This is a genomic window from Sphaerisporangium sp. NPDC088356 (assembly GCF_040685555.1).
Lineage (GTDB): Bacteria > Actinomycetota > Actinomycetes > Streptosporangiales > Streptosporangiaceae > Sphaerisporangium.
In genome coordinates this window covers 1-57,509 of the sequence record NZ_JBFBIK010000027.1, presented here as the reverse complement: position 1 = coordinate 57,509, position 57,509 = coordinate 1, and the positions used below count along the sequence as shown (strand labels likewise).

At 68.8% G+C, this 57,509-nt stretch carries 51 protein-coding genes and 1 pseudogene (1 of these 52 running past the window's edge); 25 read left to right on the top strand and 27 right to left on the bottom strand.

Annotation, left to right across the window (positions count from 1 at the left end; translation table 11 throughout):
• The 4 genes from AB0O34_RS13335 to AB0O34_RS13320 form a co-directional block, all read right to left on the bottom strand.
• Nucleotides 1–1,225, bottom strand: partial view of an NAD(P)/FAD-dependent oxidoreductase gene (locus tag AB0O34_RS13335; protein WP_363915598.1) — the 5' portion only. Its footprint begins 266 nt before the window's first position; 1,225 of the gene's 1,491 nt are visible here — the first part of the coding sequence; its start codon is at nt 1,223–1,225; its stop codon lies beyond the left edge, outside the window.
• Complete coding sequence (locus tag AB0O34_RS13330) at nt 1,222–2,712, bottom strand: FGGY family carbohydrate kinase (RefSeq protein WP_363915597.1); 1,491 nt, start codon at nt 2,710–2,712, stop codon at nt 1,222–1,224. The genes AB0O34_RS13335 and AB0O34_RS13330 overlap by 4 nt, the downstream gene beginning before the upstream one ends.
• Complete coding sequence (locus AB0O34_RS13325; protein ID WP_363915596.1) at nt 2,709–4,247, bottom strand: amino acid permease; 1,539 nt, start codon at nt 4,245–4,247, stop codon at nt 2,709–2,711. Before AB0O34_RS13325 ends, AB0O34_RS13330 begins: the two co-directional genes overlap by 4 nt.
• A 99-nt stretch (nt 4,248–4,346) precedes the next feature.
• Nucleotides 4,347–5,144: a DeoR/GlpR family DNA-binding transcription regulator gene (locus tag AB0O34_RS13320; protein WP_363915595.1), complete on the bottom strand. Its 798-nt coding sequence runs from the start codon at nt 5,142–5,144 to the stop codon at nt 4,347–4,349.
• 188 nt (nt 5,145–5,332) lie between these two features.
• Between AB0O34_RS13320 and AB0O34_RS13315 the strand changes: the two genes are divergently transcribed.
• The gene (locus AB0O34_RS13315) at nt 5,333–6,349 is read left to right on the top strand and encodes a zinc-dependent alcohol dehydrogenase family protein (RefSeq protein ID WP_363915594.1); all 1,017 of its coding nucleotides are present in this window, start codon (nt 5,333–5,335) and stop codon (nt 6,347–6,349) included.
• Nucleotides 6,350–6,365: 16 nt separating this feature from the next.
• Here the strand turns inward: AB0O34_RS13315 and AB0O34_RS13310 are convergent, their stop codons facing one another.
• The 4 genes from AB0O34_RS13310 to AB0O34_RS13295 form a co-directional block, all read right to left on the bottom strand.
• Nucleotides 6,366–7,232: an NAD(P)-dependent oxidoreductase gene (locus tag AB0O34_RS13310; RefSeq protein WP_363915593.1), complete on the bottom strand. Its 867-nt coding sequence runs from the start codon at nt 7,230–7,232 to the stop codon at nt 6,366–6,368.
• Nucleotides 7,233–7,280: 48 nt separating this feature from the next.
• Nucleotides 7,281–7,742, bottom strand: a complete 462-nt coding sequence (locus AB0O34_RS13305; RefSeq protein WP_363915592.1) for an HIT family protein — start codon at nt 7,740–7,742, stop codon at nt 7,281–7,283.
• A gap of 83 nt (nt 7,743–7,825) precedes the next feature.
• Nucleotides 7,826–8,728: a glycosyltransferase gene (locus tag AB0O34_RS13300; RefSeq protein WP_363915591.1), complete on the bottom strand. Its 903-nt coding sequence runs from the start codon at nt 8,726–8,728 to the stop codon at nt 7,826–7,828.
• On the bottom strand, nt 8,725–9,618 hold the full coding sequence (locus AB0O34_RS13295) for a glycosyltransferase (protein ID WP_363915590.1): 894 nt from the start codon (nt 9,616–9,618) through the stop codon (nt 8,725–8,727). The genes AB0O34_RS13300 and AB0O34_RS13295 overlap by 4 nt, the downstream gene beginning before the upstream one ends.
• A 278-nt stretch (nt 9,619–9,896) precedes the next feature.
• Between AB0O34_RS13295 and AB0O34_RS13290 the strand changes: the two genes are divergently transcribed.
• A complete protein-coding gene (locus AB0O34_RS13290; protein WP_363915589.1) occupies nt 9,897–10,835 on the top strand; it encodes an NADP-dependent oxidoreductase in 939 nt (312 codons plus the stop codon).
• 73 nt (nt 10,836–10,908) lie between these two features.
• Here the strand turns inward: AB0O34_RS13290 and AB0O34_RS13285 are convergent, their stop codons facing one another.
• Nucleotides 10,909–12,216 (bottom strand): glycoside hydrolase family 18 protein, encoded by a 1,308-nt coding sequence (locus AB0O34_RS13285; RefSeq protein WP_363915588.1) that lies wholly within the window; start codon nt 12,214–12,216, stop codon nt 10,909–10,911.
• 127 nt (nt 12,217–12,343) lie between these two features.
• On the bottom strand, nt 12,344–12,475 hold the full coding sequence (locus tag AB0O34_RS13280; RefSeq protein WP_363915616.1) for a hypothetical protein: 132 nt from the start codon (nt 12,473–12,475) through the stop codon (nt 12,344–12,346).
• Between the two features lie 81 nt (nt 12,476–12,556).
• On the opposite strand from AB0O34_RS13280, the gene AB0O34_RS13275 reads away from it, so the two are divergent.
• On the top strand, nt 12,557–12,715 hold the full coding sequence (locus AB0O34_RS13275; RefSeq protein ID WP_363915587.1) for a hypothetical protein: 159 nt from the start codon (nt 12,557–12,559) through the stop codon (nt 12,713–12,715).
• 10 nt (nt 12,716–12,725) lie between these two features.
• Here the strand turns inward: AB0O34_RS13275 and AB0O34_RS13270 are convergent, their stop codons facing one another.
• Both AB0O34_RS13270 and AB0O34_RS13265 read right to left on the bottom strand, forming a co-directional pair.
• Nucleotides 12,726–12,992 (bottom strand): trypco2 family protein, encoded by a 267-nt coding sequence (locus AB0O34_RS13270; protein WP_363915586.1) that lies wholly within the window; start codon nt 12,990–12,992, stop codon nt 12,726–12,728.
• 144 nt (nt 12,993–13,136) lie between these two features.
• On the bottom strand, nt 13,137–13,598 hold the full coding sequence (locus tag AB0O34_RS13265; RefSeq protein WP_363915585.1) for a PPOX class F420-dependent oxidoreductase: 462 nt from the start codon (nt 13,596–13,598) through the stop codon (nt 13,137–13,139).
• Nucleotides 13,599–13,863: 265 nt separating this feature from the next.
• Here AB0O34_RS13265 and AB0O34_RS13260 point away from each other — a divergent pair, with 265 nt between their 5' ends.
• The gene (locus AB0O34_RS13260) at nt 13,864–16,734 is read left to right on the top strand and encodes an AAA family ATPase (RefSeq protein WP_363915584.1); all 2,871 of its coding nucleotides are present in this window, start codon (nt 13,864–13,866) and stop codon (nt 16,732–16,734) included.
• Between the two features lie 56 nt (nt 16,735–16,790).
• Here the strand turns inward: AB0O34_RS13260 and AB0O34_RS13255 are convergent, their stop codons facing one another.
• Nucleotides 16,791–17,480 carry a response regulator transcription factor gene (locus tag AB0O34_RS13255; RefSeq protein WP_363915583.1) on the bottom strand — a complete coding sequence of 230 codons (690 nt, stop codon included), beginning with the start codon at nt 17,478–17,480 and terminating at the stop codon, nt 16,791–16,793.
• Nucleotides 17,477–18,634, bottom strand: coding sequence for a histidine kinase (locus tag AB0O34_RS13250; protein WP_363915582.1), 1,158 nt, complete (start codon nt 18,632–18,634; stop codon nt 17,477–17,479). The genes AB0O34_RS13255 and AB0O34_RS13250 overlap by 4 nt, the downstream gene beginning before the upstream one ends.
• Nucleotides 18,635–18,843: 209 nt before the next feature.
• Between AB0O34_RS13250 and AB0O34_RS13245 the strand changes: the two genes are divergently transcribed.
• Nucleotides 18,844–19,071, top strand: a complete 228-nt coding sequence (locus AB0O34_RS13245; RefSeq protein WP_363915581.1) for a hypothetical protein — start codon at nt 18,844–18,846, stop codon at nt 19,069–19,071.
• A 40-nt stretch (nt 19,072–19,111) separates the two neighbouring features.
• Here AB0O34_RS13245 and pgi read toward each other — a convergent pair whose 3' ends face one another.
• The 3 genes from pgi to AB0O34_RS13230 form a co-directional block, all read right to left on the bottom strand.
• Nucleotides 19,112–20,743 carry a glucose-6-phosphate isomerase gene (gene pgi / locus AB0O34_RS13240; RefSeq protein ID WP_363915580.1) on the bottom strand — a complete coding sequence of 544 codons (1,632 nt, stop codon included), beginning with the start codon at nt 20,741–20,743 and terminating at the stop codon, nt 19,112–19,114.
• A 78-nt stretch (nt 20,744–20,821) separates the two neighbouring features.
• Nucleotides 20,822–23,176: a glycosyl hydrolase family 65 protein gene (locus AB0O34_RS13235; protein ID WP_363915615.1), complete on the bottom strand. Its 2,355-nt coding sequence runs from the start codon at nt 23,174–23,176 to the stop codon at nt 20,822–20,824.
• A gap of 96 nt (nt 23,177–23,272) precedes the next feature.
• Nucleotides 23,273–24,016, bottom strand: a complete 744-nt coding sequence (locus AB0O34_RS13230) for a beta-phosphoglucomutase family hydrolase (RefSeq protein ID WP_363915579.1) — start codon at nt 24,014–24,016, stop codon at nt 23,273–23,275.
• 645 nt (nt 24,017–24,661) lie between these two features.
• On the opposite strand from AB0O34_RS13230, the gene AB0O34_RS13225 reads away from it, so the two are divergent.
• The gene (locus AB0O34_RS13225; RefSeq protein ID WP_363915578.1) at nt 24,662–24,823 is read left to right on the top strand and encodes a hypothetical protein; all 162 of its coding nucleotides are present in this window, start codon (nt 24,662–24,664) and stop codon (nt 24,821–24,823) included.
• Between the two features lie 37 nt (nt 24,824–24,860).
• Here AB0O34_RS13225 and AB0O34_RS13220 read toward each other — a convergent pair whose 3' ends face one another.
• Both AB0O34_RS13220 and AB0O34_RS13215 read right to left on the bottom strand, forming a co-directional pair.
• On the bottom strand, nt 24,861–26,690 hold the full coding sequence (locus AB0O34_RS13220; RefSeq protein ID WP_363915577.1) for a serine/threonine-protein kinase: 1,830 nt from the start codon (nt 26,688–26,690) through the stop codon (nt 24,861–24,863).
• 763 nt (nt 26,691–27,453) lie between these two features.
• On the bottom strand, nt 27,454–28,758 hold the full coding sequence (locus AB0O34_RS13215; RefSeq protein WP_363915576.1) for a helix-turn-helix transcriptional regulator: 1,305 nt from the start codon (nt 28,756–28,758) through the stop codon (nt 27,454–27,456).
• A gap of 181 nt (nt 28,759–28,939) precedes the next feature.
• On the opposite strand from AB0O34_RS13215, the gene AB0O34_RS13210 reads away from it, so the two are divergent.
• The 8 genes from AB0O34_RS13210 to AB0O34_RS13175 all read left to right on the top strand — a co-directional run bounded on the left by AB0O34_RS13210 (nt 28,940) and on the right by AB0O34_RS13175 (nt 35,250).
• Nucleotides 28,940–29,287, top strand: coding sequence for a hypothetical protein (locus AB0O34_RS13210; protein WP_363915575.1), 348 nt, complete (start codon nt 28,940–28,942; stop codon nt 29,285–29,287).
• A gap of 133 nt (nt 29,288–29,420) precedes the next feature.
• A complete protein-coding gene (locus tag AB0O34_RS13205) occupies nt 29,421–29,870 on the top strand; it encodes an ATP-binding protein (protein WP_363915574.1) in 450 nt (149 codons plus the stop codon).
• Between the two features lie 639 nt (nt 29,871–30,509).
• The gene (locus tag AB0O34_RS13200) at nt 30,510–32,867 is read left to right on the top strand and encodes a nitrate- and nitrite sensing domain-containing protein (RefSeq protein ID WP_363915573.1); all 2,358 of its coding nucleotides are present in this window, start codon (nt 30,510–30,512) and stop codon (nt 32,865–32,867) included.
• A complete protein-coding gene (locus AB0O34_RS13195; protein WP_363915572.1) occupies nt 32,848–33,273 on the top strand; it encodes a roadblock/LC7 domain-containing protein in 426 nt (141 codons plus the stop codon). The genes AB0O34_RS13200 and AB0O34_RS13195 overlap by 20 nt, the downstream gene beginning before the upstream one ends.
• Entirely contained in the window at nt 33,270–33,620 is a 351-nt protein-coding gene (locus AB0O34_RS13190; protein WP_363915571.1) for a DUF742 domain-containing protein, read from the top strand. The genes AB0O34_RS13195 and AB0O34_RS13190 overlap by 4 nt, the downstream gene beginning before the upstream one ends.
• On the top strand, nt 33,601–34,254 hold the full coding sequence (locus tag AB0O34_RS13185; protein ID WP_363915570.1) for an ATP/GTP-binding protein: 654 nt from the start codon (nt 33,601–33,603) through the stop codon (nt 34,252–34,254). The genes AB0O34_RS13190 and AB0O34_RS13185 overlap by 20 nt, the downstream gene beginning before the upstream one ends.
• Nucleotides 34,255–34,431: 177 nt before the next feature.
• Nucleotides 34,432–34,875, top strand: a complete 444-nt coding sequence (locus AB0O34_RS13180) for a DUF6157 family protein (protein WP_363915569.1) — start codon at nt 34,432–34,434, stop codon at nt 34,873–34,875.
• Nucleotides 34,876–34,926: 51 nt separating this feature from the next.
• Nucleotides 34,927–35,250, top strand: a complete 324-nt coding sequence (locus tag AB0O34_RS13175) for an MBL fold metallo-hydrolase (protein ID WP_363915568.1) — start codon at nt 34,927–34,929, stop codon at nt 35,248–35,250.
• On the opposite strand, the gene AB0O34_RS13170 is transcribed toward AB0O34_RS13175, so the two are convergent.
• A complete protein-coding gene (locus AB0O34_RS13170) occupies nt 35,154–35,465 on the bottom strand; it encodes a hypothetical protein (protein ID WP_363915617.1) in 312 nt (103 codons plus the stop codon). The genes AB0O34_RS13175 and AB0O34_RS13170 overlap by 97 nt on opposite strands.
• Before the next feature lie 222 nt (nt 35,466–35,687).
• On the opposite strand from AB0O34_RS13170, the gene AB0O34_RS13165 reads away from it, so the two are divergent.
• Nucleotides 35,688–36,149, top strand: coding sequence for an ATP-binding protein (locus AB0O34_RS13165; protein ID WP_363915567.1), 462 nt, complete (start codon nt 35,688–35,690; stop codon nt 36,147–36,149).
• On the top strand, nt 36,146–36,568 hold the full coding sequence (locus AB0O34_RS13160; RefSeq protein ID WP_363915566.1) for a tRNA(His) guanylyltransferase Thg1 family protein: 423 nt from the start codon (nt 36,146–36,148) through the stop codon (nt 36,566–36,568). Before AB0O34_RS13165 ends, AB0O34_RS13160 begins: the two co-directional genes overlap by 4 nt.
• Before the next feature lie 125 nt (nt 36,569–36,693).
• Here the strand turns inward: AB0O34_RS13160 and AB0O34_RS13155 are convergent, their stop codons facing one another.
• From AB0O34_RS13155 to AB0O34_RS13145, 3 genes are all read right to left on the bottom strand, one after another.
• A complete protein-coding gene (locus AB0O34_RS13155) occupies nt 36,694–37,455 on the bottom strand; it encodes an FAD-dependent monooxygenase (RefSeq protein WP_363915565.1) in 762 nt (253 codons plus the stop codon).
• A complete protein-coding gene (locus AB0O34_RS13150; RefSeq protein ID WP_363915564.1) occupies nt 37,377–37,688 on the bottom strand; it encodes an FAD-dependent monooxygenase in 312 nt (103 codons plus the stop codon). Before AB0O34_RS13150 ends, AB0O34_RS13155 begins: the two co-directional genes overlap by 79 nt.
• Before the next feature lie 346 nt (nt 37,689–38,034).
• Complete coding sequence (locus tag AB0O34_RS13145) at nt 38,035–39,156, bottom strand: hypothetical protein (protein ID WP_363915563.1); 1,122 nt, start codon at nt 39,154–39,156, stop codon at nt 38,035–38,037.
• 67 nt (nt 39,157–39,223) lie between these two features.
• Here AB0O34_RS13145 and AB0O34_RS13140 point away from each other — a divergent pair, with 67 nt between their 5' ends.
• The 3 genes from AB0O34_RS13140 to AB0O34_RS13130 all read left to right on the top strand — a co-directional run bounded on the left by AB0O34_RS13140 (nt 39,224) and on the right by AB0O34_RS13130 (nt 41,686).
• Nucleotides 39,224–39,700: an ABC-three component system protein gene (locus AB0O34_RS13140; RefSeq protein WP_363915562.1), complete on the top strand. Its 477-nt coding sequence runs from the start codon at nt 39,224–39,226 to the stop codon at nt 39,698–39,700.
• Entirely contained in the window at nt 39,697–39,957 is a 261-nt protein-coding gene (locus AB0O34_RS13135) for an ABC-three component system middle component 6 (protein WP_363915561.1), read from the top strand. The genes AB0O34_RS13140 and AB0O34_RS13135 overlap by 4 nt, the downstream gene beginning before the upstream one ends.
• A gap of 61 nt (nt 39,958–40,018) precedes the next feature.
• A complete protein-coding gene (locus AB0O34_RS13130) occupies nt 40,019–41,686 on the top strand; it encodes an ABC-three component system protein (RefSeq protein WP_363915560.1) in 1,668 nt (555 codons plus the stop codon).
• Between the two features lie 54 nt (nt 41,687–41,740).
• Here AB0O34_RS13130 and AB0O34_RS13125 read toward each other — a convergent pair whose 3' ends face one another.
• Nucleotides 41,741–41,917, bottom strand: a complete 177-nt coding sequence (locus AB0O34_RS13125) for a hypothetical protein (RefSeq protein WP_363915559.1) — start codon at nt 41,915–41,917, stop codon at nt 41,741–41,743.
• Between the two features lie 267 nt (nt 41,918–42,184).
• Complete coding sequence (locus AB0O34_RS13120) at nt 42,185–47,947, bottom strand: ThuA domain-containing protein (RefSeq protein ID WP_363915558.1); 5,763 nt, start codon at nt 47,945–47,947, stop codon at nt 42,185–42,187.
• A 906-nt stretch (nt 47,948–48,853) separates the two neighbouring features.
• On the opposite strand from AB0O34_RS13120, the gene AB0O34_RS13115 reads away from it, so the two are divergent.
• Complete coding sequence (locus tag AB0O34_RS13115; RefSeq protein ID WP_363915557.1) at nt 48,854–49,726, top strand: NmrA family NAD(P)-binding protein; 873 nt, start codon at nt 48,854–48,856, stop codon at nt 49,724–49,726.
• 312 nt (nt 49,727–50,038) lie between these two features.
• Here AB0O34_RS13115 and AB0O34_RS13110 read toward each other — a convergent pair whose 3' ends face one another.
• Nucleotides 50,039–50,458 (bottom strand): hypothetical protein, encoded by a 420-nt coding sequence (locus AB0O34_RS13110; RefSeq protein WP_363915556.1) that lies wholly within the window; start codon nt 50,456–50,458, stop codon nt 50,039–50,041.
• Between the two features lie 445 nt (nt 50,459–50,903).
• Between AB0O34_RS13110 and AB0O34_RS13105 the strand changes: the two genes are divergently transcribed.
• The 3 genes from AB0O34_RS13105 (at nt 50,904) to AB0O34_RS13095 (ending at nt 55,869) form a co-directional block, all read left to right on the top strand.
• On the top strand, nt 50,904–51,329 hold the full coding sequence (locus AB0O34_RS13105; RefSeq protein ID WP_363915555.1) for an Lsr2 family protein: 426 nt from the start codon (nt 50,904–50,906) through the stop codon (nt 51,327–51,329).
• Between the two features lie 450 nt (nt 51,330–51,779).
• Nucleotides 51,780–53,699 carry an adenylyl cyclase gene (locus AB0O34_RS13100; RefSeq protein WP_363915554.1) on the top strand — a complete coding sequence of 640 codons (1,920 nt, stop codon included), beginning with the start codon at nt 51,780–51,782 and terminating at the stop codon, nt 53,697–53,699.
• A 301-nt stretch (nt 53,700–54,000) separates the two neighbouring features.
• Entirely contained in the window at nt 54,001–55,869 is a 1,869-nt protein-coding gene (locus AB0O34_RS13095) for a potassium transporter TrkA (protein ID WP_363915553.1), read from the top strand.
• A 22-nt stretch (nt 55,870–55,891) separates the two neighbouring features.
• Here AB0O34_RS13095 and AB0O34_RS13090 read toward each other — a convergent pair.
• Nucleotides 55,892–56,635, bottom strand: a pseudogene (locus AB0O34_RS13090) (SDR family NAD(P)-dependent oxidoreductase); the annotation flags it as partial.
• Between the two features lie 34 nt (nt 56,636–56,669).
• Between AB0O34_RS13090 and AB0O34_RS13085 the strand changes: the two are divergent.
• The gene (locus AB0O34_RS13085; protein WP_363915552.1) at nt 56,670–56,921 is read left to right on the top strand and encodes a hypothetical protein; all 252 of its coding nucleotides are present in this window, start codon (nt 56,670–56,672) and stop codon (nt 56,919–56,921) included.
• Nucleotides 56,922–57,111: 190 nt separating this feature from the next.
• A partial coding sequence (locus tag AB0O34_RS13080; protein WP_363915551.1) for a transposase occupies nt 57,112–57,509 on the top strand: 398 nt, incomplete at its 3' end.

Below are 57,509 nucleotides of genomic sequence, written 5' to 3'. Positions count from 1 at the left end.
CGTAGTCGGGGTCGGCGGCGACGAGGTCCGCACGCTGGTACGGGCGCGGGAACGCCTCGCCGATGTTGGGCATCCGAGGTGGTTCGAGCTCGCGGCGCGGTCCGGCGGCGAGGCCGGCCTCCACCAGCAGGCCCATCACGTGCTCGGCGATGGCCAGGGACGCGGTCAGGCCTGTGGACCGGATGCCGCCCACGCAGACGTAACGCTGCTCGGGGTGGGAGCGGAGCTGGTAGTCACCGTGCTCGGTCGCCGCGCGCAGCCCCGCGTACACCGCGCTGACCTCCTCCTCCAGGAGGGCGGGCATGATCTTCGCGCCCTTTTCCCTCAGGAACGCCAGGCCGCCTGCGGAGGAACCGGTGTCGGTCTTGTCGTTCAGGTCCTCGGCGGTCGGTCCGAGCATGACGTTCCCGTACACGGTCGGCGCGACCAGGACGCCCTTGCCCCGCGCGGTGGGTACGGGCAGCAGGATGTGGTTCACCAGCGGGCGGGCCAGCTTGTCGTACACGATCAGCTCGCCCCGGCGCGGCGTGACGGTGAACCCGTGGTGCCCGAACAGCCGGTCGAGCTCATCGGACCACAGGCCGGCGGCGTTCACGACGTAGCGGGCGCGCACGACGCCCCGGCTGGTGCGGATCTCGTGCGGGCGGTCGCCGTCGCCCGCGACCACCTCACCGACCCGGGTGTCCAGGCGCAGGTCGACACCCGCCTGGACGGCCTCGGTGGCGAACGCCAGGGTGGTGGTCCAGGGGCAGATGATGCTCTCCCCCGGCACGTGCAGCGCGCCCAGGGCGCCCGGGCCGAGCCGGGGTTCGCGGCGGTAGACCTCGCCCGCGTCGACGACGCGGGTCCGGTCGTACCCGTTGGCCTCGGCCTTGGCCTTCAGCTTGGGAAGGGCCGCGAGCTGCTCGTCGTCCCAGGCGACCAGCAGGGCCCCGAGCGGCTCCACCGGGATGCCGGTCGTGGCCGCGTAGCCCTCCAGCAGCTCGTAGCCACGGCGTACCAGCCGGGACTCAAGGGTCCCGGGGGTCGCGTCGAAGCCGGTGTGCAGGATCGCGGTGTTGGCCTTGGACGTGCCGTCGCCGACGTCGGCGGCGGCGTCCAGGACGGCGATCCGCAGGTCGTGGTGGGCCAGTTCGCGGGCGATGGCGGTGCCCACGACGCCCGCCCCGACGACCACGACGTCATACGCCGCCTGGTCGCCGGGACCCCCCGGGACGTCGTTCACAGGTTCTCCTTCGTCTGGTCCTCGGCGAGCCCGTCCTTGGCCGGCGGCGCGGAGTCCTTGGTGAGCATGGCCCGCACCGCCGCCGCGTACACGCCCAGCCTCTCCGCGGCCTCGCCGGCGCTCACGCGGGGCTCGTAGACGGCCGAGGGCGCACCCCGCACCGTCGCCTCGGCCACCGGCAGGCCCGGGTCCAGGCCCATTCTCGCCGCCGCCGCCACGCCGAGCGCGGTCGCGTCGGGCGAGGCGTACACCTCGACCGGGAGCTGGAGCAGGTCGGCCTGGGTCTGCATGAGCACCGTGCTGCGGGTGAGGCCGCCGTCCACCCGAAGGCTGGTCAGCGGGCGGCCGAGGTCGCTCGCCATGGCCCCGGCCAGCTCGACGACCTGCGCGGCGATCCCGTCACACAGCGCCCGTACGACGTGGGCGGGAGTGGTGTCCAGGCCCAGCCCGGACAGTGACGCCCGCACGTCGCCGCGCCATGAGGGGGCCGCCAGGCCCGCGAAGGCCGGGACGAACGTGACGCCGCCCGCGTCGGGCACGCTCCCGCCGAGCCGGTCGAGGTCCCCTGCCCCGCCGATCACCCCGAGCTCGGTGAGCCAGCGGACGGCGGAGGCGACCGTGTAGACCTGCCCGTCCAGGCAGTACGCCGGACGTCCCGCGAAGCGCCAGGCGACGCACGCCGCGAGCCCGGCCGAGGAGCGGACGGCGCGCGGGCCCGCGTTGGCGAGCAGGAACGCGCCCGTGCCGTAGGTGCACTTGGCGCTGCCCTGATCGACGCAGCCCTGGGCGAGCAGTGCCGCCTGCTGGTCGACGAGCAGGCCGGTCAGCGGGACCGCCGCCCCGAACGCGTCCGTCTCACCGAAGGCTCCCGCCGCGTCCACGACGGCGGGCAGCCGCTCCCCGCCGAGCCCGAAGATCTCCAGCGCCTCCGGCGACCACTCGGTGCCGTCGAGGTCGAGCAGCATGGTGCGCGACGCCGTGGAGGCGTCGGTGACGAAGGCGCCGGTGAGCCGGTGGACCAGCCAGGAGTCACTCGTCGTGACGACGCCTTCCCGGGTGAGGTGGCGGCGGAGCCAGGCCATCTTCGGCGCGGCGAAGTAGGGATCGAGCGGCAACCCGCTGAGCCGGGCGAGGCGCCCGGCCTCGCCCGCCAGTTCGTCGCAGACCGGCTGCGCGCGCCGGTCCTGCCAGACGATGGCGTCCGTCAGGGCCTCACCGGTCGCGGGATCCCACGCCAGCACGGTCTCGCCCTGGTTGGCGAGGCCGACGGCCGCGATGGGCTCTCCCGCCGCGGCGGCGGCCTCCCGTCCCGCGTCCAGCACCGACCGCAGCAGCTCGCCCGGGTCCTGCTCGACCAGGCCCCCCGAGCCGTACCGGGGGCGCACGGCGGCCTCCCCGGAGCCGATGACGCCGCGCTCCGGGCAGACCACCAGCGCCTTGGTTCCCGAGGTGCCCTGGTCGATCGCCAGGATGTTCGCGGAGGTCACCGGCCACCTTCACGGGACAGGCCTGGCTCGTGCCGCAGGGAGTCCGGGGCCTTCCACAGCATGCCGCCGTAGACCAGCGCGCCCACGACGAGAGTGCCTATGGCGTAGTACTGGGCCTGGCGGAAGTCGGCCGGGCCGATCAGGATGACCAGCTCGTACGCCAGCCACAGCAGCGCGAGGGCGACGACCGGCTTCTCCCATCTGCCGAGGACGAAGTCCCCGGGTCGGGCGGGGATGCGGTTGCGGGTGAACCAGTAGAGCAGCACCGTACCGGCGTAGAGGATGGCGGGCATGAGCGTGGCCGCGCCGAGGAGGTTCGCCAGGGCGTTGGCGTTGAGCCCGAAGCCGACGACGATCGCGGCGCTGAGGCCGCCGGCGAGCAGGGTGGCCCAGATCGGGCCGCCGGTGGCGCGCGGCACGCGGGTGAGCACCTTGGCGGCGGGGAGGCGGCCGTCGCGGGCCATGCTGTAGATCAGGCGGCTGTTGGTCACCATGATGACCAGGCCGCAGGCGAAGATCGACACGCAGACGATGACCAGCGCGATGGCCTTGATGACCGGGCCCAGGTTCTGGCCGATGATCGTCGCCACCGGGGCGCTGTCCTCGGTGAGGGCGGGGATGTCGTGGGCGGTCGCCACCAGCACGATCAGGAACAGCATGCCGAGTCCGCCCGCGACGAGGATCGAGCGCACCATGGCCCGGGGCACCACCTGGCGCGGGTTGTGCGTCTCCTCGGCGAGGTTGGACGCCGACTCCCAGCCGACGATGGTGTAGGCGCCGAGCAGGGTGGCCAGCATGAACGGCCCGAGCCAGCCGTAGTAGCCGGCACCGGCCACCGCTCCGGTGGACCCGAGCTGCGACCAGTCGCCCTTGCCTGCGAACAGCGCGGCGGCGAGCAGGGCCAGCGTCAGCCCGACCATGCCGATGACCTCGGCGCCCACGGCCCAGTTGTTGATCTTCGCGGTGATCGGCGTGGACCAGATGATGAGGACCGCCTGGATCACGAGGACGACCAGGGTGACCAGCATCGCCTTGCCGGGGCTGAACTCGATGCCGAAGAGCGGCAGCAGCGCGGCCTGGCTGAGCCCGTAGTCCACGGCGACCGTCACGATCGACAGGAACGCGAACGACACCCACCCGAACCACCAGCCCACGCGGGGGTTGGCGAGGCGCGAGGCCCACTGGTACGAGTAGCCGGACAGCGGGATCTTCGAGGCGAGCATGCCGTAGACGAGCGCGACGAAGACCTGCCCGATCACGACGATCGGCCACGTCCAGATGCCGCGCGGGCCGCCGGCGCCGAGCACGAAGCCGAACGTGCTGAACAGGCCGGTCGTGATCGAGATGAACGAGAACGCGACCGCGAACGACTCGAACGAGCGCAGCGTGCGGGCGAACTGCTGGGTGTAGCCGTACGACGAGACCAGCTCGTCGTCGGTCATGTCCGCCGCGTGGGCCCTTTGGGCGTTTGCGGCGGTGCCGGGAACCGGGGACGGCTCAGGCGCTGAAGTGGTGGACGGGTAGTCCTCGGACATGAACACTCCTTGGAGCAAGGTGAAGCGGGAGCGTCGCCTCCGTCGTACGGTGGTCGCGCCGGCGGTTGAACAACGAGGTCAAGGTCATGCGGGCTGGGGTCAACTGGCGTCGGCCTCCGCGTGGCCGGTGTCGTGCGGTCCGACGAGGCGCACACCGGCGGTCGCCAGCGCCTCGGCGAGACCTTCGTCGGGGGTTCCGTCGCTGACCAGGCCGGTGAGCCGATCCAGCGCGCAGACGTGCCGCGCCGCGATCACACCGAGCTTGGTGGCGTCGGCGATCGCGTAGCAGCGGGTCGAGTGGTCGAGCATGACCCGGCGTACGTCGACCTCGTCGGAGTGGAAGTCGGTCAGCCCGGCTGCCGGATGCACCCCGCCCGAGCCGAGGAACGCCAGGTCGGCGTAGTAGTCGGCGAAGAAGGCCACCGTCTGGCCACCGGCCAGCGCGAGGTCCCCCGAGCGGGTGCGCCCGCCGGAGACCAGCACCTCGATGCCCGGACGGTCGGCCAGCTCGGCGCCCACCGGCAGCGAGTTGGTCAGCACGCGGCCGGTCCACGTGACAGGGATGGCGCGGGCGATCTCGGCCACGCTGGTCCCGACGTCGAAGATCACGGTGTCTCCCGGGCGCAGCAGGGAGACGGCGGCTCTGGCCATGGCCTGTTTGCCGGCGACGTTCAGGGCCCTGCGCCGCGCGTAGCTGTCCTCGACCGCCCGGGGGCGCTCGGCGGGGGTGGCGCCGCCGTGCACGCGTTCCACCAGTCCGTCGCTCTGCAGGCGGAGCAGGTCGCGGCGGATGGTCTCTCCGGAGACCGAGAAGAGATCGGCGAGTTCCTCGGTCTTGACGCTCGGACGAGCGGCGACCTCGGCGGCGATGCGGCGACGGCGTTCCGCGGGCAGCACCCGACCTCCTCTTTGTGGAAACATGTGGAATGTTGACTGGAAGTATGGATATGCGAGGTAACGCACGTCAAGGGGTGATTTGTCCGGCTCTCGGATGCGGACCGGCGGCCACGGGGGTTTCGCGGACCTCGGCGTGTTCGGCGCGGGGCTGTGGCGGGAAGTCAGGACCGGCGTGTGAGCATGGGGGCATGGCCGAAACGATGAGCGCCTGGGTGGTGCGCCACCCCGGTCCCATGGACACGAGGCCACTACAGCGCGTGCGGATGCCGGTGCCGGAGCCCGGCCCCGGAGAGGTGCTCGTCAGGGTCGAGGTGTGCGCGGTCTGCCGCACCGACCTGCACCTGGCCGTGGGGGACCTCCCGCCGAAACGCCCGCGCACCGTCCCCGGGCACGAGGTGGTCGGCCGGGTCGCGGCCCGGGGCATCGACGCGCACCGGCTGGAGATCGGCACCAGGGTCGGGGTGGCGTGGCTCCACTTCACCTGCGGAGAGTGCCGCTACTGCCTTCGCGGCGCGGAGAACCTCTGCCCCAACGCCAAGTACACCGGCTGGGACATCAACGGCGGGTACGCCGAGTACACCACCGCGCTGGAGGACTACGTCTACGAGCTGCCCGAGGACTGCCCCGCCGAACAGCTGGCGCCGCTGCTGTGCGCGGGGATCATCGGATACCGGGCTCTGGCCCGTGCGGAACTGCCGCCACGCGGACGCCTGGGCATCTACGGCTTCGGGGCCTCGGCCCACCTCATCGCCCAGGTCGCGATCACCCAGGGCGCCACGGTGCACGTGCTCACCCGTTCCGAGAAGGCCCAGGAGCTGGCGCTGGACCTCGGAGCGGCGTCGGCGGCAGGCGCGTACGACGCCCCGCCCGAGCCGCTGGACGCCGCCATCCTGTTCGCGCCCGTCGGCGACCTGGTGCCCGTGGCGCTCAGCGCCCTCGACCGGGGCGGGACGCTCGCCGTGGCCGGCATCCACCTCACCGACATCCCCCCGCTGGACTACCAGGGTCACCTGTTCTACGAGCGCACCCTGCGCAGCGTCACCGCGAACACCCGCAACGACGGCCGCACGTTCCTGAGCATCGCCACGCTCCACCCGCTGGAGGTGATCACGACTCCGTACCCCTTCGACGAGGCCGACCAGGCTCTGGCCGATCTCGCGGCCGACCACGTGACCGGCGCCGCCGTACTCCACATCGGCGGCTGACCCACCGGGGCCCGGTTCACTCGCGGCGTTCGGCGCGGACCAGCTCCACGATCGCGGTGATGTCGGCCTCGCTCCAGCCGCGTTCCGCCGCCTCCTCGTAGCGCCGCTCGACCAGGCGGGCGATGGGCGGCGAGAGCCCGGCGGACTCAGCCAACTCGTTGAAGAGCCGCACGTCCTTGGCGCCGAGCCGCGTGGCGAACCATGCCTGGTGATCGCCGAAGAGGATGTCGTCGAGGCGGTTGCGGAGGCCGGGCGCGACGGTGGGCCACCGGTGGAGCAGCTCGCGCAACAGCTTCTTGTCGAGCCCGGCCGCCTCGGCCGTGCCCACCGCCTCGGCGACGACGGCGACTCCGGACATCAGCAGGTAGTTGTTGAGCAGCTTGAACGCCGACGCGCTCCCGGGATCCTCTCCGCAGTACCAGTACACGGAGAAGATCCGCGACCAGATCGGCTCCAGCCGGTCCACGAGCCTCCGGTCGCCGCCCTGCAGGCCCGAGGCCATGCCGTCGAGGACTGCCTGCGGAGCCCCGATGATCGGCGAGGCCACGAACCGCCGTCCGGGCGCCAGGTCACGGAGCTTGCGCGAGGTCTCCGGGGACACGGTGCTCATGTCGACCACGGTCGGCCCGTCCGGATCGGGCCCCAGCTCGGCCAGCCGGTCCATGACGTCGAGGACGGCCTGGTCGTCGGCCAGCGAGAGCAGCACGGCCTCCACACCGCGCGCGGCCTCCACCGGAGAGGACGCCTCGACCGCTCCGGCCTCGACCACCTCGGCGGCCTTACCCGGCGTACGGTTCCAGACCCTGACGTCGTAGCCGTGCGACAGCAGCCTTCTGGCCACCGCCCGGCCCATGTGCCCCATTCCCAGTACGGCTACCCGCATATGCCATCCCCCCTTGCCGTGGCCTTCCGACGAGCCGGTTCCCGGGACCTAGGCCGTCGGAGCGCGTTGCGGAAGCATCACCGAGGAGGGCGCCTGGGAGGCGAAGGCCTTCATGGCCTCCCGCAGGGCCCACGCCTCCTGGTTCAGCAGCCGGCGATCGCGGGGCTCGCAGTCGGCGTCGACGACGAAGTTGTCCCCCTCGAAGCGGGGGAACACGTGTATGTGGGTGTGGAAGATCTCCTGGAGCGCGGCCTCGCCGTCGCCGAGCAGCACGTTGACGCCTTCACACCGCAGGCCCGAACGGCGCAGCCCCAGCGCCACCCGATGGGCCACGCGCCACATGTGGGCCCCGACCTGCTCGTCGAGATCCTCCAGCCCGGTGGCGTGGACACGCGATATCACCAGGGCATGCCCCGGGTTCACCGGGTTGCTGTCCATGACCACGATCGCCACGTCGTCCTGGAAGGCCAGGCTCGCTTCCGACCGGCCCTCGATGATGTCGCAGAACACGCAAGGATCGCCTGTATCCATCCCTCAATGATTCTCTCCCCCAAGCGGATCATCCCTTCCGGGGTGGCACAACGCGCTCGCGGTCAGTCCACGTACCGGCGGGCGACCGAGGTCCGCTGCGGTTCCTCCAGCAGGCGCAGCCCTCGCTCGACGTCCATGGGCACGACCCGGCGCTCGCGAAGGACCCACGGGAGCCCGGCCACCGCGGCGGCCACGGCAGAGACGCTGGCGCGGTCCTTCGGCACCGAACGGAGCACCGCCGCCGTCCGGCGCAGGGCGTCGGGGGCCGGGCGGCGCAGCCAGGCCGTCCACAGGGTGTTGCGGATCCCCAGCCTCCGGCGCTGCCGCCGATCGCGGATCTTGGACGCGGCGTGGTGGACGACGACGCCCTCGGCCCAGCACAGCCACCAGCCACGGGAGACCAGGTCCAGGCTGAGAAGCTCCTCCTCGCCGCCGAGCCAGATCCGCGGCGAGAACCCCCCGGCCTCGCGGAAGGCCACCACCCGCAGCATCGAGGCTCCCGCCAGGATGCTCAGCAGCGCCGGACCGGGCATCCAGGCAGGCCCCTGGATGGGCGAGTGCCGCAGCTCGGGCGTGATCGGGTCCTCGCGCAGCCCCGGCTCGACCAGGATGCGCCCCGTGACCGACGCCAGCCGTGGGTGGCCCTCCAAGAGGTCGGCCGCCTCGGACAGGGCGCCCGGCTCCCACCAGGTGTCGTCGTCGCAGAAGGCGACGTACGGCGTCGTCACCTCGTCCACCGCGACGTTGCGGGCGACCGCGCCCAGATTGCGCGCGCTGCGGATCAGCCTCACGCCTGGGTACCGCTGCGCCACGGCGTCCGCGCTCCCGTCGTGGGAGCCGTTGTCGACCACGATGACGCGCGGGCGCTCGGGCAGCGCCGTCATGTGTTCCAGGGTGCGTAACAGCTCGTCCCGCCGGTCCATCGTGATGACCACCACGGTCATCCGCCCGTCGGGCGTGGTCATGGGCGGGTCTCGATCAGCCGGGCGTCCGCCTCGACGGATGCCGGCAGGCGGCGGCGGCCGTTCATGGCGTACGGCATCCTGCGCAGGGCCCCGAGCATGGCGGCGCGGGAGTCCCGATCCTGGAGGGTCCGCGCGGCGAGCCGTACGGTCTCGCGCAGCGCGACCCGGGCCGACCGGCGCAGCCAGACGGTCAGCAGCGCGTTCCGCAGCTCGGCCTGGCGCCTGCCCGCCGCAGGACCCCGCCTGCGGGACGGCTCGTGCACGGCCACCACGCCGGGTACGTAGCACCGGTCCCAGCCCAGCGCGGCGAGGTCGTACGCGAGCAACTGCTCCTCTCCCGGGAAGAACAGCACCGCGCTGAACCCGCCGGCGTCCAGGAACGCCCGGCGGCGAACCACGGAGGCGCAGGCCAGGAAGCCGAGCACCGACGGTCCGGGCTGGGCGGCGTCCCCGGGGAGCGGCATGGCGGCGAGCGCCGCGTTGATCGGGTCCGGCAGGCGCTCCGCGCCCACCAGCACGTGCGCCGCGAGCAGGCCGAGGCGCGGGTACTCGGAGAAGGTACGGGCCGCCAGCCGCAGGGCTCCCGGCTCCCACCAGGAGTCGTCGTCGCTGAAGGCGACGTACGGGGTCCTCGCGGCCTGCACCCCGACGTTCCGGGCGGGCGCGCCGAGATTGCGGGAAAGGCGGATCACCCGGGCCTCGGGGAAGCGGTCGCGCACCGCGCCGGACGTACCGTCGGATGAGGCGTTGTCGACCACGATGACGGCGGGGCGCTCGGGCAGAGATCGCAGGCGGCTCAGGGTGTGGAGGAGTTCCTCGCGGCGGTTCCTCGTGGCGATCACGACGGTGACCGGGACCACGCCCGCCTCCGCCCCGTCTGCGGCAGTCACCCGCCCTCACCCCCCCGGAAGCGCGAAATGCCCCCGTGGCGACCCATAACCCCTTCTGACGTGGGCAAACATCCTGCGTGCCACGGCACCTCGATCCGGCGGCCGGTCGATCGAGGGGCTAATTGTCCTTGCGGAGCTTCCCGAACGCGACCCGTGATCCCGGGGTCAGGCCGAACTTCCAAGAAACGCGTTCGGCAATGGTTCGACGCGCCCGTCACCCTCCGTGGCGGGCGTCGTGATTGGATCATCTCGGTGCAGTCCGGCTCGGGAGGGGACCCGTGAAAGCGATCAGTTACCGGCGGTACGGCGGGCCCGAGGTCCTGGAGTTCTGCGAGGCGCCCGAACCCAAGCTCGGCCCGGAGTCCGTGCTCATCGAGGTCAGAGCCGCCGCGGTCAACCCCGTCGACTGGCAGATCGCCGCGGGCCATCTGGACAGCCGGTTCGACGTGCACTTCCCCGTCATCCCCGGGTGGGACGTCGCGGGCGTGGTCTCGGCGGTCGGCCCGACGGTGACGGAGTTCGCGCCCGGTGACGAGGTGATGGGGTACGTCCGCACGGACACCGTCGGCCGCGGAACGTACGCCGAGCGGGTGGCCGCGCCCACCCGTACGATCGCGCGCAAGCCGGCCAACCTCGGCTGGGAGCAGGCCGCGGCCGTGCCCATCGGGGGCCTCACGGCCTACCAGTCGCTGGTCCACGCCCTCGACGTCGGGCTGGGTGACACCGTGCTCGTCCAGGCGGCGGCCGGCGGAGTCGGGTCGTTCGCCGTGCAGATCGGCGTCGCCCTCGGAGCCCGGGTCATCGGCACGGCCTCCGAGCGCAACCACGACCATCTCATGAGGCTCGGCGCGCGGCCCGTCGCGTACGGCCCGGGGCTCGCGGACCGCGTCCGGGCCCTGGCGCCCGAGGGGGTGACCGCGATCCTCGACATGTACGGCGGCGACGAGCTGACCTCCTCCGTGAACCTGCTGGCGAGCGATGCCAAAAGGCGCGTGGTGTCCCTCGCCGACGACGGGGTGCGGGAACTCGGCGGCACGTTCGTCTTCGCCCGGCCCAGCCAGGACGATCTGGACCAGCTCACACGGCTGATCGAGGTGGAACGCCTGGTGCCGGAGGTCGCCACCGTCCTCGACCTCCCCGACGCCGCCGAGGCCTTCCGCCTGAGCCAGACAGGCCACACCCGGGGAAAGATCGTCCTCAGGGTCACAACCGCCTGATCATCGCTCCCCCGGCCGCGGAGACGGCCCGCTGGCGGCGCACCGGCCGGTAACGCCGCCAGCGGGGCCGGCGTCAGCGGAGGATCTTGTAGAGTGCCGAGGTGAGGGAGGCCTTGGTGTCGTCCTGGTCGATGGACCACATCATGGAGCCGCCGAGCCCCTTCAGCCTGATGTAGGCGGCCTTCTCCAGCAGCGACGCCGGGTCGTCGTACGACCAGAACTCGTTGCCGTCGTACAGCCACAGCGTGCCGGTGAGCACGTCGCGGAAGCGCTTGCCCGGCTTGTTGACCAGGATCTTGTAGTCCTCGGTGCCGGGCGCCCATGTCGCGGGGGCCGCGCCGGTGGCCTGGGCGTACAGGCCGTTGCCGGTGGACTTCACGCCGGTCCAGCCCTGCCCGTACGCGGGGACGCCGACCACGATCTTCTTGGCGGGGGCGCCGCGCGACAGGTAGTCGCGGACGGTGGCGTCCACGCTGTACTTGACCGGGTTCGGGTCCTTGCGGTCGGTGAACAGGTTGCCGTTGTGGCCGGTCCTGGCCTCCCATGAGCCGTGCAGGTCGTACCCCTGGATCGTGGCGAAGTCGAGGCTGCGGAACACGTCGCGGACCTCGAAGCCGGCGTCGATCTTGGCTGCGGCGGCGGGCAGGAACGCGGTGAGCTCGCTCTTGGCGTTGTACGCCTTCATCTGCCGGCGCAGCTCTGCGGCGAACAGCGTGAAGTTGCGCTTGTCCTCCGGCCGGATGACGTTGCCGGCGTTGCCCTCCGAGCCCGGCCACTCCCAGTCCAGGTCGATGCCGTCGAAGACGCCCGCGCCGGTGCCCGCCGCCAGGCCTGGCAGGTCGCCCTTGAGCCAGAGGCCCACGCAGGACGCGGCGAGCGCGCTGCGGGCCTCGGGGGTGCTGACGGCGTCGGAGAAGAACTTCGACCCGGTCCAGCCGCCGAGGGAGATCAACGCCTTGAGGCCGGGGTTCTTGGCCTTGAGCTTCTTGAGCTGGTTCAGGTTGCCGTTGAGCGCCTGGCCTGGCTCGTCGGCGACGCCGTCCACGCTCTCCTCGGCGGAGACCGGCCGCTGCCAGTCGGCCCAGGCGTCGGCCGAGACGCACGTGCCGTCGGCGCCGACGTTGCCGAAGGCGTAGTTGATGTGGGTGAGCTTGGCGGCGGCACCGCTGGTGTCCACGTCCTTGACGTGGTAGTCGCGGCCGTAGATGCCCCACTGGATGAAGTAGGCGACCCGCTTGAACCGGTCACCGCCGTCCGGGTGCGCTTGGGCTCGCGCGGGTGCGGCCGTCGCCGCCAGGGCTTCGGCGGGTACGGCCACCGCGGCGAGGCCGACGGCGATCGCCGCCGCGAGTAGGTGCTGGAAAGGACGTCGCACGGCCATCTCCACTTGCTCCAGGAGCTTTATTTATAGGAAAGTTTCCTATGAGTTTTTACGGATCGTAGAGTCCGCCGTGCGGCGCGTCAATGCCTTGTCCCTGCCCTGCCGGGATTGTCCTCGTACGGGAATGTCAGCGCGGAGGGCCGAACCACGCCGCGAGGGCCGGGCGGAGGCAGTCCGGGTCCGGGCCTGCGTCCGCGGCCCAGGCCATATGCTCCTCCGAGCGGATGAGGACGATGCCCGGAGCCGGGACTCCACCCAGGGAGCAGGCGGAGGCTCGGCGAGGCCTACGCCGAAGGAGAGAACCACTACGAGCGCGAACGGCGCCACGAGGTCGTCGACGGTGAGCGCTTCCCGCTCACCACGCAGGTGCTGGGCGTACCGGCCGGCCGCCTGCCAGGAGATCCTGCCGCCGCGCACGGAGAACTCCATCGGCGACGCCATCTTCGTCAAGGGAGTCGGCGAAGGTCACCGCGCGATCGACGTGCCGACTGGTGAGTGAGGTGGCGCCTCTAAGGGCTGGGCTCGAAGACGGGCGTGAGAGGGAACTTGACGCGGTGGGTGTCGCCCCCCTTGGAGCCGCCCTCCTCCACGACTCCCAGCTTGATCTCGCCGTCGTCCTTCCCGTCACGGATGATCTGGACGAAGAAGTCCACCTCGACGGTGCCGACGCTGAAGCGCAGCTCCTCGCCCAGGACCTCGGCTCTGATGCGCGCCTTGCCGACCTCGCCACGCACGAGGTCCATCGCATCGGCGAGTGACAGCGGTTCGTGTGCCATGTCGTTCGTTCCTCTCGTCACCCGCGTTCCCGGAGAAGTCATTCCCACCTCCCGGTCAGCCGCGTCGACGCACAGGTATGAATCCCGCCAAATTCCCAAAGATGGCGTTCCTCAAGATCGGAACCACGGCCGCCGTACGCGTGATCAGCCGAGGCGCGCGGGGAAGCCGCCCGTGGCGACCGGGCCCCACTTCACCGGAGTGATGCGCAGCAGCGACTTGCCCTGCCGCTCCATGGCCGCGCGGTAGTCGTCCCAGTCGGGGTGCTCGCCCGAGATGGACCGGTAGTACTCGACCAGCGGTTCGAGCGCCTCGGGCATGTCGAGCACCTCGCAGGCCCCGTCGACCTGAACCCAGGGCCCGTCGAAGTCGTCCGACAGGATGACGACGCTCACCTTGGGGTCGCGCCGCGCGTTCTTGGTCTTGGCGCGTTCGGGGTAGGTGGACACCACGATGCGGCCCAGCTCGTCGACGCCGCAGCTCACAGGGGAAGCCTGCGGCCCCCCGTCACGCCGCGACGTGATGACGAGCGCCCTGTGACGCTCACGGATGAAGTCGAGCAGCTGCTCACGGGTGACCGTGTCCGCGGTCGCGATCCTCGGGCTCATGATCTCACTGTAACCAACCCCCGGCACCGACCTGTGTGGACGGGCCGACGGGCTCCTTCTTCGGGGACGAGGGGCCGTCGCGCTGGTGGAGCTGGGACGGGTCGAGGCCTCACTCAGCCGATCACAGCGGCCGAGCCGGATGATCTCATGTCGCCTTCTGGCGTCGCCCACCTGACCGCGTGGTCGAGCGGACCCCCGGCGACCTCGCCTGTCCTAGGGAAATGTCGGGCCTGAATGACATGCTTGTGGCGTGATGGCCCATACGGTGAGCCCCTTGTTCGTCGGGCGCGCGGACGAGCTTGGCGTGCTCGGTGAAGCGCTCGCGCGGGCGCGCGCCGGAGCGGCGACGACCGTGTTCCTCGGCGGCGAGGCCGGCGTGGGCAAGACCCGTCTCACCCGCGAGTTCGTCCAGCGGGCGGGCGCCGCCCGGGTCCTCGTCGGCGGCTGTCTGGAGCTGGGCACCGACGGGCTGCCCTTCGCCCCCTTCACCGCCGTGCTGCGCACGCTGGCGCGCGACCTCGGCCGCGAGGGCATCGCCGCCCTGGTGCCCGGCGGGCGCACGCGCGGGCTGGCCCGCCTCCTGCCGGAATTCGGCGAGCCCGACGACGACGGCGCCGAGGCCCGCGCCCGGCTGTTCGAGCAGGTCCTTGGCCTGATGGAGCGGCTCGCCGAGCTGGAGCCGACCATCTTGGTCATCGAGGACGCCCACTGGGCCGATCGGTCCACCCGTGATCTGCTGTCGTTCCTCACCCGCTACCAGCAGCCGGACACCCGCCTGCTCACCCTCGTCACCTACCGCTCCGACGAGCTCCACCGCACCCACCCCCTGCGCCCGCTGCTGTCCGAGCTCAGCCGCATCGACTGGGTCGCCCGGCTGGAGCTGGGCAGGCTGAGCCGGCGCGAGGTGGTCGAGCAGGCCGCCGGCATCCTCGACGGGGAGCCCCTCGCTCTCGACGTCGACATGATCTACGCCCGCAGCGAGGGCAATCCGCTGTTCGTCGAGGCGCTGCTCAGCGGCGGCGAGGGCGCGGCCATGCCCGAGTCGCTGCGCGACCTGCTCCTGGCCGGCGTCGAGCGCCTGCCCGAGGACACCCAGGAGTTGCTCCGGGTGGCCAGCGCGGGCGGAGCCCGCATCGAGCACGCCCTGCTCGCCGCCGTCGCGGGCCTCGACGACGGCGCCCTGTCCCGCGCGCTGCGCCCCGCCGTCGCGGGCAACGTGCTGGTGGTCGACGGCGAGGGGTACGCCTTCAGGCACGCGCTGATCCGCGAGGCCATCCACGACGACCTGCTCCCCGGCGAGCGCACCCGCCTGCACACCCGTTTCGCCCAGACCCTGGAGCGCGCCCCCGCCATCCTTCCCGCCCTGCGCGGAGCGATCGAGCTGGCCCACCACTGGCACGCCGCGCACGACGCCCCGTCGGCGCTCCTCAGCGCGTGGCGCGCGGCGGTCGCCGCCAGGAAGTCGGCGGCCTACGACGAGCAGTTGCGCATGCTCACCAGAGTGCTGGAGCTGTGGGACACCGTGCCCGACGCGGCCGCGAAGACCGAGTGCGACTACATCGACGTGCTCAGGCAGACCATCACCGTGGCCCACCTGGCCGGGGAGTTCGAGCGCGGCATCTCGCTGGCCAAGGCGGCCCTGCGCGAGATCGACAGCGACGCCGACCCCATCCGGGCGGCCCAGGTGCTGCGGCAGCGCGGGCTCGTCAGATATGACCTCGGCCGGGCCGGGTTCGTCGACGACCTGCGCACCGCCGCCCGGCTCGTCCCCGCCGACCCTCCGACCGAGTTCCGCGGCAAGGTGCTGGAGAACCTCGCCCGCGTGCTCCACGGGCCCGACGCCTGCGCCGAGAAGGAAGCGCTGGCGGAGGAGGCCATGCGCATAGCCCGCCAGGTGGGTGACGCCGAGACCGAGGCACATGCCCTCATCACGCTGACCTGGACCCGGTGCCGCTACTCCAAGATGGAGGTCCAGGGCCCCGCGTTCGCGCGGGTGCGCGAGATCGCGAGCCGGGCCCCCACCTACCACGGGCTCATGCGGGCCGCCATCTCCGAGTCCGACGCGCTGGAGGGGGCAGGGTGGCACGAGGAGGCCGCCAAGGTCGCCCGCAGGGGCATAGCCGACGCCGAGGCGTATGGCATGGCACGCACCTCGGGCGCCTTCCTGGCGATCAACCTCGCCGAGCCGCTGCTCTCGCTGGGGCGCTGGGACGAGGCGCTGAACGTCATCCAGCGCGCCCTCGACGTCATGCCGCCCGCGCCCTACCGCGCGAGCCTGCAGGGCTTCGCCACCGACATCGCGCTGGCCCGCGGCGAGCTCGATCGGGCCGACGCGCTCTTCCAGTCATCGAGGAGCGTCATGGCCGCCGGCACCTACCGCGACCAGACGATCCTGCCGCACCTCCGCAGGGAGATCGAGCTGCTGATCGGGCGCGGTCGCGGCGACGAGGCGTTCAAGCTGGTCGAGAAGGCCCTGCGCGTGCACGACGGCAGCGCCGGCTCCCGCTACGTCTGGCCGGTGCTCGTGACGAGCGTCCAGGTGGCCGGTCCCCTGCTCGACGAGCTGCGCACTCTGGCGGGCGCGCAGGAGGCGGAGGGAGATCTTCAGGAGGCGCACCGTCTCACCTTCGCCGCCGAGGCCGCCCGGGAGTCCGGTTCGGCCGACCTCGCGACCTACGACAGGGCCGTGGCCGCCTGGGCCGCGCTGCGCCAGCCGTACGCCGAGGCCCGAGCCCTGCTCGGCGCCGCTCACGCCGCCGTCGCCGCGGGCGAGCGCGACGAGGCGGCCAGGCGGCTGTCGCGGGCGGCGCTCCTCGCCGGCGGGCTCGGCGCCGTGCCCCTGGCCGATGAGATCGGCTCCCTGGCGAGGAGGGCGCGCCTGCCGATCGCCGACGAGTCCGCCGCCCCTGATCTCCCGGCCGCCTCCGAGGGCACCGAGCTGAGGCTGACGGCCCGCGAGCACGAGGTGCTGCGTCTGGTGACGACCGGTCGCAGCAACCGCGAGATCGCCGCCGAGCTGTTCATCTCGGCGAAGACCGTGAGCGTGCACGTCTCCAACATCCTCGCCAAGCTGGGCGTCGCCTCCCGGGGCGAGGCGTCGGCGACGGCCCACCGCCTCCACCTGTTCGACAGCTAGCCCGACGGCCCTCGGGGCGTCCCCACCGTCATACGAGGTCGACCGGCGGCCGGCGACTACCCCGGCTCGTGGTCGTCGAGGAGGCCCGCGTCGTGCACCAGCAGCGCGATCTGGACGCGGTTGTTCAGCCGGAGCTTGGTCAGGATGCTGGAGACGTGCGTCTTCACCGTGGGGACGCTGAGGTGGAGCACGGCCCCGACCTGGGCGTTCGACCGGCCCTGGCCGAGGGCGACGGCGACCTCGCGCTCACGGCCGTTCAGCAGTGCGAGCCGGTCCCCGGCGCGGGCGCGGCGCCGGTCGTGGCTCGCCTCGGCGACGCGGGCGATGAGGCGACGGGTCACCGCCGGTGACAGGACCGGGTCGCCCCGTGCCACCCGGCGTACCGCGTCGACGATCTCATCGGGCGGGGTGTCCTTGAGCAGGAACCCGGCGGCTCCGGCACGCAGTGCCCGCAGGACATGCTCGTCGGCGTCGAAGGTGGTCAGGACGATGACCTCCGGCGCGTGGCGGCGCGCCCGCAGGGCCTCGGTCGCGGCCAGCCCGTCCATCACGGGCATCCGGATGTCCATCAGGACCACCTCGGGGGCGTGCCGATCGACCAGGGAAAGCACCTCGGCCCCGTCGCCCGCCTCGGCCACCACGCGGATGTCCGGGGCCCCGCCCAGCATCATCGCCAGCCCGGCGCGCACGAGCGGGTCGTCGTCGACGATGAGCACGCCGATCGCCGGAGGCTCCGATGGGGTCATGCGGGCCAGGGTAACCAGGCCGACAGCGACCAGCCACCCTCCGCGGTGGGCCCGTGCTCCAGGCGCCCGCTCGCCAGGGCGACGCGCTCCGCCAGCCCCACCAGCCCCTGGCCGGAAGACGCGGCTTCGAACTCGGGCCCGGGGACGCCGCCCGTGTCGTGGACCTGGACGGTCAGGCCCTGCCCCCGCGCACCCGACACCCGGACGCTGACCTCGGCTCCCGGGGCGTGCTTGCGGGCGTTGGTGAGAGCCTCCTGCACGATGCGGTAGGCGGTGCGGCCCACCCCGTCGGGGACGGCGCCGCCGGTCTCCTCGCGCAGGTCCACCCGCATCCCCGCCCGTACGGACTCGGCGGCGAGTTGCCGGATGCCGGCGAAGGTGGGCTGGGGAAGCTCGCCGACCGGGGCGCGCAGGACGCCGATGACCTCACGTAGATCCTGCAAGGCCTGGTGGGCGCTCTCGCGGATCACCTTGGCCGCGCGGGCGATGTCCTCGGGCGGGGCGCCGGGACGGAATTCCAGCGCGCCGGCGTGCACGCTCAGCAGCGACAGCCGGTGGCCGAGCACGTCGTGCATCTCCCTGGCGATCGCCTCGCGGGCGTGGTGCTGGGCCTGCTCCGCGCGCAGCAGGGCCTCTGTCTCGGCGCGGGCCGCGCGGTCACGCAGCGACAGCACGAGCCGGCGCCTGTTGTGGATGAACAGCCCCCAGCCGACGGCGGCGCCGTAGATGGCGACGGCCAGCAGGAACAGCAGCAGGCTTGGCGTGCCCGGCTCCGGGCGCAGCAGGACGTAGACGACCGCGGCGAGCACGCTCAGCGCGGAGACGGCCGCCGTGGTCCGCGGGCGCCGGTGCACCGCGACCGTGAACAGCGCCACCACCGTCGCACCGGCCACCAGCTCGGAGAACGCCGAAAGAGCCCCAAGCGCCACGGCCAGCCCGACCGGACGGCGGCGGCGCAGCCACAGCGCGGCGCATCCCAGGACGCCGGTGATCTGGTCGAGGTTGAACAGCCACTTCGGGACCGGCAGCGAGGACCCGTCCAGACGCGCGGCGGACGTCACGACCCCGTAGGCGACCGCCAGCGTGAACAGGGTGGTGTCAACGATCCAGTCCCGTCGGCTGCGCCGGTGGGTGCGGCTCGCAGGGGGGTCCATGCTCCCGAGGCTACCGATCAGGGAGGCGGGACTCAGTGGCCGGAACGGTGAGCGATACCTAAGTCGCGGTGGTCGATGCTTTCGTCGGCCGGGGTGCCCGCGCGACGATGCCTACGTCGGCCACCGTGCCGTCAGCGCTTACATCGGTCGGGAGTGGAGAGACCTGTGGCCGATCCGCCGCGGCGGCGCCGATCCCTAGCGTTGGCGGCATGCGCCAACCCCTCCAGTTGCTCGGGATGATCCTGATCCTCGAAGGTGTCAGCGGCACCATCGACCACCTCGCCGTCCAGCCCTTCTTCAGCTTGCTCCTCAACTTCTTCAACCGCGTCGTCATCCCCCGCGTGGACTTCCTGACCGGGTACGAGCTCTACGCGAACCTGAGCCTGGCGGTCCTTGGCCTGGTCCTGGTCATCGCCGCGGAACGCGCCCAGCCGTGACCCGGCGGGGCGCGTCCAGGGCGCGAGCCGCCTCCCGGGGCTAGCTCTCCTTCAGGCTCCGGTAACGGCGGATGAGGGCGTTGGTGGAGGAGTCGTGCGCGAGCTCGGGCTCGGCCTCGCTCACCAGCTCAGGGGCGATCTGACCCGCGAGTACCTTGCCCAGCTCCACTCCCCACTGGTCGAAGGAGTCGATGCCCCAGATCGTCCCCTGGGTGAACACGCTGTGCTCGTAGAGGGCCACGAGCACGCCGAGCAGGTGCGGCGTGAGCCGCTCGGCGAGCAGCACGTTCGTGGGACGGTTGCCTTGCATGACCCGGTGGGGCGCCACGTCCGGGGCGGTGCCCTCTGCGCGGATCTCCTCCTCGGTCTTGCCGAAGGCCAGGGCCTGAGCCTGGGCGAAGACGTTGGCCGACAGCAGGTCGTGGTGGTCGCGCAGCGGGTTGAGGCTCTTGCCGAACCCGATCAGGTCGACGGGGATCAACTTCGTACCCTGGTGGATGAGCTGGTAGAAGCTGTGCTGGCCGTTCGTGCCGGGCTCGCCCCAGTAGACCGGCCCGGTGTCGTAGTCGACGTCGTGACCGTCGCGGGTCACGTGCTTGCCGTTCGACTCCATCGTGAGCTGCTGGAGGTAGGCGGGGAACCGCTTCAGATACTGCTCGTACGGCATGACGCCGATGGTCTGCACCTTGAAGAAGTTCACGTACCAGACGGCCAGCAGGCCCATGAGCACCGGCAGGTTCTCGGCGAGCGGTGCCGTGCGGAAGTGCTCGTCCATCTCGTGGAAGCCCGCAAGCATCTCGCGGAAGTGCTCGGGACCGATGGCGAGCATGGTCGACAGCCCGATGGCGGAGTCCATCGAGTAACGGCCGCCCACCCAGTCCCAGAAGCCGAACATGTTGGCCGTGTCGATGCCGAACTCCGCGACGCGGCCGGCGTTGGTCGACACCGCGACGAAGTGCCGGGCGATCGCCTCGTCGGTGCCCAGCTGGCCGATCACCCAGTCGCGTGCCGAGTGGGCGTTGGCGAGGGTCTCCAGCGTGCCGAAGGTCTTGGACGAGACGATGAACAGCGTCTCGTCGGCGAACAGGTCGTGGGTCGCCTCCACGAAGTCGGTGGAGTCGACGTTCGACACGAACCGGAACGTCAGGTCACGCCTGCTGTAGTGGCGCAGCGCCTCGTACGCCATGACCGGCCCGAGGTCGGAACCGCCGATGCCGATGTTGACGATGTTCTTGATCGGTTTGCCCGTGTAGCCCTTCCACTGGCCCGAGCGGACGCGCCCGGCGAAGTCCGCCATACGGTCGAGGACCTCGTGCACCTCGGCGACGACGTCCGTGCCGTCGACGACGAGCGAGGCGTCCTTCGGCATCCGCAGCGCGACGTGAAGCACCGACCTGCCCTCGGAGGTGTTGATGGGCTCGCCCCGGAACATCATGTCCCGGCGCTCCTCCAGCTCCGACTCCCGCGCGAGCTCGGTCAGCAGGCGCAGCGTCTCGTCGGTGACGCGGTTCTTGGAGTAGTCGAGATACAGCCCGGCCGCTTCCGCGCTCATGCGCTCACCACGCCCGGGGTCCTCGGCGAACAGCTCGCGCAGGTGGCGACCGCCGGTCTCGGCGTGGTGCTGCTCAAGCGCCTTCCACGAGGCACGGTCACGGAGTGGGACGGTGGACATCGGTGGTTCCTCCGGTCGCTGGCGAGGCGGTTCTTGTAGGTCGATTCTTCACGCAATCGTCCCAGGCGGGACGCGGCTTCAGCCCGGACGGCGCGGGGCGGGCTCGCGGCCGGGCGGCTGGCGGATCGTCAGCTCGGGCACCGGGACCTCCGGGATCGGGCGGGTGACCGCCCGCCCGTCGACCGAGAGTTGCTTGCCGTAGTGGGTCAGCGTCAGTGGCTCACCTTCCATGAGCCGGTAGGTCGCCGAGCGCGGCGTGATGCCGACCCGCAGCAGGCGGCCGTGGTAGCGCAGCCGGAAGGCCAGCCGCGTTATGCCCGAGGGCAGCTTCGGCGCGAAGCACAGCCGCCCCTGGCCCAAGCGCGTCCCGCCGAAACCGGCGACCAGGGCGATCCACGTCCCGGCCAGCGCCGCCAGGTGGAGCCCGTCGACGGTGTTCTTCTCCAGGTCGTCCAGGTCCACCAGCGCCGCCTCGCCGAGGTAGCGGTAGGCGAGATCGAGCTGCCCCACCTCGGCGGCGATCACCGCCTGCGTACAGGCGGAAAGCGACGAGTCGCGGACCGTCAGCGCCTCGTAGTACGCGAAGTCGCGGGCCTTCTGCTCGGGCGTGAACGCGTCGCCGCGCAGCTGTATCGCGAGCACGAGGTCGGCCTGCTTGACCACCTGCTTGCGGTAGAGATCGAAGTACGGGAAGTGCAGCAGCAGGGGGTACTGATCGGGCCTCGTGCCGGCGAAGTCCCAGACCGCGTGCCTGGTGAACCCCTCGCTCTGGGGATGCACGCCAAGCCGCTCGTCATAGGGGACGAACATCGCGGTGGCCGCGTCCCGCCACGTGGCCGCCTCCTCCAGGGTGACCCCGAGCTGCTGCGCCCGGTCGAGGTGGCGGGTGACGGTCTCGGCCGCCTCACGCAGGTTCTGCTGGGCGAGCAGGTTGGTGTAGACGTTGTTGTCGGCGACGGCGCTGTACTCGTCGGGGCCGGTGACGCCGTCGATGCGGAACCGCCCGTCGGCGTCGTGGTGGCCGAGCGCGCACCACAGCCGGGCCGTCTCGACGAGCAGCGGCAGGCCGGTGTCCCGCTCGAACTCCGTGTCCTGCGTGGCGTCGACATACCGTACGACCGCGCAGGCGATGTCGGCGTTGATGTGGAACGCGGCGGTTCCGGCCGGCCAGTAGCCGGAACACTCCTCGCCGTTGATCGTCCGCCAGGGGAAGGCCGCCCCGCGCAGCCCGAGCTGGACGGCGCGGTCCTTCGCCTTCGGGAGGATCGACTTGCGCCACGACAGCACGTCCGCGGCGGCCCGGGGGTGGGTGTAGGTGAGCACCGGCAGCACGAACATCTCGGTGTCCCAGAAGGCGTGACCGTCGTAGCCGGAACCGGTCAGCCCCTTGCTGGGAATGGGACGGTCCTCCAGCCGCGCGGAGGCCTGCACCAGGTGGAACAGCCCGAAGCGGACGGCCTGCTGCACCTCGGGATCCCCCTCGACCTCCACATCGGCGCCCTCCCAAAACTTGTCGAGGAACCGCCGCTGATCGGCCAGCAGGCCGTCCCAGCCGACCAGCCGGGCGGCGGCCAGCGCGGCGACGACCTGGTCGTGCATGGCGGGCCGGGAACGCTTGGCCGACCAGCCGTACGCGAAGTACTTGACCAGCCGCAGCCGCCGGCCCGGCTCCAGCCGCGTGGCGATCGTGAGGCGGTTGACGTCGCCGCTGCCCTGGGCCTCGATCAGCGTGCCCTCGGGACCATCGACCTCGTGGCACATGGCGGCGGCCACCCGGAGGTGGCTGGCGCGGGTGCGGTGCACCATGATCGCCACTCCGTCGGTCACCGGGGCGTTCTCCTCCAGGACCAGGGGCGACTCCAGAGCCGCCGCGACGCGCGGGTCGCCGCCCGTGTACTCCACGGTCTCGTTGGCCACCAGCTCCGACTGCACGACCACGCCGCGCGACCGGTCGACGGGCTCTACCTCGTACAGGATCGCGGCCACCGCCCGGTGGGTGAACGACACCAGCCGCGTGGAGGTGACGCGCACCTCGCCTCCGGTCGGGGAGCTCCAGTGGACCCGGCGGGTCAAGGTACCGGCGCGCAGGTCGAGGACCCGCTCGTGCTCGTGCAGCCTCCCGTACCGCACGTCGAACGGCTCGTCGTCGACCAGCAGCCGGATCAGCTTGCCGTTGGTGACGTTCACCACCGTCTGGCTGGACTCCGGGTCCCCGTACCCCGCCTCGGCGTGCGGCAGGGGCCTCAGCTCGTACACCGAGTTGAGGTAGGTGCCGGGCTGCCCGTACGGCTCGCCCTCGTCGAGGTTGCCGCGCAGGCCGACGTGCCCGTTGGACAGTGCGAACACCGACTCGGTCTGCGCCAGCAGATCGAGATCGAGGCTGGACTCCCGCACCGCCCAGGGCTCGACCGCGAACGCCGGATGCTGGATCATCACGCCCCCGTCACCTCGCCACGACCGCCGAATCCATCACGTCCCGCCATCCTCGCGCGACCATCGTGCCCCCGCCCGCCGGACGAGACCGTCGCGTCACCGGCGTTCCAGCAGCTCGGCGAGGTCGGTGACCACGATGTCCGCGCCGTGCTCGCGCAGCGCGTCCGCCTGCCCCACCCGGTCGACGCCGACGACGAAGGCGAACTTGCCCGCACGGCCGGCCTCCACACCCGCCAGCGCGTCCTCGAACACCGCCGCCTCCGAGGGCTTGAGCCCGAGCGCCTCCGCGCCCGCGAGATACATGTCCGGTGCGGGCTTGCCCGCGAGATGCCGCTCGCGGGCCACCACCCCGTCGATCCGCGCCTCGAACAGGTCGGCGATGCCGGCGACGGCCAGCACCTTCGCCGTGTTGGCGCTCGATGACACGACCGCTCTGCGCAACCCCGCGTCCCGTACGGCCTTCACGTACCGCACGGAACCCGGGTAGACCTCGACACCGTCCCTGTCCATGATCGCTTGTACGAGCGCGTTCTTCCGGTTGCCCAGCCCGTACACGGTCAGCGCGTCAGCCTGATCGTCCGGCGACCCCTCGGGCAGGGTGATCCCGCGCGAGGCCAGAAAGCTCTTCGTCCCGTCCGAGCGCTCTTTCCCGTCCACGTACCGGTCATAGTCGGTCGTCGCGTCGAACGGCACGAACGGTTCTCTCGTACGCTCGGCCCTCCCCCGCAGGAACTCGTCGAACGTCGACTTCCACGCGGCGGCGTGCACCGTCGCGGTGCGCGTGAGCACACCGTCCATGTCGAACAGACACCCCCGCACCCCATCAGGCAACCCGAGCATCGGCCCCCCCGACCGTGATCTCCTCCCCTACGTACCCACCTGCGGCTTCGCCATCTCGGCGAGCCACTGTGGTGGATGGCCCAGCAGGCCGCGACCCCCACCGGGAAGTGGGAACCGACGAGCAACCGGTCGTGGCCGAGCACGTCGACCAGGTAACGCAGGGCGCGCCGGTCGAACACCATTGAGTCGTAGTAAAAGCGGCGGGCGTATTCCATGGGGGACGGGCCGTCGTCGTGCGCGAGTGCCCGCTGCGGCACGGGGGTTCCTCGTTCCACGTCCCGCTCCAGAAGTACTGGGCGCGGCAGCATGAGCGGGAAGCCGCCCGCCGCGTGACTGAACGAGATTCGCAGGTCGGGGCATTTCGCCGTGGTGCCTCCGGTCACCATCGACGGCGTGGCCAGCGCACCCTCCAGGCCCAGGACGTAGGTGCCAATCGCCGACACGGGCAGGCGGTCGATCGCGGCGGGCATGGCGTGCACGAAGATCGGCAGGTTCATCCGTTTCGGCCTCGGCGAAGAACGGCAGGAACCGCTCGTCGCCGATCGACGCGCCCCAGCACGTTCGAGGCGATCTCGACACCGTGGAGACCTGCCTCGCGATCGCGGGCAGCTCCGCGGCCGACGCTTCTGGATCCTGTAGTGCACGATGCCGAACCCGATCAACCTCGCCGGGTCGTGCGCTCAGCACGCCCGGCCGCTCATTGACACCAGCCCGGTGGACTACTTCGCCGACCCGCACAGCCCGTGGCAGCGCGGCACCAACGGGACTCCCGTGACGGCGGCCATCTGTAGTGGGGCGATGGTGTGAGCGGCCCGAGCCCTCGATAGCAGACGGGAGTGGAACGCTACGGCTTTTTGATCTTGCCGCTCGATTTCCAGTCGCTGTAGGTCGTTGCGAAGACGGATCTATAGATCTCCACACCGGGCACAGGCACGCACCATGCGATCTCGAACTTCTTTGGCCGATCCTCACCGTCGATGGCGAGCTTGAAGGTGATGTACGAGTCGGAGCTTGTTTCGGCGATGTCGCCGCCCATCCACGAACTGAGCAGCCCACGAAGCAGGCCGTTGGTCTTTTCGATCGGAAGAATCCCGTAGTAACTACGTCCTTTGCGCTTGAAGCGCGTGGAGTTGGCGACGACCTCCCGGATGACCGATGGACCGGCCGTTCCCGCAATCATGAGGCCGTACCAGTCAGGGTTCGCCGAAGCCATCTCTTCGATGGGGGATCCCTTCGCGCCCCGCCGCTTGGGGTAGATCGTGTTAGCCACGACCACATAACGACGGCCGACTCCCTCTTCGGACTCGAGCTTCACATCGAGATCGTCTTCATCCATGTGGTTCACGAACCGGCCACTTGCTCTGCCCCCCGCACTACTCTGGGTGAACCCCCCAGCGAAGCTGAACGTCCCGGCCGGGGTGGTCTCCAGCGCCAACTCAATCGCGGCGGCCAACTCTGCGGTGGTACCGGGTGGTGGGGCTGGCCGAGCCGGTGAGGGCTCAGCCTTCACCGGGGTCGCAGCGATGGACGGCGACCTAGGACTCGTGCTCGCGGAACTCGGGCGACTGTCCTGAACGGTAACGACGCTAGTCCGCTTCCTGTCCTGATCCGCATCGACCGATAGCACCTTCAGGGCGACGACCGCCCCGAGCCCAACGGCAATCACAGCCGCCTTGCCGACGAGCACAAGTCTTCGGCGGCCCTTGGGGGCAGTTGATACAGCAGCCGATACGTCAGGCCAGCGCAACTCCCCGGCAGGGAGGATCCACGTTCGGTTCAACAGCGCAGTGACATCGTCAGCTGCCCCAGCGTCTTCGATCACCTGGGTTCCTTGGTACGTCCGCCAGGCCTCGGCGACCGTAGCCAGCAACTCGTGCGAGGTCGGGCGTGTCTCAGGGGACTTGGCCAGGGCTTTATCAACCAGGCCGCGTAGGACGTCGGGGACCATGGAGGTGTCGACATGTTCGTTCAGCACCTTGAGTGCCAAGACTTCCGGGCGTCCGGTCCCGTAGGGCGGAGCGCCTGCAGCCGCGTAGACGACGAGCATCGCCCAGCCGTACACATCGGCGGGTGGTCCGGCTGGCGCGTCGCCGTACTCCTCGGGACTCACCCACCCTGGCGAACCGATGAGAGTGCCGCTGCGTGTCATCACACTCGCATCGAGTGCGCGGGCGATCCCGAAGTCGACAAGCTTAGGACCGTTCGGCGAGAGAATGACGTTCGATGGCTTGATATCGCGATGCACGACACTCGCCCCGTGCACAGCCACCAGCGCTTCGGCGAGCCCGGCGGCGAGCCCGAACAACTCGTCCCCCTGAAGTGCCCCGTGAGCTCTGACCTGGGCCTCAAGCGTTGGCCCTGACACGTACTCGGCAGACAACCACGGCCGAGCAGCGCTCCCGTCAGAGTCGAGAATCCGCGCGGTGCAGACGCCCTTCACGCGGCAGAGGACGGAGATCTCCCGAGCGAACCGTGCCCGGAACTCCGGGTCACTGGCGTATGAGGCATGAACCACCTTTACTGCTACGCGTACACCACGGGCATCGATACCCGCGTAGACGACACCCATGCCGCCGGCTCCGAGACGGCCGACGAGCTGATAAGGACCGATCCTCGGCGGGTCCTGCCTGGTAAGCGGGAGGAGAGCGGCGGTCGCCGTCACTTGCTGGGTCACCTGACTCCGTTCGGGGAGAAAGTGCGGCGATGGTCAACTAATCGCGCGAGGAGTTCAGAGATGGTTTTATCCCACCTCGCTCAAAAAAACTGATTCCAACCTGAGATCGCAGGTCACAGGCTCGTTGCAGTCCCGATTCGGGTGTGAGAGCCAGGGGTAGGAGCTCCAACTTCGGGCGCGGACCGCAATGCTCGCCGATCCTGTCCTGGCACGAGGAAAGCGCCGCGCCTTAGCCTGAAGTTGTCGATGCTCCAGGAAACGTCTGGGCCTATGAATGACGGTGGCACGCCCATGAGTTTCGGCGGCACAGGCCGAACGCGCGCTGAAGGCGTCGATCCCTTCGCGTCCGCGCCGGGGACGGCACCTGATCGAGATCGCGCGGGCTCGCCTTCTGCAGCGGAACGATGAAGCCGTTCTCGAAACTCTGGTCCTCGCCCATGGTGCCGCGCCCGAAACGATCAAATACAACGGGTACGCCCGACGTATGACACTGGAGCTCTCGGAGGCAGGGCCTGCCCATCTCCAACCCCGTGCCCGAGATCTGGCGAACAAAATCGGCCTTCTGCTCTGACCGAAAGTCGGGGGTAGGAACTGTGTGAGGTGACCCCCGGAACGTGGACACGGGGGGTTATGCCGCGTGCGTGAGCTTAGCGGCTTGGTGGTGTTGCTGTTCAAACTCCACAGGTGACAGGGGAACGTCCCGGAGCGGCGGTGTCCCCCTGTGGGTGACCGCACATTGGTTGCGCTGGTGGATCGGCCGTCGTCAGGCCTCTCGGGTGGGTTCGATGGCCAGGACCTTGCGGAACTCCGCAATGGAGGGTCGATCCTGCTGCTCGTGCGGTACGGCGCGGAGGACCATTTGGCCGGTTTCGATGATGTGACGGCTGCGGTAGGTCGGCGTGAGTGCCTCGATGGTCGTCGCCGCCTGGCGTAGGCCCTCGTCGACGCCGCCCTGGACGACCATGCAGAGGGCCCCGTGGAGTTGAACATTGGTGCGGTACTGATAGTCAGGGGTCAACTTGAGCACGTTATACCGGGCGGTGTCGGCCGCCGCCTCCACGCCTGCAGCGGCGTATGCCCAGCTTTCGGCGAAATGAATCTGATCTGGTTTCCAGAAGCCGTACTGGTCTGCGGTGACGCCCTTCTCTGCGGTCACGTGCAGCATGGTCAGCGTCTTGAACGCCTCGTCATGCCTGTCGAGCATCGACAGGGCCTTGACTTCGGTGGTCAGCAGATCCACGGTCGGTTTCCCTGCGAGCCGCTGGGCGTGGCGCACCAGGCGCAGGACGGTCTGCGGGTCGCGCTGGCCGTACAGGCCCTGTGCCGCCTCCTGGCCCCGGACCATCAGCTGCAACGCCAGGTCGCCGGAGGCATCGGCCGCTTGGCGTGCGGTGTACGACCAGCGGATGGCTGCTCCGTGATCGCCCAGGCGGGTCAGCGCGTTGGCGTGAATAGAAGAGAGTGCCGCCATGATGCGATGCAGTTCGGTCGCGTCGGCTGGGGTGGCGGTGTCGAGCTGCCGCCGTAGTGACATCAGGTCGATGAGGAGGTCGGCGGCGACCTGGGCTGGAGGGCGGGTGCGTAGGGCGTGAAGGTGGTCGGCGCAGGCCAGCTCCCAGTCTTCGACCTCTCGGTGGAGATGGCCGAGGGACAGATCGAGGAGTTGCCGGAGGGGTTCACCGGAGATGCCGAGGGTTCCGAGTCCGGCGAGGAGGTGCAGGGCGGCGCGACGTTCCATTTCGTCGTCTCCGTTGCGATATGCAAGGTTTTCCCAACATGTACCCGCGCGCAGCCGAACCGACTCGGCGGCAGCGTTCGGCCGCGTGAGCGTTTCGTACAGCGCAGTCAGGATGCCGTGCGCGCCGTACACCTGATCCAGGCGGGGGATCATCTCGGGCGGCGGAGTGCGCTCGCCGCGTTCCCATTTGGCTAGGTTGGAAAAGTCGACGTACAGCTCCGAGGCCGCCCGGCGTAGCCCGAGGCTTGGTTTGCTTTCGCGGCAGTGGCGCAGGACCGCGCCGAACAGGTGCCAGGGGGAGGCGTGCGGATCGATCGGGTCTGCGGTCATGTCACCCCTTGTGATCGTGGTCTCCGGCGTGGCCACGCCTGACCACGCCGTTGCCCTTCCACCACCGTCGATCACTGTCCATGATGACACTGCTACAGCTGGTAGCGACCCGAAATGGCGGGACCCGCAGGCGATTACAGCGCCGTGCGGGTCCCTCGATCAGGAAGAGTGGTCCTGACCTGTGGTGCAGCTTAAACGCCTGTGGCGTCTGTTGGGGTGCCGTCGTGCCAAGCGGATCGGCCGGCACACCGTCGGACAGCCGTACGTCGAGGTCGAACGTGGCGAACCCGACCCGGGCGACCGCGCCGCCGCCGTGCTGCTCGACCGGCTGGAGCCGGCATGGACGATCCTGTACGGGCCGTGGAGCCGCCGTTTCTACGCTCTGGCCCTCATCCCGACCTCTGAGCCACTGGTCGTGGAGGCCCGCACCACCCAGGATCTCCTCGAGCAGATGCGCCAGGCCGAACAGGACATGATGATCGCCGTCTGGCCGGTCGCGGCGGCCGCGGCGGCCGCGGCGGCCGCCTGAGCCGACACCGTCCTGCGGTTGCCTGAGCATCGCCCCAACATCACCCAGCCGTGACGCGCAGTACCGCCGCGCGCGGATTCGGCCTGCCGTACGCCGTGAACCTGACCCCCAGAACGAAGGACGACCGCACTCGATGAGCACCCCTGCCCTGCGAACGGAGACCGCTGCCTTCCCCGCCACGGAGGCGTCCGTGGGTGAGGCCCGGCGCTGGCTGAGCAAGATCTTGGACGGGCATACCTGCTGCGACCACGCGGTCTGGCTGCTGTCGGAGGCGGCGACGAACTCCGTGGCGCACACCGGTTCGGCCGTGGTCGGGGTCACCGTGGCGATCGAGGAGAACGGCGACGTGCGGGTCGAGGTCGCCGACGAGGGCGCGCCGACCATCCCGAGCATCCCCCCTCACCCGGGCGACGACCTCGCCGCCTCGGGCCGAGGGATCCGCCTGATCCGCGCACTGGCTTCCAGTTGGGGTTTCACCGAGGAGCGCCCCCGCTGCGTCGTATGGTTCGTCCTCTCCCCACGCGACCTGGACTGGGCGAGCGAGAGCCTGCTGTGTGACGTCTACACCGACCCGATCCCATGAATAGGGCGTGGAGCATCTCGGCCAGGTCGTCCTCATAGCCGTCCCAGGCGACGTACGTGGGAGAGAGTTGCACGGCCGGGATGCCGTACCGGGCGGCCAGCAGGGGTGCGGGCAGCCCGCCGATGTCATAGAGCAGGAGGTCGGGCTGGTCGTCGTCGTACCGTTCGATGAGGCGCGGCAGCACCGCGGTCGCCTCGTCGAGCAAGACCCGCATCGCCGACGGCGGGCAGGCCAGGCAGTCGCGCCGCCTCTGGCGCGGCGCATACGAATGGAGTCGATCACTAGCGTGACCCGCTGACGGGCCCAACTGGATTACCGCTCGGCTTCCGGTGGGCCTGCGGTTCCGAGGGCTTGGGGACGACGGTGGTGGCTTCGGCCGCGAGGCCGTCCGGTCGGTCGCGTCCGGATGGTCACCGTGGGTGACGCTCATCCAGTCCCCGTCACGAACGGTGAACGCCGCGCCATATCCGTCGAACATCGATACTCAATCTTCGCATTGGTGTCTTGAAGCACTTCTGCCCCAATGGGCATAGTTGTCCAAAAATCACCGGCGTAACAGCCGGGTCGTGAGTCCTTCGGGGCGGACCACGGACCGCTGCTGCCTACGGCGCCCAGCACGCGCGGAATTGGACATGATGGATGAGCTCGCCCCCACCGATCCGCTCGAAGCTTCTCAGGATCCTCCTGATTCCGCTGGTCTCCATGATCGCCCTGTGGGGGTTCATCGCCTACTCCAGCGTCGATGAGATCGCGACCATCTCCCGGACCCAGAATCGCTGGGAGGCCATCGGGTCGCCGGTACTGCAGCTGATCATCGAGCTCCAGCAGGAGCGCCAGCTCTCCGCCGAGGCGGTCGCCGGCACCGGTGCCGACAAGCCCCTGGCGGAGCAGCGGAAGGTCACCGACGCCCAGGTGCGGCGGCTGCGCCAGGTGATCGGGTCCATCGACCTCCAGGGCGGGACCGCCGACGCCCCCGCCGAGGTACGTGCCCTGGTGACGGCACTTGACGGGCTGGAGGGGCTTCGCGCCTCCGCCGACGGCGGCAGGCTGTCCCCGCCGCTCAAGATCCTCGACGCGTACAACGATCTGATCGCCGCCGTCAACCGGCAGTTCAGCGACGCGGACGCGCTGAGCGACGTGTCCTCCTACCGAGCGGTCCGCGGCAGGTTCGCCTACAGCGCCACCGCGGAGTACCTGGGCAGGGAACACGCCGTCCTCACCAGCACGATCGTGCACCGCCTGATGACCCCCACCGATCGCGCCGCGTTCGTCGCCGGGATGAGCAACCGGAGGCTGGTCCTCGCCAACGCCGGACGGGACGTGGGCCCCGAACTGCGAACGCACTACGAGGAGCTCGTGAAGAGCGCCCCCTACGAGCGGCTGCTGGCGGTGGAGGACGCGCTGTTCGTGTGGGACACCAGCGGTGCGCCTCCGGTGCAACCCTCCGTGTGGAAGAGCGACGCCGGGGCCCTCATCGGCAAGATCAACCGGGATACCCAGTACGAGCTGGTCCGCGCCGCGACCGAGGCACAGCAGCTCAAGACGGCCGCGTACTGGCGGATCGGACTGGTCCTGGGCCTCGGCCTGCTCGCGGTCATCGTGTCGGTCGTGCTGTCCTACCGGTTCGGCCGTTCCATGATCACCGAGCTGGGGCGGCTTCAGGTGTCGGCCGTGGAGCTGGCCGAGGAGCGGCTGCCGCGGCTGGTCGAGCGGCTGCGCAGGGGCGATGACGTCGACCCCGCGACCGAGGCCCCCGGCCTCGCCAGCGCCGGCACCGCCGGCACCGCCGAGGTCGACCGGGTCGTGCACGCGTTCTCCGCCGTGCAGCGCACCGCGGTGGAGGCCGCGGTCGGCCAGGCGACGCTCCGCAAAGGTGTCTCCCAGGTCTTCCTCAACCTCGCCTGGCGCAACCAGGCACTGCTCCACCGCCAGCTCACGCTCCTCGACACGATGGAGCGCCGCGTCGAGGAACCGGAGATCCTGGAGGATCTCTTCAAGCTCGACCACCTGACCACCCGCATGCGGCGGCACGCGGAGAACCTGATCATCCTGTCCGACTCGGCCCCCGCCCGCAGATGGAGCGATCCGGTGCCGATCTTCGATGTGGTGCGCAGCGCCGTGCTGGAGGTCGAGGACTACACCCGCGTCACCGTGCCCCCCATGCCGCAGGCCCCGCTGCTGGTGGGTGCCGCGGTCGCCGACGTGATCCACCTGATCGCCGAGCTGGTGGAGAACGCCACCGTCTTCTCGCCGCCCGACACCGCGGTCCACATCCGGAGCATGACGGCGGCCAACGGCTTCGCTCTGGAGGTCGAGGACCGGGGTCTGGGACTGAGCCAGGACACCCTCGACGAGCTCAACGCCAAGCTCGCCGACCCGCCGGAGTTCGATCTGGTCGACACCGACCGGCTCGGCCTGTTCGTCGTGGCCAGGCTCGCGGCCCGGCACGGTATCAAGATCGTGCTGCGGCGCTCGCCCTACGACGGCACCACCGCGATCGTGCTGTTGCCGTCGAGCCTGCTCGCCACCTCGGAGGTGCCGGTCGTCGATGACGCGCCGCGCTGGGTGGGTCAGTCCGGGCCCGCCCGTCCCGACAGGCCCGTACGGGCGCTGGGCACGGCACCGGAGGCACGGCCGAGGGCGCTCTCCGGCACGCAGGACCAACTGGTCGACGTCCCGCAGTCCCCGTCGGGATGGTTCCTGAGCGAGCAGCGGAACAACCCGGCCCCCGTACGGCGGGCCGTGTCCGTGCCAGGCGATGACGATGACGACCTGGACGGATTGCCGATGCGGGTACGGCAGGCCAACCTGGCGCCGCAGCTTCGCCAGACGCGTTCCCCGGAGCAGCACGACGTCTCCGTGCGATCCCCCGAGGAGCTTCTGGAGCTCATGTCGTCCATGCAGCGAGGCTGGCAGCAGGGCCGAGGCCAGGCCGAACAGGCCCAAGAAATGTGGAACCGAAAGGAGGGCCATCCCGATGCCCGACCCAAGACCTGAACTGAGCTGGCTGCTCGACGACCTGACCCATCGCGTCCCCGGCATCCGGCACGCCATCGTGCTTTCCGCCGACGGACTGGCCATGGGCGGCTCCCGGGAGCTGACCCGGGAGGACGCCGAGCACCTGTCCGCCATCTCCGCCGGCAGCCACAGCCTCGCGCTGGGCGCGGGACGGCACTTCGGCCTCGGCGGCGTGCGGCAGACCATCATGGAGATGGAGGACGGCTTCCTGTTCGTCACCGCTGCCGGGCAGGGCGCCCGGCTGGCTGTGCTGGCCGCGGGCGACGCCGAGCTCGGCATGGTCACCTACGAGATGGCGCTCCTGGTCAAGCGCGTCGGCGAACACTTGTCCGCCCAACCGAGGGGGGCGGCTCCGGCGCCCGCCTGGAACGGCGCGAGGTCGTGACGGGAGACGATCCCGGGCCGCTGATCAGGCTTTTCGGGCTGACCGGCGGCCGTGCGCGCCCACTGGGCGAAACCTTCGACCTGGTGGCCATCGTCACGACAGTCAGCATGTCCTTCGAGCCGGCGGACCTGAGCCCGGAGTATCTCGCTGTGCTGTCGGTGTGCCACAGGCCCACCCCGGTGGCGGACGTCGCGGCGCGGCTGAAGCTGCCGCTCAACATCACCCGCGTGATCCTCGGCGACCTGCGGCGTGAGGGCCTTGTGACCATCGACAGACCACAGCCTGCGGCGCAGGCGATCGACGAACGCATCTACAGGGAAGTGCTGCATGGACTACGCGGCCTCTGAGCCGGGAGTGACCGAGGTCGCCCCGGCGATGGCCATCAAGATCCTCATCGCCGGCGGCTTCGGAGTCGGCAAGACGACCATGGTGGGTACGATCAGCGAGATCCGGCCGCTGCACACCGAGGAGCTGCTCAGCGAACGAGGTGTCGGCGTGGACGACACCTCGGGCGTGGAATCCAAGATCACCACTACCGTCGCGCTGGACTTCGGCCGCATCACCATCCGCGAAGGACTGTGGCTCTACCTGTTCGGCACCCCGGGCCAGGACCGGTTCTGGTTCATGTGGGATGAGCTGGCCCTCGGCGCGCTCGGTGCCGTCGTGCTCGCCGACACCCGCCGCCTGGAGGACAGCTTCCCGGCCGTGGACTACTTCGAGCAGCGCGGGCTGCCGTTCGTGGTCGCGGTCAACTGCTTCGACGGGGCCCGGCGCCACGACCCCGCCAAGGTACGGCGGGCGCTGGGGCTGGACGGGGTGGCACCGATCATGCTCTGCGACGTGCGTAACCGCGAGTCGGTCAAAGACGTGCTGACCACGCTGGTCACCTACGCGGTGGGAGGCGCCTTCAAGGACCCCGCCGTGCCTGACGGGAGCGCCGTGCGGACCACCGCGTCACCCGTGCCGGGCTCGGCCGGCTGAGCAGCGAAAACGGCCCCGGTGTGTTCACGCCGGGGCCGCCCCTTCCGGGCCGTCGCACGTGAGAGTCCAACGACCCGAATACCATTTTACCGCTGGCAAACGTCCCATTGCTGGTAGAGCCCCAATCCGAACACACCGGCACAAAAATCGAACGGCCTTTGGCCAGGAGCCGTCTCAGTGAACCTGAATTACTACCAGACCCTCGTAGCGGTGGCCGACGACTCCCCGGTCACCGAGAGCGTGGTCCCCCCGGATCGCGGCGCGGGCAAGACCATCGCCGCGGTGCAGTACGAGATGCTGGCTGGCAGCCCGTACGTCTACACGCAGGAAGATGTGCTGTTCGAGTCCTGGTTCAGGCGCCAGGACCTGCCGGACGCCTCGGAGCAAGAGGTCGCCCGGCTGCGCGACGAGTTCTTCTCCAAATCACAGGCCTGCCTGCGTGCCTCACCATTGCCCAAGAAGTACGGCTGGGGCCTGGTCTTCGACACCGAGGGCAGGGTTGCGCTCTGCCCGATGGACTCCAAGGAGTACCAGGACCTGCTGACCGACGGCAGCATGAAGGTACTCAAGGCCATGCGCTCCAGCCGAACGTCCGCCACCCCGAACCGCCCGCCTCGATAACGGTCCCCACCCCGCCGGATCGGCCTTCACCTTCCGAGGGATGATGGTTCCATGATCACCCTCACCGTGCTCGGTGGTTGCGGTGCCTGGCCGGCCGCGGGGCAGGCGTGCAGCGGCTACCTGATCGAACACGAGGGCTTCCGGCTCCTGGTCGACCCCGGGTACGCCACGCTTCCCAGGTTGCTGGAGCTCGTACCCGCCGCAGGCCTGGACGTCGTGCTGGTCAGCCATGGCCACCCCGACCAGTGTCGCGCTGTCAGGTCACGAGCGCACGGGATTTACGGCTGCGCCAGGCAGGGGGCATTCGCGATTCCGACGGACAGTTCCTTTCCTGACCTGCCCAGCACGCGGATGGCGTTGGTGTCTTCGGAGTAGGCCACTTCCGCCGCGGCGTCGCATATCTGTTTGGCTTTGCCGGATTCCCCGTCATCGAGGGCCGTCTTGATCGACACCGAGGTGCACTGCCCCTCCACGGCGACCGACCGGATCTCGGGCCGCCGCACACGCTGCTTTACCTTGTCGGCGGTCTCACCGCAGGAAGCCTCGGCCGGCGCCGCCGCGGTCTGACCGTTCCCGGTCGAGATGTCCACCGTCGGCGTGCTACCGCCCGCACCCCCGCAACCGGAAAGGATTAGCAGCGCCGTACCCAATACGATCAAACGTTTCCTTGAGATCACGGACGCGACGCTACGTCGAGCGCCTTGCAACCGCCTTTCACCGCGTACAGATCCACGCCGACTACGGACGGCCGCCTGATATCGAGGTTGCTGCCCCAAGCGGCTTGTGGTCCTGGGCTCTGGTGGAATTGTGGGGTGAGTGGGCTGGAGGTGGCGATCCTCGTCGGGCTGCAGGGATCCGGCAAGACCACCTTCTACCGGCAGGTGCTGGCGGCGACGCATGTCCACGTGAGCAAGGACAACTTCCCCAACGCCCGGAAGCGGCAGCGACGCCAGCTCCGAATGGTCCGGGAGGCGTTGAGCGAGGGCCGGGACGTCGCGGCCGACAACACCAACCCCTCGGCCGAGGAGTGGCGCCCGCTCATCGACGTCGCCAGGGCGCACGGGGCGCGGGCGGTCGGCTACTGGTTCCCACCCGACCTGGCCGGCTCGCTGCGACGCAACGCCCTAAGGGCCGAGAAAACCCGGGTGCCGGAGATCGGCATCTATGCCACGCTCAAACGCCTGCGCCGCCCACGACCGGCCGACGGGTTCGATGAAATCTTCGTCGTCGGTTTCAGCGGGGACGGAGGTTTCACGATAGAGGGAGAGACGTGAACAGCAACGAGCTGGAAGCCCGGATGCGAGCCAGGGAGTGGTTCCACTCGCTGACCCTGATGCCCGGCGCGTGGGCGATCATCCGGGTGGACGGCCGCAGCTTCTCCCGCTACACCGAGCAGCGTTTCGACAAACCCTTCGACCCGCGCTTCTCGGCGCTGATGGTGGACACCGCGCAGAGGCTGCTGGAGGAGCTCGGCGGACGGTACGCCTACACCGAGAGCGACGAGATCTCCGTCGTGCTGCCTCCGGCCTTCGACCTGTTCGGCCGCGAGGTGGAAAAACTGGTGTCGGTGTCCGCGTCCGTGGCCGCCGCGGCCTTCACCCACGCCGCCGGGGAACCCGTGCACTTCGACAGCCGCATCTGGCTCGGCAACTCGATCAACCACGATGCGGTTCAGCATGACCATGGGGCCTGAGGCGAGCGGAGTCAGTAGGTCGTAACAGCATCTGGCTCCAGTCGGTGTCCTCGGGCCGGCCGGCTTTCCGCCTCGATCACTTTTCACCTCACCGGACGATTTCGATAAGAGCCGGGTTGTACGCCTCAGGCCAGCAGCGGCTCAGCGTCCACGTCATGTCCATACAGCCAGGCGTTGTGCCGGAGGATGTCCCCGTCGCGCAGCCCGGCATCGCGCTCGCGTTGGCCGCTCCCGTCGGGCATGTGGTTGTACTCAGCGCGGCCCCGGCTCATCAGCTGCACCTCGCTCGCCCGAGGCCGGCGGGTCGCCTCGTACGCCAGCAGGGCCCCCGGCACCGAACCGCGGTCGGCGTCCCGCAGGCAGCGGGCGAGCACGGCGGCGTCCTCGATGGCCTGGCCCGCTCCCTGGGCGAAGAACGGCAGCATCGCGTGCGCGGCGTCGCCGAGCAAAGAGACGCGACCGCTCGTCCACCGTTCCAGCGGGCTGCGGTCGTAGAGCGCCCAGCGCTTGGTGCTCGGCGCGGCGTCGACCAGCTGTCGCAACGTCGCGTCCCAGGTCTGGAACTCGCGGGCGAAGTCGGACAGATCGCCATCCGCCGTCCACGACTCCAGACGCCATTCACCGGCCGGCACGACGGCGACGACGTTCACCAGCCGCCCGCCGGAGACGGGATAGTGCACGACATGCCTTCCGGGGCCGAGCCACAGCGTCTGCACGCGCCGACGCGCCTGCTCAGGTACCTTCTCGACCGGAATCAGGGCACGGAACGCGCTCAGGCCGGAGAACCGGGGCACCACCTCGGTGACGATCAGCGGCCTGATGGCCGAGTGGATGCCGTCGGCTCCTCCCCCATCGGCTGCGAGTAGATGACCCGCCCGTCCTCCCACCGCCGGAACTCCCACGCCTCCTCCAGCGAGACGGCGACGCGCGAGAGTGCGTCCCCCAGGCCGAGCCGCGTGATCAGCCTCACCATGTTGGGCGCCATCATCACACCGGCCCCCACCTCACGCAGCACCCGCGCCTGCTCGTACACGACGGCATCGACGCCGGCCGCGCGCAGATACAGCGCCGCCGCCAGCCCCCCGAGACCGCCACCCACGACCGCCACCCGTAAGCTCACAGACTCCCCCAGACAGGACCTTCAGGTACATCCATTGTTGAGTGGCCGTCCGACTTTGCGAGGCTTTGTGGGGATAAGTCACCTCCACATCGGTACGACGGACAGCGCCGATACCCTCATGCCGCCGCCTGCGCCGGGCCCGGTGCAACCGGACGAAGAACGTGGCGGTGGAGCAGCCGACGACCTTCGCCGCTCCACGGCCCGCAGCCCGGTGAACCGGTCCCGAGGACCAGGTTCGCTCATGCGCCCTCCCTTCCCCTAAGTGCGCCATCACCAGGGAAGTGAGCGAATCGCACCACTTCTTACAGCTCGCCGGGAATATGTGCATCCACCCAGCGGAGGGTGGCTACGCGCTCTCGTGCCAGATCTTCAGACGGCCCTCTTTCTTCAGCCGCCGCTGCAAGCTGATCGAGTATCCGGCGGTCGCGAGAGTGGCGAGCAGAGCGGCCGGAACCCAATAGAAACCTGCCGCGTCCAGCTGATCCTCGGGGACGCCGGCGATCAGCGCCCCGGCGAACGCTCCGATCACGCCGTAGGCCGCGAGCGCATGCCAGGCGAGCAGGCGGCTGAGCCGAACGGCTCTGGTCACCGTGCGGACGCCGACCATGCCGCAGACCCGCCAGATGACCGCGCACGAAACCCCGACCGTCCAAGCCGCGATGAGCCATCCGCCCGTGGGATTCATCCCCGCCACAGCGGTTGGCACCAGGGCGAACAACAGTGAGAAGGGCAGGCACATCGCCACCGCGCACGCGTACATGCGGATGTTGTCGTCGTCCAGCTCGGCCGCGAAGCTCCGGACGCGAGCACGTCGACGCGATCGGTCGCCTCGCGCGCCGCGGCCACCGCGCACGGCCTTGACCGCCCACCACAGCAGGCCCACCATCGCGACGACGATGATCAGGCCTGGGGTCGAATGGCCGTCCACACGGTGGCCACGAATGCCAAGGAGCGAGGCGACCTGGTCGCCACCGGCGTCCACCAGCCAACTCCAGATGTGCTGAGCAGCCGCCAACGCCGCAAGGGCGACGATCACCAGCAGGCAGCCGGCGACATCCTTGGCCCTGAACTTCTGGTCGTCGTCGGCGACGGTGTCCTCGGGGATCGGTGATGTCCCAGGGTGGAGCAGCAGGTCGGCGATGGTGGCGCGGAGGTCGGCATGGACGGTGACGGGACCGAGGCCATCGGCGGCGGTCAGGGCCGTACGGCACGCCTCGGCATCACCCTGGTATGCATGGATCAACGCCTGGAGCAGCAGAGGGAAAGGATCGCCCGGCTGGTCGACGGCAAGCCGGTCCGCATACGCACGGGCCCAGGGAAAACGGCCTTTTTCGCACCGTTTCAGCACGTGGGCGATGGCATCGGCCGCGTTCGCCGAGTGATCCCACTCATCCTCAACCGTCATGACGGTCCAGGGCAGACGACTCCGGGGCCCGCCCCCGCCAAATCCTTGTGCGGGCCATCGCACCGCGTGGGATGACCATCGTTCCATCATTGCGAATACGAGCGGGTTTCAGGTGGTTCCTGCTCAGGAGGTGGCGGAAGCCATCGTGATGTTTCGCGACAGTGTCATTCTAGAGGAACTTATACCTCTTCTCGACCATCTAGCTGAATTCCGGCGCCCCCTCGAAGATCTTCCGAGCATCCCGAGGCCTCCACTTACGAAGATGGACTACAACAGGTTCTCCCCGGATGTCCGTTATCGCATGAAGCACGCTCTGGCATATGTCAATTACGTGGAGAACTACTACAAGAGCCGACTTGACCCCAATGAACGCGACGAGGTCGCGATGGGCTTCCGCGGACACTACGAGCTGATCGCGCAAACGTGCGATGACTCCGACACCATCCTGTGGCAGCTTGAGAGGCATATCCTTGGCAATGCCTCGCAACAGTCCCCCATGGAACTGAACGCACTCGTTGTCCTGATGTACTTCTTCGGCGAGTGTGAGATCTTCAAAGTGCCACCCGAGAACTGGGTTCCTGAGATCGAGATGGGAGTAGCCAGGTGATCGTACCGACCAAGGGGGTTGCTCCACAGCGTGCGCTGCTGGCTGTGGGAGCTCAGATCGTCATCGCTACGGAGCGACAACCAGTCACCGTAACCCAGGCCTGGCGCCGCCTTCTGACGTGGCGTGACGAGAACAATCATCGTGCCCCTCTGACGTTCTGGTGGTTCGCCCTCGCACTGGACCTGCTGTATGCCATGGGTCTGATCGAGCTTGATCGTGACCTGCTGATCTTCCGGGCTCGTGACGATGTTGCATAGCCTGAGTTCTGATGACCATAGGTTCCGAAAGATCCACTTTGGTCCAGGTCTTAACATTCTCGTGGCCGAGCGTACTAACATCTCGAGCGACACCGACAGCCGAAACGGCTCCGGAAAGTCGAGCATGGTGGAGTTACTCCATTTCCTTCTGGGCGCCCGCAACGAAACCAGGGCACTGTGGGGAAACGAGAAGATCCGCAGACACACTTTCGAGTTGAGTCTCGACTGGCCCGGCCGCGTCAGACCGCTGACAGTACATCGCTCGCCAGCCTTCCCAAAAACTTTGATCATCGATTCGGACGTCACACGGAACGCGCCAGCAACCTTGTTCGAACAGGCGGCCCAAATATCGTTAAAAGACTGGCAACAGGTGATCGAGCGGGATCTCTACGGAGTTAACTCCAAGGGAGGGGAGATCAGCGGCAGAACGCTACTCTCCTTCGCGATACGCCGCGTCAATACCGGCGGTTTCCTTGAGCCGACCAGAACATTTGCTCAGCAATCGCCACACGATGCGATGGTGAACTTGTGCCACATGTTCGGTTTGGATGTTGGTCTCGCCGCCCAGTACCGACTCCTGTCGAATCAGGAATCCACAAGGAAGAAACTCGTCGAGGCAGCCAAAGATCCCGTTTGGGGGAAGATTGTCGGCAAGTCAGCGGAACTTCGAGGCGAGATTGGGGCCGTAGAGCAAAGGATAAGCGAGCTGCAACATCAGATCGCCGACTTTCAAGTCGTTCCCGAGTATGAAAAAATCCGTCGTGAAGCCGATGAGGTCGATCAGGAAATTCGGATGCTTCGATCATCTGAGGCAGTGGAGCGACGTAACCTGCAGGACCTGGAGCAGGCCGTCGACGAGGTCACCGAGCCTGACGATAGATACCTCGAATCGGCCTACAAACAGCTTAACTTGGTTCTTGGTAAGGAAGTACGCCGCCGTTTTGACGATGTGCGCGCCTTTCATGAAACTGTCGTGCGCAATCGCGAACGGCAACTACACGAGGAGATATCCCGGCTGCGGCAACTGTTGGATGACCGCGCTAAAGTGCGTGAACGCCTGGGTGAGCGGCAGGCTGCGCTCTTGCGTACACTAAACTCAGGTGGCGCGCTTGACGCACTCAACTCATTGCAATACGCCCTGGCTCGCGAACAGGCGCATCTTGAGTCCCTACGTCACCGATTTCAAGCCGCCCAAGCACTCGAAGCCAGCCGACGGGAAATCGAGTCGAAACGGCTTGATCTCGAACAGGAAATGGTGACCGATCTTGAGGAGCGCGACTCCATAACTCGTGAGGCCAACGCCCTCTTCAACCAGTACGCCCGGCGTCTGTATGGAGACGGACGAAATCCTTATCTCGCCTTCAGCCCGAGTAAGCAGCGGATGCAGATCGAGCCCAAGATCGAGGATGACGGGAGCAGAGGTATTCACAATATGGTGATCTTCTGTTTCGATCTCACTGCTGCCGTCATTGCCCATCGTGCCGGTCGTGCCCCTGATTTCCTCGTCCACGACAGTCATCTCTATGACGGTGTGGATGAACGCCAGGTGGCACGTGCGCTGCAGCTGGCTGCAGAAGTCACCGAGAGCGAGCAGATGCAGTACGTCGTCACGATGAACTCCGACGATCTAAATAAAGCCGTGTCGATGGGATTCGACGCCGATCCCTACATCATCGAGCCGCATCTGACCGACCAACCCGATGGCGGGCTGTTCGGCTTCCGTTTCTGAGTGGTTCCACTCGCTGACCCTCCTGCCCGTCGACGAAGCCGGGGCGTCCGTTGATCAGATGCTGTCGACGAAGAGGTGGGCCTCTCGCGAGTCCATGCCGGTCTCACCGCGCACCAGATACACCGCCTGCTCCTGGCGGCCGGCGGCCTTGAGCTCGCGTACGCGGGTGGCCAGGTCGGGACCGGCGGTGCGCGGCAGGGCTACGTCGGCAACGGGCCTGAACCGGGCCATGGCGGATCGCCATCCTCCCCAAGGCACTGACCCCGCAGCGGAGGTCCCCACCTGGCGGGAGATCGCCTTCTAGCCGGTCACTGAAACGGCGCCGGACCGGACGTACAACGGGACGACTGGACGTACAACGGGACGGCGGCCCGGTCTTCAGGAGACCGGGCCGCCGTCGGTGTCATGCGCCGGTGGTCAGAGCCATCCGCGCGCGTGCGTAGGAGGGGCGGGCGGCGACGGGGACGCTCGTCGAGACGTCCCCGTGCCGCGATGTCATTACTTCTTCTTGTTCTGGTTCTTGCTCGCGGCGGGTCCCGAGAGCTTGGCGATCACCGTGTCGGTGTCCCTGATGAGGACGTCGCGGATCTCGGCGGTCGGCACGGTCTTCGGGTCGTTGACGAGGGTCTTGAACTTCTCCAGTTCCTTGATGGTCTTGGCGTCGTTGTCCTTCGCCTCCTCCTTGCGGGCCTTGGTGAGCTGCGCCTGGAGCTTGTTGGCGCTGGCCTGGCTGAGCCTGCTGGTCGCGGCGAACCTGTCGATCAGCATGCTCAGGTCCCTGGTGGAGGTGGTGATCCCGAAGGTGACCTTGGTAGTGGTGGCGTTGCCCGCGTAGTCGGTCGCGGTGACCGACAGCGCGTGCGTGCCCAGAGCCAGCTCGTACAGCGCCTGCAGCCTGCCCGAGGAGTAGGCCCCCGAGTCCAGCGTGCCGGTGAGGGTCTTCACCCCCGAGGTGCTGTCCACGGCCTGCCAGGTGATGCGCAGGTCCTGGCTGTCGCCGTAGATCTGGCTGTCGGAGATGCCGGACACCAGGACGGTCGGCTTGGTGCCGTCGATCTTCACCGCGGCGGCCTTCTCGGTCTCCACGTTGCCGGCCTTGTCCTTGGCCCGGTAGGCCAGGGTGTGGCTGCCGTCGCCGGTGATGTTGACCGGCTCGGTGTACGACTTCCAGGCGCCGCCGTCGAGCGAGTACTCGATGCCCGCGAGGCCCGAGCCGCCGTCGGAAGCAGTGAGCGTGACCGGCACGGTGGCTCCGTGCCAGCCGTCGTCGTTCGCCGGGGCGAACTGCGCGGTGGTCAGGGGCGCCGTGGCGTCCTTCTTCACCTGGATGGTGCCGTCGGCGGTGTTGCCGGCCTTGTCGGCGGCCCGGTAGGCCACCGTGTGCACGCCGTCGGCCGCGACGGTCACCGGGTCGGTGTACGGCGCCCACGGGCCACCGTCCACGCTGACCTCGGTGGAGGCCAGCCCAGATCCGCTGTCGGAGGCGGTCACGGTGACCGCCACGCTGGAGACGAACCAGCCGTTGCCGCCGTCGGGCGCCGCCGGGGTGGTCGTCGCCGAGACCTTCGGCGGCGTGGTGTCGGCCGGCTGCCCCCACGAGGCGTGGAAGAAGTCGAACTTAGCCGTCTTGGACGCCGCCGCGTTGACCCCGATGGCGAACACGCCGACCTTGGCGTTGCTCACCGCCGCGTTGACCAGCCCGGAGCCGACCTCGGTCCAGGCCTTGCCGTCGGAGGAGGTGAATCCGTGGTAGGTCGTGCCGGTCTTGGTCAGCCGCAGCCACCACACGCCCTGGGTGAGGCCGGTGGTCTGCGGTTGCGGGTTCTGTACGGCGTCGCCTATCTCACTGCGGAACTCCACCCTGCGCGAGGTGGCACTGTCGGCGAGGTAGTCGAGCTTCACGTAGTTGGCGTCGTCGACGTAGGCGATCAGCCCGCCCTGCTGGTAGGCCTCGTTGAGCGCCGACCCGTCGATCTTCGTCTCCACGCTCCAGTCCCCGGACGGCGGGGTCTGCAGGATGAAGTTCTTCGCTCCGCTGTTGTCGGTGCCGTAGATGTCACCCTTGATGGTGTCGATCTCCAGGTTGCCGCCGGTCACCCGGGTCGCCGCCGCGTCGGGACGGACGATGGTGGACCACCGGCAGGCGTCCAGGGAAGCGCCGTCGAACTCGTCGTCCGGCGTCACCGGGCCCGCGCTGCCGTCCGGCGTGAGCTGGAACCAGTCGAACGCGGCGTCGATGACGGGCCTGTTACCGGTGCTGGCGAAGGACACCAGTCCGATGCGCGGGTTGACGATGCCGGCCACGGCCTTGTCGGTCTGCGGCATCGCCGTCCAGGTCAGCCCGTCGGCCGAGTAGGAGGCGGTGAGGGTCGTGCCGTTGCTGGCCAGCCGGACGTAGACCGTGTTCGGGAACGCGGCCCCAAGGTTGGCGGTGTTGGACGCGGCCACCTCGTTCGGCACGCCCGCCTCTTCCCTGACGAACTGGAAGATGCGAGTGGCCGGGTCGTTGGTGGTACGCCCCTGGATCACCATCTTGGCGTAGTTGTCGTCGTCGCCGTAGAGGATGAGGCCCGCCTGCTGGTAGGCGTCCTTCGCGGCGATCGTCAGCTTCGCCGTGGCCTGCCAGGCCCCGCTGGGCGCGGACTGCAGCACCATGTTGGGGATGGGGGTGTTGCTGGTGCCGTAGATGTCCGCGAGGGCCGTGGGGATGTGCAGGGCACCGTCGGCGACCCGCAGGTCCTGGTTCTCGCCCAGCACGGTCCACCGCGAGCGGTCGAGCGCGACGGCGTCGAAGCCGTCGGACTTGCCGGTGAGGCAGGTGGTGCCGGGACTGTCCACGGTGATGCGGACATGCTCGGTGCGCGAGGCGCCCTTGGCGTCGGTCACGGTGACGGACGCGTCGTAGCTGCCGGGCGCCTGGTAGGTGTAGGAGGCGTCGGGCGTGGTGGGAGCCGGGGCACCGGCCACGCCGAGGTTCCACTTGTAGGTGAGCGGCGTGTCGCCTTCAGGGTCACTGGCCTCGGCGTGCAGGCTGACCTGCAACGGCGCCGAGCCCTTGTCCGGGGTAGCGGTGATGGCGACGGCGGGGCGCTGGTTGTCGGTGACGCCCTTGCCGATGAAGTCGGTCCAGTTGACGTTGAGCAGCCCACCGGTGTTGTCGCTGCCCGCGGACCTGCGGACGACGAAGTACAGCGGTCCGCTGGACGTCGGCGGGTCGGTCAGCGTCAGCCGGAAGTCACTGTAGGTCTGCCAGCCGCCGGTGTTGGTCACCTCGACCTTGCCCACCAACGGCCCGTCGGCCTTGCCCGTGTGGACCTCGATCGTGCCGCCGGTGGAGGCGGAGGCCGCGCGGAAGCTCAGGGCCCCGATCCCCGTCAGGTTGACCGGGTCGTGGCTCCAGTAGTCGCCGTCCTCGATGGAGCCGATGTCGTTGAAGCCGCCCTGCGTGTCGGAGGCGGGCTCCACCTTCACCCCGGGGTCACCGGTGCCGGCGGCGCCGGGGATGCGGCCCGTCTCGGTGAAGAACTCGGCCTGCTTGTGCTTGGGCTGCAGGACCGCCTGGGCCCTGCCGGTCAGCGGCCCCGAGGAGCCCGCGCCGCCCTTGTCGGTGTAGCTGGCCTCAAGCACGTAGAAGACGTTGTCGCCGTCGCTGTGCCCGGAGGACAGGGTGGTCTGCACGGTGCCCGAGCAGCCGGTGTACTGGTCGAGCGGGTGGCCGTGGGTGTCATGTCCCAGGATGGCCTGCACCTTCACGTTCGCGCAGTCGACCGTGCCGTCCTCGGGGTCGGTGACCGTGACGGTGAACTTCACCTGGTCGCCGAACTCGAACAGGCCGCCGTCGGGCGGAAGGTTGATCTTCACGGTCGGCGCCGTGTTGCCGACCACGACCGGGACGTTCGCGGTGGCGGTCTTGCCGCCCTCGTCCTTCACAGTCAGTACGGCCGTGAAGTTGCCCGCCGTGGTGTAGGTGTACGAGGGGTTCGCCTCGGTCGAGTCGACGGTTCCGTTGCCGTCGAAGTCCCAGGCGTACGTGAGCGCGGTCCCGTCGGGGTCGGTCGATCCCGCGCTGGAGAACTGCACGGTCAGCGGCGCCGTACCCGAGGCCTTGTCGGCCTTCGCCTTGGCGACCGGTGCCCGGTTGCCCTGCACGTAGTCGATCCGGTAGACGCCGGAGTCGGTGTTGTCACCGCCGAAGCCGGAGCCCCACTCGATGAGGTACAGGGCGCCGTCGGGACCGTACTTCATGTCCATCGGCTTCTTGAATCGCATCGAGGTCAGCATCGGGTTGATGTCGACCAGCTGCGAGCCGTCGGCGCTGAGCTGGAACGAGTACAGGTGGTCCTGGTTCCACTCGCCGAAGACCGCCTTGCCGTCCCAGTAGGCCGGCCACTTGCGGTCGGACACCAGCGCGGGGTCGAAGCGGTACGCGGGGCCCGCCATCGGCGCGCCGCCGCCGCCCAGCTCGGGGAAGGCGGGGTCGGCCGCGTAGTGGTAGTAGACGGTGGCCGGCAGCGCCTTGGGCAGGTCGGTGAGGCCGGTGTTGTTGGGCGAGTCGTTCTTCGGCGCCGCGCAGTCGAACGCCTGCTTGGGGGTGTTCGTCGCGAAGTCGAAGTCGATGTAGGGCTTGTTGTTGCCCACGCAGTACGGCCAGCCGTAGAACCCGGGCGCGTTGAGGATGTCCCACTCGACCGTGTTCTCCGGGCCGCGCGTGGCGCTGGGGTTGCCCGCGTCCGGTCCGTAGTTGGCGACCAGCAGCTTGTGCGTCTTCGGGTCGATGCCGATCCTGAACGGGTTGCGGAAGCCCATCCCGTAGATCTCCGGGCGGGTCTTCGCCGTGCCCGGCGGGAACAGGTTGCCCGCGGGGACGGTGTACGTCCCGTCAGGCTCGGGGTGGATGCGCAGCACCTTGCCGCGCAGGTCGTTGGTGTTGGCCGCGCTGCCCTGGGCGTCCCAGGCGGTCCGCCCGGAGCGCTCGTCGATCGGGGTGTACCCGTCGGAGGCGAACGGGTTGGTGTTGTCACCGTTGGCCAGCCACAGGTCGCCGGTGGCCTTGTCGAACACCATGCCACCGCCGTGGTGGCAGCACTCGGCCCGCTGTACGGGCACTTCCAGCACGACCTTCTCGCTGGTGAGGTCGAGCGTCAGGTCCGGCTTGATGGTGAAGCGCGAGAGCCGGTCCACGACCTTGGCCTGCGGCGAGTAGTACACGTACGCCCAGCGGTTCGTGGCGAACGCCGGGTCGAGGGCCAGGCCGAGCAGGCCGCTCTCGTTGGCGGTGAAGACGTTCAGGTGGCCAGAGGTGACGACGCCGCCGTCCGGCTTGACCGCCTTCATGTCGCCGAGACGGTCGATGTAGAAGACCGTGTTGTCGGGGGCGACGTCCAGCATCATCGGGTTGGAGGTGTTGTCGTCGAGGGTGACCTTCTCGAACGCCGAGTCCAGGCTCGCCGAGCAGTCGGCCGGCACCACGCCGGCGGCGGTCTGCAGGCCGCCCAGCAGCATCTTCAGGAAGTTCGGCTCGACGTACGAGGCGTCGTCGTGGCCCAGCGCGGTGTACCAGGAGCGACCGCCGTCGTAGTTCTGGCACCAGCTGTTGGGGTGGTCGGCACCCATCGTGCCGCCGCTGTAGCTCTTCTCGTCCAGGGAGGTCAGGACGTGGACGGTACCGCGCGGGTTGGTACGGAAGTCGTACCACTCGTCGCTTCTGGTCCAGCGGTCGGGAAGCCCGGCGGTGGACGGGTGAGCGGGGTCCTCGACCTTGACGACGGCCTGCTGCGGCGTGGGGTGCTGCTTGAAGTACGCACCGACCAGCTTGCCGTAGAAGGGCCAGTCGTACTCGGTGTCAGCGGCCGCGTGCACGCCCGCGTACCCGCCGCCGGCCTCGATGTAGTGCTCGAAGGCGGTCTGCTGAGCGGCGTCCAGGACGTCGCCCGTGGTGGACAGGAAGACCACCACCGCGTACTTGGCCAGGTTCTCCTCGGTGAAGGCGCCGGCGTCCTCGGTGGCGTCGACGGTGAAGTTGTGCTCCTGGCCGAGCTTCTTGATGGCCGCGACGCCCGCGGGGATGGAGCTGTGCCGGAAGGCGGCGGTCTTGGAGAAGACCAGCGCGGCGAACGGCGGATCAGCGGCCGCCGCATTGGGCGCCGCCGCGTTGGGCGCCGCCGCATTAAGCGCCGAGGCTTTGGCGGCCGACGCGTTGGCGGTGGCCGGGACCAGGAGGGTGGAGACGAGCAGAACCAGGGCTGTCAGCAGCCTTCTCATGCCACACCCCGCACGCTGTCGCGGGAGCGCTCGGCATGGATGTGCTCATGGTCAGTGCCGGATGGCATATGGAGATGCGGGTGGGAGATGCGCATTCGTGTTTCCTCGAAGTGGGGGGCAGCGATGAAATGCGAGGAAGATCGCGCCCGGTCGGCGGGCGCTGGGGAGCATGCGTAGGAGCCGGTTCGCGGCTCGTGTGCCCATGGAACACGGGAGCCGGTTCGCGGCTTGAGTACTCGTCCGGGATGGGAGCCGGTTCGCGGCTCGAATACCCGTTCGGGATGGGAGCCGGTTCGCGGCCGGTACGCCGGTCGAGCCCGGCGGTCGGGCTCAGCGGGCCACGGGGATGCGATGGCCGTCGTGGCCACCGAACCTCGGGCACCGACCAGCCAGGATTGGAGGGGGATGGGCATGTCGTCCTGACCTCATGACTAAGTCAGACAAGGCGCGCGCCGCCGCGCTGATTGCCGGGGTGATGCGGGGGGTGTAGCCGGAGGAGTGCCGTCTCCGTCGTACTGATTGCCTGGATGCGCGGGTCGGCCACGCTCGCGACGTCCCCCGAGAGGGTGCCGAAGCCTGGCCGCGAGCGGGGCACCGCCCGGCGCACGGAGGTGTGCCGCCGTTGTCGTTCACGCCGCCACACCGCCTTTTTATTTCTTGTAGATCAATTAACGAGGTTTTAACACAGCTCCTTCGTGCCTGTATAGACCCAAATGACCGAACGGACCGCTCCCACAGCCCTGATGTCACACTCGCGGCGCCGGGGGGCTCTTGGGTAGCGAGCGAGGTTCACCACGTCGGGGCAGGTCGCCGAACGAGTTCGAGGCTGAGCAGGTCGCCGCGCGTCCGAACCGACCAGCGTGACCATCCATCGAGAGCCGGTCGATCCTTACAAGGAGTGTCATCATGACCGTTCTGGTCACCGGAGCCACCGGAACCGTCGGCGGCCACACCGTCCAGCACCTGCTGCGCGCGGGCCAGAAGGTGCGCGCGCTGACCCGCGCTCCGGCCAGGGCCCGCCTGCCGGAAGGCGTGGAGGTCGTCGCCGGCGACCTCACCGACGCGGCCACCCTGACGCGGGCCTTCGACGGCGTCACCGCCGCCCATCTGATCAACTTCGGCAAGGACTACAAGCCGCTGGGCAACGGAGAAGAGATCGTCGACCTGATCCTGCGGGCGGGAGTTCGCAGGGTCACCCTCCTTGGCGGCTGGGAGGAAGGCACCCTGGAGCCCGCCGTCCGGTCCAGCACTCTGGAGTGGACCGCCCTGAAGCCGATCGAGTTCATGGGCAACACGCTGGCCGACTGGGGTGCGCGGCTGCGCGCCGACGGCGTCATCCGCGAGCCGTACGGCGACCGCAAGAGCGCCCCCGTCCATGAGTCCGACATCGGCGCCGTGGCGGCAGTGGCCCTGACCGAGGACGGCCACGCCGGGCAGGCCTACACCATCACCGGACCCGAGGTGCTGACCCCCCGCGACAAGATCCGCATCCTCAGTGAAGCCACCGGCCGGGATCTGAGGTTCGAGGAACTCACACCCGACCAGACCCGGAAGGAATGGGTCGAGGAAGGCACGCCGCCGGACATGTTCCTCTTCAAGGTCTTCGGCGACACCCCCGGGATCGGCCACCGGGAGATGGTCGAGTTCCTTCTCAAGCTCTACGGCACCGACCACGAACTCGGCTCCACCGTAACCAACACCGTAGAGAACCTCACCGGCCACCAGGCCCGCACCTTCACCCAGTGGGCCTCCGAGCATGCGGACGCCTTCCGGGCCTGACAACGGCATCGCCAGCACGAGGGCCCACGTTCGTCGGCATCCGGGAAACGACGGTGCCCCACCACGTACGGGGCCTCGTCGTTCGGTTGCGGGCCGGCGTCAGATTTCTAGGCAGTCAGGGTCAGGACAGCTTCAACCACGCGTTGACTGCCGCGGCGAGCTGACGCGGATTCATCTCCGCGCGCCCTCCTGGAGCTGTCGGCATATGTGGATCTCCCTGCCGGTGACGTAGCACCACGTCCACCGTCTGTGAATCCCCTGGGGAGAGGTGTCACTCACGGGCCGCACATTGACGAAGCCGCGATCGCAGGGTTATGGAATGACAATCGAGAATGCTCGGTCTTCCCATTTGTTCGGCATTCCAGTGATGACAAGGAAAGTGTCCCTTCGGGTGCCGCAGACGGGATCCGGCCACATTGACACACGGATTCCGTACTCGAAGGACGTGTACTGCAAGGTGGCCGACGGAACAAGCTTCGTGACGTCCAGGTCCTTGTCTTCCAGCTCGACGCAGTACTGTCCGACGGCAGGCTTCGTGACTGCTTTGATTCCCTTGGCGCGGTTGATACTCCCGTCGGAGTTGACCACGGCAGCTGCCTGCGCGTACGGGGCCGTCGCCTTGGTAACGGCGGAGATAGCCGCTTCTGCGCCCCCGGTCCACGCGACGCCCGCGACGAGACCGGCCGCCGCGCCCACCAAAACAGACACCCGGACCTTCTTGTTATCGAGCATGCGATTCCCCATTTCGTCCACACCCCTCGACAGCTTTGAGGAAACCACTGAAGTCACGCCAGCATATCCTGCACGTCTCAACGGCCGAGCATGTGTCACCGGTCACGAAGAGGTAAAAGTCTTGATGGGTTTCAGCTTGCAATAAGGCCCAATAGTATCGGCCGGATTCTCGACGAATATGCGAGTCAGGGCAGCGTAAAGGGCCTTTGGCCGCCACCCGGAGAAAACCTTAGGCCGGGGATTCCGCAGTTCATTGACAAACTCGCGCTCCGTACCGGCCTGCCCGTCCGGAACGCTCGGCAGCGGCCTCGGGCGGGGGGTTTCTTCGAGTCCGGCTCGGTATGCGGTGGGAGCTCCGGCTTGAGTCAATAACATGACTGTTTCTCGAACGCCAGTATGATGCCACGGTCCAGACAGACGGTGACTCACCCGGGAAGGGGTGTACGTGGCGCAGAAGGTGATACTCGTCGACGACCTCGACTGCTCCGAGGGCGATGACGTGGCGAGACGGGAGTTCCCGCTGCTGAACCGGACCTTCGCCATCGACCTGTCCGATGCCAACCAGCAACGGCTGAGCGAGGCTCTCACGTTCCTCGAAGAGGTCCTGGAGCGCTCCCGTGAGGTGAAGCAGGCGTCGCGGCCCAAGAAGATCACCGACCCCTCGCCCCGATTGCAGGGTTACACCCTCACCGACGTTCGCGCATGGGCACGCGAGCAAGGTCTGGAGGTAGCCGTCCGGGGCAAGGTCACCGACGAGGTCATCGAGCAGTTCGTCGCCGCCCATCCCGACGCGACCTCCACGCAGTCGGTGCCGGAGGAACAGGCGGGCGGAGACGCACAGGAGGGCACGGAGCCGAACGCCGGCACCTGACCCAGAGGCCGGCCGGGGTGGCGGCCCCTGACTCGGAATCGCCTCCCGACAGGGCGGCCGCCACACCGGGCCGACCGGGCTCCGCATCCCTTCCCGCCACCGTTGACCCGGTGCCCGCCGGTGGCGGACCCCTGAGCGCCCGTCCGCGAAAATCAACCGCCGCGCGGACATGGACGCTGGACCGATTCACACGGTAGAAACATCCCAACAACATCCATCTTCCACGGCTGGACACATGTCCCGTAATGAGAGAGCGCTCTCTCACCTCTGGCCCGTAGGATCCAGTCGCCATCCCCCACCAGACAGGTCGATGACCATTGTGAACGCCCGGCACGCGAGAGCGCTTCCGCATTCATCGAAGCACCCCATTCGCCCGGTCCTCATGCCCGCCACCCCCCCGACGTCTTCTGTTCACGTAGCGCCGCACGCCCAGCGGAAAGGACGAACCGTATGAGCACCCTGCCCCCTGGCAATGGAGGTTCCGCGAGGCGGAGCCCCGGCCGCAGGCAACTCGGACGGGCGTTCGCGCTCGGCCTCGTGCTGACGACCGCCGTCATGACGACGGGAACCATCGCGAACGCCGCCTCACCGGAACCCCGCACCCCGGACTTCGGGTCGAACGTCACCGTCTTCGATCCGAGCATGCCGGTCGGTGACATCCAGGCCACCCTCGACGCGGCGCACGCCGCACAGGTCGACAACGAGATGGGCACCAACCGCCACGCCTACGTGTTCAAGCCGGGCACGTACGGCACCGCGGAGCACCCGCTCCAGATCAAGGTCGGCTACTACACCGAGATCGCCGGCCTGGGCGCCTCCCCCACCGACGTCGTCATCAACGGCAAGGTCGAGGTCTACAACCGCTGCCTGGAGAACGGCGGCACGAGCAACTGCCTCGCGCTCGTCAACTTCTGGCGCACCCTTTCCAACCTGTCGATCAACATCAACGCGGCCGGCCAGGACGGCTGCAGGGCATCGGCGAACTTCTGGGCCGTCTCCCAGGCCGTGTCCATGCGCCGCCTCAACGTCACCGGTGGCGGCCTGTCGCTGATGGACTACTGCACCGCCGGCCCGCAGTACGCCAGCGGCGGCTTCATCGCCGACTCCAAGCTGCCGTCCGTCACGAACGGATCGCAGCAGCAGTGGCTGACCCGCAACAGCGAGGTCGCCGGTTGGTCCAACGGCGTGTGGAACCAGGTCTTCTCGGGTGTCGTCGGTGCTCCGGACGACGCCGCCTTCCCGAACCCGCCGTACACCACGCTCGACACCACTCCGGTGAGCCGCGAGAAGCCGTACCTGTTCCTCGACGCGAAGGGCAAGTACAACGTCCGCGTGCCCGCCGCCCAGAAGAACACTCGTGGCATCACGTGGGCCAATGGCATGACGCCGGGCCGCACGCTGCCCATCTCCGACTTCTTCGTCGCGAAGCCGTCGGACTCGGTGAAGACCATCAACAACGAGCTCGCGCGCGGTAAGAACCTGCTGCTCACGCCGGGCGTGTACGACGTAGCGCGCAACATCGAGGTCAAGCGCGCCGACACGGTGGTTCTGGGCATCGGACACGCCACGCTCACCGCCGTCAACGGCTCGACCCCGCTCGACGTCGCCGACGTCCCCGGCGTGGTCATCGCCGGCGTCACGATCGACGCGGGCCTTGTGAAGTCGCCGGTTCTGCTGCGCGTGGGCAAGAACCACGGCAAGGACGGCCACGGCAGGGACGACGACCACGGCCGGCGTCCGGGTCCGGCGGACAACCCGACGACCCTGTCCGACGTGTACTTCCGCGTCGGTGGACCGCACGTCGGCAAGGCCGACACCGCGCTCGAGGTCAACAGCGACAACGTGATCATCGACCACACCTGGGTGTGGCGCGCCGACCACGGCGTCGAGGGCTTCACCGACACCCAGCGGTGGAACACCAACATCGGCCGCTACGGCGCCGTCATCAACGGTGACCACGTGACCGCGACCGGCCTGTTCGTCGAGCACTTCCAGCGGTACAACACCGTCTGGAACGGCGACGACGGCACGACCATCCTGTACCAGAACGAGCTGCCGTACGACCCGCCGACCCAGGCCGACTGGATGAACGGTTCGGTCGAGGGCTTCGCCGGCTACAAGGTCGGCAACCGCGTGAAGACCCACAACCTCTACGGCGGTGGCGTCTACGTCTTCAACCAGAACAACCCGGCCATCCACACCGAGAACGGCTTCGAGGTCCCCCAGACCCCGGGCGTCAAGCTGCACCACATCATGACGGTCAACCTGAGCGCCGGAATCATCGACCACGTCGTCAACGGCGTAGGCGACCCGGCCGACACGACCAAGGTGGGTTCACCGGTTTACGTCACGCAGTACCCGGCCCCGTAGAACCCCCGCACAACACAACGGCACCATCGCCGTCCAGGTGGGCCGGAGTTTCCCAACTCCGGCCCACCAGCCCGCTGTGAGCCGCATTCGCCTGCGCCGGATCCTGGCAGCCGAGGTGCCCGGCGTGTTGATCGGAACGGCTTCCCGCGCTACTGGCTGTCGGAAGACCACGGTAGCCTGCCGGAGGATCACTGACACGTGGGTGCCCTGCCGCCGCGCCTGCCTCAATGATCGCAACCGGATGGCTCCACGCGCCGGGTCGCTGTGACGCCAATGAGCTGGGGAATCTGGAACGGTGCACATGAAACTGCGGGATCGCCTGCGGTACTGGTTCGACGGCACGATGGATCGCGGGACCCCCGCGCTGATCGGCTGGCTGGGCCTCGCATCCGTCGTGCTCATCGCGCTGGTCACCGCGCTGGTCGTCACCCTCATCCCCGCCGAGGACGTCGAGGTGGACGGCGGCTGGCTCGGCGTCACGTGGATGAGCCTGATGCGGGCCATCGACCCCGGCACCCTGGGCGGCGATACCGGGAGTCCCCTCTTCCTGGCTCTGATGCTCATGGTCACCATCGGCGGCATCTTCATCGTCAGCTCGCTAATCGGTGTGCTGACCGCCGGCCTGGAGAACCGGATCGCCCAGTTGCGCAAGGGCCGGTCCCGCCTCATCGAGCAGGGGCACACGATCGTGCTCGGCTGGTCGGAGCAGGTCTTCACCGTCATCGAGGAGCTCGTCAAGGCGAACCAGGGCCAACGGCGCTCCTGCGTGGTGATCCTCGCCGACCGCGACAAGGTGGACATGGACGACGAGATCCGGGCCCACATCGGCGAGACGGGCCGTACACGGGTGATCTGCCGATCCGGCAGTCCGCTCAAGCGAGCCGACCTGGAACTGGTGAGCCCGGACACGGCGAAGTCGATCATGGTACTGCCACCCCCGGGCCATGACGCCGACATCCACGTGATCAAGGCATTGCTGCTGCTGAACAACCGCACCTGGCGCGGCGCCCGCCCACACGTGGTCACCGCTGTACAGAACTCGGAGAACCTCGCCGCCGCCCGTCTCGCCGGCGGCGAGGCCGCTCTGGTGATCGACGCCGACGACATCGCCGTCCGCCTCGTCGTTCAGTCGCATCGCCAGTCAGGCCTGTCCATGGTCTGCACCGACCTGCTCGACTTCGCCGGCAACGAGATCTACATCCGCCCCGAGCCCGCACTCGCCGGGTCGACCTACGGCCAGGCGCTCAACGCCTACGATCTCGGCGTTCCCATCGGGCTGCGCAGGATCGACGGAGCGGTGGTCGTCAACCCTCCGATGGACACCTCCATCGGTACCAGTGACCACCTGATCGTGCTCGCCGAAGACGACCTGCTCATCCGGCTGGCCGACTCCCCTCCCCTTATCGAGGAGGCGGCGATCACCTCGGTCCCCGACCGGCGTCCGATGCCGGACCGCACCCTGCTGATCGGCTGGAACTCCCGCGCGACGAAGATCATCGACCTGTTGGAACGTCTGGTCGAGCCACACTCGGTCGTGGACATCGCCGCCCCGCGCAGACCCGTCGACGTCCTGCAGACCGCGCGCAAGAACCTGACCATCGGTTACAAGCACTGCGAGCCGACCAGCAGAGCATCACTGGAGACCCTTGACCTGGGCAGCTACAAGCACATCATCGTGCTGGCGGACGACAGCGTCGACTTCGGCCACGCCGACGACCGCACGCTGGTGACCCTGCTCCACCTGCGCGACATCGAGGTGCGGCTCGGCGACCCGTACTCGATCGTCACCGAGATCAACGACGACCGCAACCGGGAGATCTTCCAGGTCACCAAGGCCGACGACTTCATCGTCAGCACCAAGCTGATCAGCCTGCTGCTGACCCAGCTGGCTGAGAACCGCCACCTACAGGGAGTCTTCGCCCAGCTTTTCGACCCCGCCGGATCGGAGATCTTCCTGAGGCCCGCGTCCGACTACGTCAGCCCCGGCGTGGAGGCGAACTTCGCCACCGTCATCGAAGCGGCCAAGCGGCGAGGACAGACGGCCATCGGCTACCGGCTCAAGCGCCACAGCGACCAGCCTCCTTCCTACGGAGTCAGCCTCAATCCATCCAAAACAGAGCCTCTGACCCTCGGCGCGGACGACAACGTCATCGTGCTTACCGAGGAATAGCGACGCGCGGGGTGGATCTGGCTCAGTGGATGAGGTTCAGGCCGGTCAGGTCGGCCGAGAGCGCCCAGAGACGGGATGCTTCACCGCTGTCTGCCGGGCCGCCTTCGGTGATGTGGCAGTCGGCACAGTAGTCACCGCCGTGCGCGTCGAGCTCGGGTGATGTAGCGGCCCAGACCTGGGTCGCCGCGCCTTGCTCGGGTGTCTTGAACAGACCCGGCGCCGGAGTACCGCCAGTATCGATCCAGCCGGCGGCGACCATCTCGTCGACCTCAAGGTGTCGTTGCAGGGGAGTGAGGATCCAGCCGGGGTTCACCGAGAAAGCGTGGACCCCATGCGGTCCGCCGAGCCGATCGAGGTGGCGGGCGAACAGGATGTTCGCGAGCTTGGACTGGGCGTAGGCGGCCCACTTGTCGTAGCCGCGGGCAAACTGTACGTCTTCCCAGCGGATACGCGAGTCCGGGTCGCACCCGGAGGAGACCGAGACGACACGGGCCCTACCGGTTGCCTTGAGGGCGGGCCACAGCAGGTTCGTCAGCGCGTAGTGGCCGAGGTGGTTGGTGGCGAACTGCGCCTCCCAGCCGGGCCCCACCCGCGTTTCGGGGCAGGCCATGATCCCGGCGTTGGCGATCAGAATGTCGAGGGTGGCGTGGCTGCGCCGGAACCGTTCGGCGAACGCGCGGACGGAGGCGAGGTCGGCGAGATCGAGCCGGTCGACCTCGACCCTTTCCACGCCGGCGAGTGCCTGCTGCGCCTGCTCGGGGCGACGTGCCGGGACGACGACCTAATTCCGGGCCTCCGGCATGCCGCTGGCGGCGATCAGCCGGCTCGCCCAGCTCGTCCGTGAGGGCACCGGCAACGAGGCGGGACGGCTCGAGCTGCTACGCGTGCACCAGCGCCGCATCGCCGAGCGACTCGCGCAGCTGCACGACTGTCTCGACCTCATCAACACCAAGGTGGCCGGCTACGAACGACACCTCGCCGCCGGTGCTTCCGGAGATCCCTGGCAACAGCAGCCGCAGCGCACGCACAACGGGGTCAGCACGTCGGCCTGACCCTGGGCGTGCCACAACGTCCGTGAACTCGACCGATCAACGGCGGTGAAACAGCTCCAGGAAACGACGGGCGCAGGGAGAGCGGTGGGGCTCTTCAGCCCATTGCTCGGCCCAGCGAGCGTGACGGCCTACGATTCGTGCATGGTGCAGAGCAAGGCGCGAGACGCGGCGGATCCTGCGCAAGGGTGGGGTGAGCTGGCAGACCACCACCACCTGGAAGGCCTCCACCGACCCCGGCTTCATCGCCAAGATGCAGCGCGTGCTGGAGTTATACGATCGCCCGCCCGCCGATGGGCGGGTGATCTGCGTTGATGAGTTCGGGCCGCTGAATCTGATGCCGCGCAAGGGCAAGCGGTGGCGGCCGGTGGGTTCGCCGGCTCGGCTTCGCGCGACCTACAACCGCTACCACGGCGTGATGCAGATGATCGCCGCCTTGGATCTGGCCACCGGCAAGCTGTACTACCGGATCCGCAAGCGCAAGCGGTGGCGCGAGTTCTTGTCCTTCCTGAAGACCCTGCGCACCCGCTGGCCCGGCGAGAAGTTGTACGTGATCGCCGACAACTACTCGCCGCACAAGCATCCCCAGGT

Coding starts and splice junctions, on each gene's coding strand:
- AB0O34_RS13215 (WP_363915576.1), bottom strand. CDS start 28,758: ATGACCGCAGACCCGATCGATCCGCACGCCTCCCCCTGGCACCTGTTC.
- AB0O34_RS13230 (WP_363915579.1), bottom strand. CDS start 24,016: ATGCTCGGGTTGCCTGATGGGGTGCGGGGGTGTCTGTTCGACATGGAC.
- AB0O34_RS13310 (WP_363915593.1), bottom strand. CDS start 7,232: ATGCGGGTAGCCGTACTGGGAATGGGGCACATGGGCCGGGCGGTGGCC.
- AB0O34_RS13085 (WP_363915552.1), top strand. CDS start 56,670: ATGCCGCTGGCGGCGATCAGCCGGCTCGCCCAGCTCGTCCGTGAGGGC.
- AB0O34_RS13265 (WP_363915585.1), bottom strand. CDS start 13,598: ATGAGCCCGAGGATCGCGACCGCGGACACGGTCACCCGTGAGCAGCTG.
- AB0O34_RS13235 (WP_363915615.1), bottom strand. CDS start 23,176: ATGATCCAGCATCCGGCGTTCGCGGTCGAGCCCTGGGCGGTGCGGGAG.
- AB0O34_RS13250 (WP_363915582.1), bottom strand. CDS start 18,634: ATGGACCCCCCTGCGAGCCGCACCCACCGGCGCAGCCGACGGGACTGG.
- AB0O34_RS13185 (WP_363915570.1), top strand. CDS start 33,601: ATGGACTACGCGGCCTCTGAGCCGGGAGTGACCGAGGTCGCCCCGGCG.
- AB0O34_RS13195 (WP_363915572.1), top strand. CDS start 32,848: ATGCCCGACCCAAGACCTGAACTGAGCTGGCTGCTCGACGACCTGACC.
- AB0O34_RS13115 (WP_363915557.1), top strand. CDS start 48,854: ATGACCGTTCTGGTCACCGGAGCCACCGGAACCGTCGGCGGCCACACC.
- AB0O34_RS13100 (WP_363915554.1), top strand. CDS start 51,780: ATGAGCACCCTGCCCCCTGGCAATGGAGGTTCCGCGAGGCGGAGCCCC.
- AB0O34_RS13120 (WP_363915558.1), bottom strand. CDS start 47,947: ATGAGAAGGCTGCTGACAGCCCTGGTTCTGCTCGTCTCCACCCTCCTG.
- AB0O34_RS13125 (WP_363915559.1), bottom strand. CDS start 41,917: ATGGCCCGGTTCAGGCCCGTTGCCGACGTAGCCCTGCCGCGCACCGCC.
- AB0O34_RS13205 (WP_363915574.1), top strand. CDS start 29,421: ATGAGCACCCCTGCCCTGCGAACGGAGACCGCTGCCTTCCCCGCCACG.
- pgi (WP_363915580.1), bottom strand. CDS start 20,743: ATGTCCACCGTCCCACTCCGTGACCGTGCCTCGTGGAAGGCGCTTGAG.
- AB0O34_RS13315 (WP_363915594.1), top strand. CDS start 5,333: ATGGCCGAAACGATGAGCGCCTGGGTGGTGCGCCACCCCGGTCCCATG.
- AB0O34_RS13285 (WP_363915588.1), bottom strand. CDS start 12,216: ATGGCCGTGCGACGTCCTTTCCAGCACCTACTCGCGGCGGCGATCGCC.
- AB0O34_RS13245 (WP_363915581.1), top strand. CDS start 18,844: ATGCGCCAACCCCTCCAGTTGCTCGGGATGATCCTGATCCTCGAAGGT.
- AB0O34_RS13300 (WP_363915591.1), bottom strand. CDS start 8,728: ATGACCACGCCCGACGGGCGGATGACCGTGGTGGTCATCACGATGGAC.
- AB0O34_RS13175 (WP_363915568.1), top strand. CDS start 34,927: ATGATCACCCTCACCGTGCTCGGTGGTTGCGGTGCCTGGCCGGCCGCG.
- AB0O34_RS13225 (WP_363915578.1), top strand. CDS start 24,662: ATGCCGAACCCGATCAACCTCGCCGGGTCGTGCGCTCAGCACGCCCGG.
- AB0O34_RS13200 (WP_363915573.1), top strand. CDS start 30,510: ATGAGCTCGCCCCCACCGATCCGCTCGAAGCTTCTCAGGATCCTCCTG.
- AB0O34_RS13325 (WP_363915596.1), bottom strand. CDS start 4,247: ATGTCCGAGGACTACCCGTCCACCACTTCAGCGCCTGAGCCGTCCCCG.
- AB0O34_RS13270 (WP_363915586.1), bottom strand. CDS start 12,992: ATGGCACACGAACCGCTGTCACTCGCCGATGCGATGGACCTCGTGCGT.
- AB0O34_RS13095 (WP_363915553.1), top strand. CDS start 54,001: ATGAAACTGCGGGATCGCCTGCGGTACTGGTTCGACGGCACGATGGAT.
- AB0O34_RS13110 (WP_363915556.1), bottom strand. CDS start 50,458: ATGCTCGATAACAAGAAGGTCCGGGTGTCTGTTTTGGTGGGCGCGGCG.
- AB0O34_RS13255 (WP_363915583.1), bottom strand. CDS start 17,480: ATGACCCCATCGGAGCCTCCGGCGATCGGCGTGCTCATCGTCGACGAC.